Source organism: Polaromonas sp. P4_F9, from assembly GCF_056401235.1.
This window is the reverse complement of the sequence record NZ_JBFUJT010000041.1, coordinates 1-47,057: the sequence shown is the minus strand read 5'-3', so window position 1 is coordinate 47,057 and position 47,057 is coordinate 1. Positions and strand designations below refer to the sequence as shown.

Here is a 47,057-nt window from a genome sequence, read left to right as displayed (position 1 = left end):
GATGACCACTGGGCAACACCACGACGCAGGGTATCGTCTCAAGCTGCACGACAGAGACCAATGGATGTTCAGGGGCAATGGTAACTATCCCGAGGTCGCACTTCTCACTGACCCTTCCGCGCGAGACCGCTGAGCGGCCAGGTGCGGGAAGGCTGTGGACACTTCGTAGGACTTTGGGTGGTTGTTTACCGAATGATCGGAAGGATCTCCGGGCAAAGCGGCGTCACGAACTCGATGCCGTTCTCGCCGAGGTAAACACACTCCTCGAACTGGAAGACTGCACCGTCGCGTTCGAGCTTCGGTTCGACATGCAGAATCATCCCAGGACGTATCACCGTGTTGTCAAACGCTCCCAGAGACGGCGTTTCAACGACGTCCATTCCCCCGCCGTGGCCCAGTCTCGCCCCTTTTGATTTAGGGGTGTGCAAGGAAAAATTATTTCCGACATTCACTGGAGCCCACTTCTTCATGGCCTCTTGGTAGAACTCCGCGCACGTAATTCCCGGACGGATCGAGCGGCAAAGCTCGAGCGTGAGCTCGCGGACGGCCGTGTAGGTATCAAGCTCCCACGGTTCCGGCTCGCCAGCGCGCGCAATGCGATTGCGGTCCGCCGGGTATCCGCCATATGTTGCGCGAAAATCTGACCATACGTAATGGCCAGGCTCCAAGCGTCGATCTGTGGGCGGGCGCCCATAGGTGAAATCGCCCTTTCCGAAAATGACTGGGAAGGGATCGCCGCTTTCGGCGCCGTTGAGAAACGTCTGCGCTTGCATTATTCGCCACAACTCGTATTCGCTCATACCGATCCGCGCTTGGGCGATCGTTTGGTCGAATGCCTCGTTGCAGATAGCAAACGCAGTGCGCTTCAACTCAGCCTCGAAAGGCGTCTTGATTTGGCGAACACGCCAAAGTGTCGGAGAGGCGCTCTTCAAGGCGCTTCCCGTCGACAAATCGCGCAACGCGTCGATCAATGACAGAATTCCCCGACCGTTCATCTCATCACCATAATCGATGGCGATCCTGGGTGTCTTTCCCTTGAACTTGGCTCGAATCGAGTCCGCCACTAGGGCGACGCCTTGAGCAAGGTAGCCGTCGTAATAGAGCGCCGAGAATGCGCGCGGCTTCCAATCCACGTACCTCTGTTCATAGTTCGAACCGATAAGAATCAGGTCGGTGGCGGTGATCAGTGTGATGAAGGGTCTGGAATTGAAGTACCAAGAGAACGAGTGAAAGTCTGTGAAGTACCGGATGTTCTTGACATCCGTTAGAACAAGCAGGTCCAGCTGGTCGGCCTCCATCTCCTTGCGAATGTTTTTGAGGCGGTTCGCCAGTTCATCTGACGGGACGTCGGGGGCAGGGGGGCGAGATCCGGCGATCAGCAGGGGCGATGCATTGGTGGAGGTCGGTTTAGTTTCCATTAGTAGGTCTTTCGATTAAGGTTGTCTTGGTAGCCGGGTACAAGTAGCCATCGCTTCAAGTGAAGTTAGCGTACTTGCGATGCTTCATTCCGTCCAATTGCATTATTGGAGGTTCATATGCTTTAACCTTATTCTCATACCTACTTCACCTACCTCGGCCAGGAGCACGTCGGCAGTTGAGGTCGCCAGCGACAGTGACGAGGGACGCCAAGAGCAGCACCACGGATCATCGTCCGGCGCCTGGCCGCCGATCTGAGCGCGGTCGAGGTCATGCTGTAGGGCGCCCTCGTGCAGGTGGACGTGTGCATATGGTGCTCAAGCGCGACGGCTTTGCAGACAACCACAAGCGGTCTATTGCTTGTACCGCGAACAGGGCCGGTCCCTGCATCACATGCCCCCCAAGGATACAAGGATGCGCAACTGCGTCAGCCCAAGACATTGGCGCAGCAAATCAACCATATCTGGAGTATGGACTTCGTGGCCGACAACTTGTTCGACGGCCACAATCTAAGCATGCTGCCCGTGGTCGACTGCTATTACGGGAAAGGGTTGGCCATGCACGTTAGCCTGAAGGGAGATGACGTGGTTCGGGTCTTCATGGAACTGATGATCCATGGCGCCGAAGCGCTGTACGAACCCGGTTGCGATCCACATCGACTTCGATCTACACCTGCACCCACGTGGCAAGAGGCGGCATGAGGCTCGTCAGGCACATGTCCCCCAACGCGACGGGCTCGGCAGACTAGAGCTCTTCGACCGGAGTGCCCGGAATTGTACGCATGCGAATAACCGTTGCCGCGATGCCGCTGGCGATGATGATTCCGATGCCGATCCAGCCTCGTATCGGAATCTGGTCGCCAAAAATTAGCAGCCCAAGGACCGCGGAAAACAGGATTCCCGAGTACTGGAGGTTCGCCACGACAAGCGTGCCTGTCGTTGTAGCCGAATCGGAATACGCGCGAGTCATGCACCACTGTCCCAACGCGGCGAGGACGCCAATGGGAAGCAGCCAGATTGCGCCAGACCACGACCACGCAGACGGGCCGGTGACAGCCATGCCGAGTCCACCCCCGACAACGCAGCCCAAGGCGAAATAGAAGACTGTGCGAGTTTCCGGCTCACCTGCCTTGGAAAGGGCGACGACCTGCATGTATGCCAGGGCTGCGATAAGGCCTGAGAGCAACCCGACGATGCCGGCGAAGAGCTCGCCCGAGGGCAGTTGGGGGCGTAACAGAAGCAGGACGCCGGCAAAGCTTGCGACGACACTCAAGACCAGAGAGGCACGGATCGGGCCGTTGGTCGCACTCCCGGGTGCCGTTGCGAGCAGGGTACCGCAGATCATGAATACCGCGATCCAGATGCTACTCATGTAATGAAGCGCGCTTGCCGTCGCCAGCGGCAAGTACGCGATCGAATAGAACCACATCCCTAACGCGACCATGCCGACCAAGCTTCGCCACACGTGCATGCGTAAGTAGCTCGTGCGGAGGCTTACACCTTCTATGCGCACGAAGCCCCACATGAACGCCACACCAATCACCCCGCGGTAGAAGATCAATTCCGCGTTGCTGAAGCTTGCGGCAGCGAATTTGATGCACACGCTCATGACTGCGAACAGAAGTGACGCTACGATCATCCAGAGGGCTTGCATGTCAAACGGGATATTGGTGGCAGGGTCTGCTTGTTCGCCCGAGCGATTGCAGGTGTGCCGTGTTGGAACTACTCCACGACGCGTCCCGTGCCGCTGATCACAGTCAGCTCGACATAGCGTGAGCCGGTGGTGCTGCCGGGCTTGAAGGAGACGACGTGGCCGCCCAGGTTGAGGCTGCCCATGCCCTCGAGCGCCTTCGCGAAGCCGGCACGGTCGGCGCGGCTGCCCTGGCGCCTGGCCGCCTCGACAATGAGTTTGCCGGCCAGGAATCCTTCCATCGTTACGTAGCTGAGAGCGGCCGGCGCGATCGAGGCCGCACGGGCCGCTTCGCGCAGCTCCTTGGCTACCAACGGCGATTGCTTGTGCGGGTTGGGCACGACCTGCAGGATGACCACACCCTGCATGGCGGTGGACACAAAGGAAAGGCGCCACTCGCTCATCTCGCGGGCCACTTGCTCCATGTCGGCCCCCGAATAAATGAACAGTTGCCCACTGCCGCCGTTCTCGCGGTACTGCTCGATGAAGCGCGCGGCCGCCGGTCCACTGGCGATCAGCAGGATGGCCTGCGGCGACGCCTTGACCAAAGTCTCGACCGCAGATACCACCCGCGTGGTTCCCGCCTCGTATGCGGCGCGCGACACCAGCGCCGCGTCCGCCCTCCTGGCCGCGGCAGCCACCATCGCGCCAAGGGCTTCGGCATTGCCCCCCTCCTCGACCAACAACCCCCATCGCTTGATGCCAAGCACGCCCAGGTGCCCGGCGATCTTGTCAACCTCCTCCTGAATACCGGCCCGAGCATTGAAGAGCAGGGGCGTGTTCGACTCCCGCCGCACGGCGCGGTAGCCAAGTACGGCCACGCCCTGCTTCTCGAGCAGGCCGGATTGCACCAGCCCGTCCACGAACACGTCGCCGCACAAGCCCGCGAGCAGGACCGGACTCTCCTGGGCGAGCAGCTTGCGCGTCTCCTCCACCAGCTGGGCGGGCGGGCCGTCGACCTCCTTGCGCACCAGGGCGAAAGTGTTGCCGTTCACGCCGCCGGTGCGGTTGGCCTGCTTGAATGCCAGCTCCAACCCCGTGGCGTAGGCCCGGGCTTGTTTGGCCTCGGGTCCAGACTGTGGCGCGACTTGGCCCACCACTATCTCGATGGCCAAGCAGGCCGGCCCATGCACAACTGCTGCGGCGACCACGACCGTCCTCACCAAGCGCGAAAGGAAAACACTGGGATGCTTCAATGGAAGTTCTCCATAGGTAGATGGGGCGCGCAAGAGCGACGCAAGTGAAACGAGTTTGCGTCGCACCAATTCAGCGACTTGACCGTCCGCCACGTATGCAGGCGTGCGTAGAGCGACCACGCGGCCCAAGCTCTGAATGGCTCGTTGACCGGCGTGGACGGTTCTTCAAGCGCCTATGACTTCGGCGTTCGGCATAGCTTCTAAGACTCGCGGGTATTCCGGTCGGTAATCTGCAAGTCTCTCCAATCGGTCTTTCGCCCCGGGGTGGCTGCAGCATGGCAATCACGAGAAGTGGCATTAGGCCAGCACACTGCCTGGGATTTTCGTGGAGCTCGATTTCAAAAGAAAAATGCCGCTGATATCCTTTTGAACATCCAGTTGCTTGAGCGCAGCAAGGATGGGCTTGGGGTCACTTGGCTGAAACGCATGCTCCATGCAATTGTTAAACTTGCTCTCGATATCATTCCAGGTCGCAGGTTCGCCAGTTCCACGCTCGCTCATCCGGGTCCCGTCTTTGAATCTGACTTCGATATCCACTGCGTTTCCCCCCTTTTTGTCTTGGAGACGCATCTCGACAAGACGCATAAGTTGCCGAAATTCCTCGGAGGCAAGGAGCTCCGAGCTAAAGTGTTCCAGCGTCACGGCGCCATAACGCATGGCAGCGGCTATCGCAAAGTTCATACTGAACCTGGCCTCCGTTGGTGTCTGCGGGTCTGGGCACTGCAGATAGGACATCCGTTTTTCGGTGGAGATATAGCAAATTATTTGCTCCACTTGGTCGATGTCGAAGCCTTGTCGTTCCCGGATTTTTCTCATTCCGCCGATGCATGCATGCGCCTCCTGGCAGCAGGGATAACGCTTTACCTGGATACCAGGATGGATGAGTTCGATATGCTCGCCCGTCAGCGGCGGCAGACAAAACCCTGATATATTCGTCGGCGGCAATTCGATCTCTGAGCGCCGGCCGCCGGTAAAGGCGTGGATAAAGCCGTATTGCCCCTCGAGAATATCGTTTCCTGCCGTGAACTTCCTCTCGGCCAAAGCAGCCGCCATATAGCCGGCTTTTGCCGAGAGGCCGCAGTGCAAAGGCTTTACCATCGTCCCGCTGTTGTTAAGTATGCCGCCGGCATGCGAACAAGCGATCGCTAGCGCATGCTCGCTTCCGATGACGTCAAGGCCGCGAAGAACTGCACACGCCACCGCAGCGCCCAGAAGACCGAGCGTCGACATCGTATGCCACCCCTGATCCGTATGGTCGTCACCTAGGATTTCGCCAACCTTGCACGAAACCTCCATGCCCTTTACGTAAGCATGAATGAAGTGAAGGCCGCTTGGCGCCTTAGCATGATTTCTGGATAAATCGGCAACCGTGGCCAGTAACGCAGCGACAATAGATGCGCTGGGATGGAACGGAATCTTATTGCTCGTGTCGTCGAAGTCGTACGCATGAGCGGCCGTCCCGAGCAACTGGGCAGCCCCATCCAAAGTCTTCGCATATCCCCAGCCAGGCACAAGAAAATCATCGGGCGTGCCGGCCCAACAATTCGTCTCCGCCAAAATTTTCACAGCGTCTGTCCCGGTTCCAGCGTAGATGCAAGCCAGCGTGTCGGCGATATGGAGTTTGGCCTGCTCAATGGCAGCATGTGGAGGATGACGGGTATCTGCGGTGTAGACGGCTATAAGTTTTGTGGCGGATGGTTTTATCATCGAAATTCTGAGTTGAAATTTAAGCTTGCGATTGCAGGCAGACCCGCCCTGGAGCGGCTGCTGCCTTCAGGACCTGCCTCCGAGCACGCGATCCAGGCCGTAGAAGCGCTCAAGCGCCAGCATCAGCACCAAGGTCAGCAAGATCATCACCGTGGAGATGGAAGCCAGTAGCGGGTCGATCGTGTTGGTCATGTACGCGTACAGCTTGACCGGCAGTGTCTGCGTTCTGGGCGAGGCGACGAACACACTCAGGGTGAGCTCGTCGAAGCTGTTGATGAAGGCTAGCAGCCAGCCACCGGCGATGCCAGGCAGAATCAGCGGAAGCTCGATGCGTGCGAACACCGTCCACTGGGACGCGCCCAGCGACTCCGCTGCCTGCGCGACACTGCGGTCGAAGCCGGTCGCCGCCGCCACCACCAATCGGAGCACGTAAGGCGTCACCACCACCGCGTGGGCGAGCACCAGTCCGGTCATCGTGCCGGAAGCGCCGACCTGCGTGAGGAAACGCAGCATCGCGATGCCCAACACGATGTGCGGCACCATCAGCGGAGATAACAGAAGGCCCAACAAGGTCTCTCGCCCCTTGAATCGGTGCCAGGCGATCGCCATGCCGGCGGGCAGCGCAAACATCACGGCCAACGTTGCCGCGCCAGCGGCCAGGGCCACACTGCGATAGAACGCGTCGATGAAGTCTTGGTTGTCCAGGATTGCGCGGAACCAGCGCCACGACGCACCGTCGAAGGGCATGGCGATGTAGCCCTTGTCGGTGAAGGCCACCAAAACCACCATGACCAGCGGCGCGAGCATGAATGCAGCAAACAGGATATGGAACGCCAACCACGGGCGGGATAGGCGCGTCATGCGAACACCTGCTTGTAGCGCCGCTCGATGAAGCGGTTGGCCAGGACCGAGACGACCAGCACGAAGAGCATCAACACGCCGGCGAGAGCGGCGCCCATCGGCCAGTTCAGTTCGCCTAGGAACTCGTCGTAGATCGTGGTGGACACCACCTTCAGTCGCCGCCCGCCGATGATGGCCGGCGTAGCGAAGGCACTCGCCGCCAGGGCGAAGACGATCAGGCCGCCCGAGAGCACGCCCGGGATCACCTGGGGCAGGACGATCCTTCGCAGCACGGTCAAGGGGCCGGCGCCGAGCGAATCCGCGGCCTGCTCGGTCGTGAAGTCCAGCTTCTGCAGCGACGCCCAGACCGACAGCACCATGTAAGGCACCAGCACGTGCGACAGCGCGACCACCATCCCGGCGTAGGAATACATCAGACGAACCGGTTGGTCGACCCAACCCAACGCCAGCAGCGCCTTGTTGATCATCCCTTCGCTGCCCAGCAGGATCGCCCATCCGAGCGTGCGCACCACCACCGAGACCAGCAGCGGGCCGAGCACGATGACGATGGAAACGGCGCGCCAGCCGGCGGGCAGGCGGCTTAGCACATAGGCTTCGGGAACGCCAATAAGCATGCACACGCCGGTGACCACTATGGCGAGCAGGAAGGTACGCGCGAAGATCTGCAGATAGTAGTCATCGGCAACGATGTGGCCGTAGTTTTGTAGCGTGAGCGATCCGCTAATGCCTCCGCCCGGCTGCAGCGCATGAAAGCTGAGCGAGAAGATCATCACCAGCGGCACGGCGACCAAAGCGAGCACCACAAGGGTACCGGGTGCGCTCAGCCAGTACGGCAGGTTGTTGCGTTGCGGGTTCATGCCTGGCCCTCCGGCGCGACGATGCGAGCGTTGCTCAGGTCCCAGCCAAGGCCGACCTCGTCGCCCTCGTTTACGCTGGGTGGCGCGGTGTTCGCGCAGGCGACCTGCATCGTGCCTAGCGGCGTCTCGAGCTGAAACAGCCAGTGGTTTCCGAGAAACACACGCGCGCCGACGCGGCCACGCACAAGCGCGCCCTGTTCGACAAATTCGATCTTCTCGGGCCGCACGATGTAATCGGCTTTTCCTTTCAAAGCGCCCGGCGCGGCAGGCAGCGCGATGCCCTGCACCAGGAAACCGCCGTTGCTCATCGAGCCGCTGAACACATTGGCCCGCCCGAGAAAGGTGGAAGAGAACCGGCCGTTGGGCTGCTCGTACATCTCGTACGGCTTGCCAATCTGCTCGACGTGACCCCCGTTCATCAACACCACGCGGTCAGCCAGGGTCATGGCTTCGGCTTGGTCGTGGGTAACCATGATGGTGGTGATGCCCACGCGGCGCTGCAGCGCGCGCAGTTCGATCTGCATCTCTTCGCGCAGCTTGGCATCCAGCGCGCCCATGGGCTCGTCGAGCAACAGGACCGGCGGCCGGATCACCAGGGCGCGTGCCAAGGCGACCCGCTGGCGCTGCCCGCCCGAGAGTTCGCGCGGGTATCGGCCGGCCAATGCGCCAAGATGCACCAGCTCGAGCGCCTCCACCACGCGAGCCGCGCGCTCGGCGGCCGGCACGCCCCGCATCTCCAGCCCGAAGGCCACGTTCTGGGACACCGACATGTGCGGGAACAGCGCGTAGCTCTGGAACACGATGCCCAGGCCACGCCGGTTGCTGCGTAGCCCGGTGATATCTTGACCGTCGAGTTTCACCTGGCCGCTAGTGGGCTGAACGAACCCGGCCACCATCTGCAGCGTCGTCGTCTTACCGCAGCCCGACGGCCCTAGCAGGCAGACGAACTCGCCCTTCGACACGGAAAGACTAAAGCCGTCTACGACGACGTTCTCACCATACTGCTTAGTCAGCTCTTCGAGCTCAAGGAATGCCACGTTTTTCGTACCTTTATCTTCTACCACGACGGTGCTGCCCAACTGCTTTGTTCGCTCCTGGAGCTCGAGGAAAGCCATCTTTTGCGTACCTTGTTTCGGCGGCGCTCAGCGCTCAACCTCGCGGTTCCACCGCTTGGTCCACTCGGGGAGCTGCTTATTGATGGCGATCCAATCCACGGGAACGAGCGCTTTGGTCTGTTCGGGACCGTAGACCACCTTTCGCGCCACGTCGGGCTCGAGCTTAACCTTGGAGTTAACGGGGCCGAACGCAGCGAACTTAGCTAGTTCGGCCTGTGTGGCTGGCGATAGGAGGTCCTCCAGAAATTGGTGCGCGAGCTTGGGCTGCGGCGCGCCGTTGACCACGCACACTGTGTTCAAGCCCAGCCTCGCACCCTCCTTGGGATAGACGAATGCAACCGGCGCGCCCTGATCGATGACCATCTGCACGCGAATGTTGGACCATGCGACCAGCGCAGCCTCACCGCTCTGGAGCTGCTGCGCAATGTTGGCCTGCGAACTTTCCCAAGAGAGCGCATTGGGGGCCACTTTCTTAGCCATGAAGGCGAAACCCGGTTCGATGTTGTTTTCGTTGCCGCCGTTGGCGCGGGCCAGCATCACCAGAGCCTCTATGCCGTAGCCAACCGTCGACCCAACCACCACTTTTCCCTTGAACTTGGGGTCGCCGAGGTCGTTCCAGGATGTCGGGGCCGCCCAGCCATTCTTGGCGAAAACCGCCTTGTTGTAGCCCAGACCAGTGGCGTAGAAGCCGTAGCCCACTGCCGTGCCGCCTGGCATACGGACGCTCGGGTAGATGTCGTTGAGCACCGGTGAGACGGGCAAAGGCGCACACAGGTTCTGCTCCACCGCGCGGGTCATTGGGCCGCTGTCAATCAAGACGATCGAAAGGTCCTGGCGGCCCTTTTGCGCAATCAGCTTGGCCACAGTGTCGCTCGAGCTTCCAGGCACGTAGACCACCTTGGCGCCGGTGCGGGCTTCGAAGCCGGGAATTATCTTTTCCTCGTAGGCCTTTTGGAGCGTACCCCCGGCCCCCCCCACGTAAAGCGTCTCCGCGCCGCGCACTGCAAAGGGCGCGAGCAAGGTAGATAGCGTCAGAACAATAGAAGTGGTGCGCATGGTTGTCTCCGTGTTTAAAAATTGGCTGTTTTTTGTCTTCAGGATAAAGAGCGTTTTAGGGTTGAGGCTATAACGATATCCTCGAAGCTTCTATGCCAAGGATTCTCCGCTTGCCGAGGTATTCATGTCCAATCAGAATTGACTTGGCATTCATACCAAAATGTAATGTCGGCATGGTTGGCGCATGCGCATGGTCATTTCCAGTCTTGATGTGCCTGCACTGTCACGTGAATTAAGGCCGTTTTATTGTTCAATCGCAGGTGGCAGGAATTTGGCCTTGAAAATCGATTAATTGCCGCGGCAGCATTAACAATTGACGAATGGCTGCTGTGTCATGACGTTCCCCCGTGCGTGAGGACAGGTACTTTGGGGCGGCCGTCGACGTCCAGGCGGAAGACGTCGGGCCTTGCATAGTGTCCCGCGACATCAAAGTCGAATTTGCCGCGGACGATCTGCCGCATGTCCAGCTCGGCGGTCAGGATTGTCTCGCCGTTAAAATCGGGGCCGGCCAGCACCTGGCCCAGCGGGTCGACGATGACGCTGCCACCGCGCATCAGCACATGCCCGTGTCGCAACGAGCCGCTGCGAGAACGCCAAGCGTATACGCAAAACGGTACCATCATTGACGCGACCTTCGTTCAACCACAGTGTGTCCAGTTCGTGCAGCACGGCTTCGATGGCGTCGAAAAACCGCATATCAGGCAGTTGCGCGATCGGCTTCAGCACCAAGGCGTTCAATGTCTCAGGCTGAGTAGTACCCCAGAGGTCGGTCGCGAGCAACGCCACATTAGGAATGAAGCTGCACATCGGSGTGGACAGCCAAAGYGGYTTGRCGCACAGSGCCGTGGTCACAGCGGCCAATGTGCATGACAAGCAYCCGCTGCCYGAYTTGCTGCATGGGCAAGARCGGCGYGTGTACGGTGACTCRGCCTATGCCAGCCAGAAAAAGAGTTGATCCAAGGCGCAGCACCCAATGCCAAAGACTTCACGAACCAGCGCACGCGACGMAAYGGCATCGTGGACGAGGCGCTCAAGAGCAAGAACCGCAACAAATCGCGCATCCGCTCGCGGGTGGAGCACGTGTTTGGCGTGGTCAAGCGCCTGTGGGGGCTTGGCAGGGTGCGTTACCGCGGGCTGCAAAAGAATGCGACCCGGGCGTTTACTGCCTTGGCGCTGGCCAACATTTACCTCAGCCGATCAAGGCTGATGGCACAGGTGCGTCCATGAGCATGCAATACGGGCCAAAGGGCCCGCAAAACAGGTCCGAGGGGCCACAAGATGGGGCGTGCGGCGACCTGTTTGGACCCAATCGAACTGTCATCACCCCAAGTGGGCGCTTTGACGGTACTTATTCAGCATAGCCCTAAGTCTCGGATGGTGCGCGACAGTGGCGTCTGGTCGAGATGAATTCGCTCTGCGGCGCGCCGGAAATTGAGCTCCTCGGCAACGGCGATGAAATAGCGTAAATGACGTAGCTCGATCACCAAGGCCTTCTGTTGGAATGTTCCGCATGAGCTGGCCAAGCCTATGAAGGGTACGACTTAACCTTTAGAGAAGCGATTTCGATTCCTCCGGAGATCACTAGCCTATGTCCGAGTAGTCACGTCAGCTGTCGTTGCGTTGATGCAGGTTCAGAGCCTCATGAGAAAACGGACAATTCATGATCACCGAGAGAGTGGGACTCAGGGCAAATGCTTCCTGGATTGGAAATCCCGCTTCAATAGAACCTTGCAGCGATGCAGTTGTCCTATGGGGCAGCACGCCGCCCACATCGACGTTTCTGAGGGCAGAGGATTAAGCTCTTTGCTATCCAGTCGCCATCAAACTATTTGAGCTATTGGCACAGGCGTCAGGGCAGCGCGGCCCGCCAGTACTGCCTGCAAGTTTTCCATTGTCAATTTCAACATTTGTGCGCGTGTTTCATTTGTTGCAGATCCCGCATGAGGTGACAGCAGAACATTGGAAAGATGCAGCAATGGAGAATCTCCGAGTGGCTCGGCTTCGAAAACATCGAGCGCTGCACCGCGAAGGGCACCACGGTCCAGCGCATCTGAAAGAGCGCGTTCATCGACCACGCTGCCTCTTGCCATATTGACAATCCATCCGGGCCCTAACGCTTGCAGGATCGAATCATTGATTAAATGTTTGGTCTCCTCGCCTCCCTTGCAGCACAGCATGAGCACGTCTGCGTGCTCCGCAAGTTCGTAAATAGTCGCATACTTTTTCCATGGGACGTTTTTGGGATATTCGTCCACGTAGGCGAGTTCCACCCCAAAGGGTTCCAGGCGATGAGCAATGCCGGCGCCGATACGCCCCAGTCCCACAATGCCCACTTTTAGCCCTTGAAGGCTTGTGGTTAGAGGATATGCAACCTCACGCCATTCTCCGGTCCTGACATGCTGATCGGCTTGAGGAATTTGTCGAAGCAAACTGAGCAGCAATCCAATGCCCAGCTCGCATACCGCAGCGTCCAGGACTCCGGGAGTGTGGGTAACAACGATCCCTCTCTCTTGAGCGGCAGCGACGGGTATCCCGTCGTAGCCAACACCGGAAGTGGCGATTATCCGCAGGGCGGGCAACTGCTCAATCGGCGTCATTGGTACTTGGCAGCTGCTGCGAGTGATGATCGCTCGAACGGTTGTTCTTAGTGCGTCGTCAGAAAGCGCGGTTTRCAGATCGACGCAGCGAAACTTCCGGTCAATTTGTGCCTGTAAAGCAGGAGGAAAAGTACCAATCTTTACGATGGCTTCCAAGGTATTGATTTTTTGACTCATAGAAACTCTCAGATGGGGCAACGGTTCAACCGCAATTGAAGATGATCAGGTTCGATTTGTTGGCCTCCTTGTGTCGATGCTTGAGCAACTAGGAAGCTGCCGCCTCGTCGGTTTCTGAAGACTTTCTGATCCATGGGAATGTCTCCTTACATTAGGAAGCCGAAAAACGTGGTTTAAGACACCGTGGTCCAACGTCCATACTTGGCGACTTCTTTTTCGTCGAATTCGAATCCCAAGCCCGGAGTTTGGTGCAGTATCACGCGGCCCTCCTTGTGCTCCAGCTGTCTATCCAACAGCCGACGAAAGTTCAGGACTTGATCGTCCCAAAAGAACTCCACGTAGCGAGCGTTTGGCGTGGCAGCAACAAGCGCCGCATGTACGTCATGGAACCAGTGGGGGCACATCTGAACGCCATAGCCGGACGCCATGGCCGCGATGCGCTTCCATTCGGTAATGCCGCCACATACGGCCGCATCCGTTTGCAAAATCGCTGCACCGCCCATGTCAAGAAGCTGCTTGTGATACCAACGGCCGTAGCCAATCTCTGCGGTCGCGACTGGAATGCGCGTAAGCTTGGCAAGCCGGGCGTGGCTCTCGATGTCATCCGGACCGAAGGGCTCCTCTATGAAATACGGGTTGTACTGTTCCATGCGGCGTAGATATTCCATTGCCTGCACCGTGTCGGTCCACCCGTTGTTGCAATCCAGCATCAACTCTACATCTGGGCCGATAGCCTCCCGAGCGGCCTTTACGCGGGACTCCTCTCCTTGGGGTGTCCAGCGGCCAGTCTTCATCTTTACGGCCTTGAACCCAAGTTCGACATAGCTGGCCATTTCTTCGCCGACTTCTTCTGCCGTCTTACCCTCGACGTAATACCCACCGCTCGCGTAGGCAGGCACGGTGTTAAGTTCAACCGCGCCCAAGTACTTATGGAGGGGCAACTTAGCAGACCGTGCGTTGAGATCCCACATGGCGACGTCGAGTGCACTCAGTGCGCGCATAACTGTTCCCATACGCCCCTGTAGCAACGCCTCCTGGTACATCTCCTTCCATAGCCCCTCGACGGCAAGCGTGTCGCGCCCCAATAGCACGGGAGCTAGCAACTGCTCAACTGCCACACGGAAGATCTCGCCGGCGGCGCTACCGACGTAACAAAAACCGATACCTTCCACCCCATCTTCACTGCGAATCTTTACAAGGCCATAGTGACGGTCCACCACAGTACGAGTCGCAAGAAAGGTCACCTTGTCCAGCGGTACTCGGGCTACACAGACTTCGATAGATTGAATGATGGGCAAAGTTCTCTCCTTTGAAATGAGGTTGGTACGTAATGGGGGATTGTGTGTCCGATAAGAACTCGTGAAAAGCGCTCAAATGTGCTTTCTGACAACGTAAAATACGTTGTTATGGATATGCGATTTCTTGAAAGCTTCGTTACAGTGGTTGACGCGGGTTCGATCGCCGATGCAGCGCGCCGACTGGATTTGGCGCCGACTACGATCGCCCAACAACTGCGAGCGCTGGATGCGGACCTTGGCGTGCCATTGCTGACACGCGCCGGACGCACCGTCAAGCCCACAGTGGCAGGGGCACGCATAGTGGATAACGCCCGGGAGCTACTGCGCGGAGTGCGCGACTTGCGATCCGCCGCCTCGAACACCGGCTTGCCTGCAGGCCCGCTACGGCTAGGCGCAACTCCAACGGCGCTCATGGGACTGCTGCCGCCGCTTATGCGGAGCTGGATGATCGCGCACCCAGCTATCCAGATCTACATTGAGCCTGGCACTTCTTCCGTGCTCCTAGAGCGTGTCATGGGTGGCAGTCTCGATGCGGCGATTGTTGTGCATCCCGCATTCGATTTGCCCAAGACGTGCAGTTGGAGCCTGATCCGGGAAGAGTCGATAATTCTGCTCACTCCGAGTCAGCTGCGGGTTACGAATCCGCTGTTGGTCGCCGCGCGGGAACCGTTCATCCAGTACGACCGTAACGTGGTCGCTGGAAAGATGGCACACGACTATCTGCGGCGCCACGGGATCCGGCCGAAGGTGCAGTTTGAATTGGACGGCATTGAGCACATCGCGGGATTGGTCGCTGAAGGTTTCGGAGTGTCTGTGTTACCCGACTGGCCGACAATCGGCAGTCGCGACGCCAGGGTAAGGCGCTGGCCGCTCCCGGGGCCGTGTCCGTCTCGGCAAGTTGGAATGGTTTGGTTGCGCACTTCTGTACGCTCATCTCTTGTTGAAGCGTTCCATTCACACGTCGGGTCAGTAAGCTCGTAGCCTATACGACCGTACGGAGCAGCGTGACAGATATGCCCCTGCAAAATGCACGAGATGGAAAGCGGCCCGCAATCAAGCTCTTCTTCCATGCCCGGCGCTGATCACCACTGTAGCCTTGGGCGGCTCACCATTTGCCATATTTTTTGGTCTACTTCCGGAAGGAGACTAGATCGTGGCGAGGTGACCGGCTTCGAGCAAGTATGGGGCAGTGCCATATGGCGCCGCGCCTAGCCAATGCAGCTAACCTTAATGGAAACGCCCTTCTCAACTTACCGTTGCTCGATCACAAAAATCGCTCGTAGTCGGTTCTCAACCAGAGTAAGAAGATTGCTCAGGCACTAATTACACCAACGGTTCCGATGCGCGGTTCACGCGTGGCTCACGCCATAATCTGACGAAAATACTGTCACTACTTCGATAGCGCGAGAGATGCAGCCTTTAGCGTGAATCAAAGGCAGGCAGGAATGGCTTTCAGGCCAAGGGGGCGTTACGTCAATAAGGCCTGAAACGCCAGAATCCTCGCTTTGCAAAACTCAGCCCAGCGCGACCACCATCTCGCGCGTTAACGTATCCAGTTGCGGCAGGATATCGTTCTCCGACGCGAAATCACGACCGTATAGCGCCGACATCATACGAAGACCACTTTCGTGCAGCGGCACCGTCACACCGGCCAGTTCTGCCAAACGGAGGATGGGCACTAAGCCGAACGGCATATCCTCGGTTACATAGCGAGAGTCCAACGTTTTAGGTCCGTTCACACCGGGACGTCGCGCCCGTGCACGGACCATTTCGGCCAACGTTCCCATGGGTACGTTGTTCGTAAGGTGGTAATGTTCGTGGATGGTGCGTACTGTTAGCCCGAATGCTTGGGCGATGGCCAAGCGTTCGGCGTCAAGCGCCTCCATCAAGCGCGCGACAGCCGGCGTGAGGTGGCGGTTCTGCTCCCATTCCTCGCCCAGTTCCATGCGAGTAAGGTTGCAAAGAGCAAGCGCCAAATGGATCTGCGCGTTGAGGTTGCTCAAGGAGATGGCCAGCAGGCCGCTTTGCTGCACAAAGCGATCGCCAAACAGCGCACGGCAAACCTCAATGCCGCGTGCGGAGGCTGACTCGGGCAGCACAGCCACATCCAGCATGGCTCGAATCGCGCCGACCTTCACTGCATCAAGTGCAGTCTGTTGGCTTGTGGTGACCGTTGTTCCAAGGCATGCAATAGGCGTAGTAACGCTGCGCTTGCGCAGCTGTCCCTCTAGGTACAAGGCTGCCAACGACATATGGCAACTGAACACCACCACCTGTTCACTTCGCAAATGCGGTTTCGCCGCGTCAAGCACGTGGCGGTGGCCGTAGCCAGGCACGGCCACTACGATCGCCTCGGCATTCGCAAGCGCTTCCGCGCAGCTTACTGCCACGCGCGGGTAAAAACTGCCCGCCACGGCACCGCTCGCGACCAAGGGCGCGCCGGCTGCAAGAGCCGCCGTACGTCGGCCCGAAGGAGACCAAAGGGTCACGTCATGCCCATCGCGGCACATTAGGGCCGCGTTTCCAAAGGCTATTGCGCCTGCGCCAAGAATGGCTACTTTCATTGGGTGTTCCTCATATTTGGTTATATAAAATTGAATACAAATCTACGGGATCCGGTATCAAGCGCAGTTGCAAGGCGAAGGTGGGCTGAGTTTTGCCCTGCGCGGCCCAGTGGAGTTAGCGTTCTGTGCATTCAGTCGATAACGACAACGCCATCACTCTTGTCAACGGGCAACCAGATGGCGATGACTAAGCAGACAGAGTGTCAATTCACGCATACCCACCGGTTACTTCCAGCGGGTGGGACCCGAGCTTTCGACTATGGTCTTGGGGTGCTCGGCGAATCGAGAGCGGCAAACTCACCGAGCGTCACTGGCTTCAAGGGCGGACGAACGCGATAAAAGCCGACCTCTGCGGGAGAGCGGTCCTGAGCGGCTGCCAAAAGCCGATTTACGGTATAGCCGCATTGCCGACCTTGGCATGGCCCCATTCCAGCGCGGCTGGCGCCCTTGATCTGATTTGGTCCCGGACGTCCGACATTTGCCAATGCCCGTATCTCTCTCGCAGTAATTTCTTCGCAGCGGCATATGACGGTCTCGTCCGCTGGTGCGAAGATCTGTGAACGCGGTCGGAACAAGGCATCAAGGAAGGGACGGACAGCTAATTCCCGACCTAGCTTCCGGCGAACTGGTTGAGCCTCAGTTGCACTTGCCTTTTCACTTAGACGACCGAGCTTCACGGCAACCCTAAGCGCGGCAAGCTCCCCGCGTAGCAGGGCGGCCTTGGCGCCAGCGATACCTGCCCCATCACCCGCGATGAACAGATTCACCCGCGAACTCTCGCCCCAGTGGTCAACTACAGGTGCGAAGCATTCCTGGGCTGGCGTCCATGCTACGTCGCAATCCAGCGACAATGCCGCATGGATGCTCGGCACGACGCCTTCATGGACAAGTAGGGTTTCGGCATCGATCGTTTTGACCGTGCCGCCATTTGTACGGTAGCGTAGCGCTTCGAGCCTTTCGTTCCCCAAAGCTTCGATCTCGACGACGCCTTTGACGACAGGAACCCTACCGCGGCGAAGTATCCTTAACCAGCCGAGCCCCTTAAACAACTCTCCAGTTGAACGAAGAGCGCCCGGCAGGTAGCGTAGGGCTGACCACAACTGCTCTGGAGGAGTTGTATCGAGATAGCCGGCGATCACTCCACCCGCACGTAGAAGCTGTACTGCATACAGCAATGGCAAGGGGCCACTGCCCGCGATCCATACCGGACCAGCCGGGATCTGACCGGCATTTTTAAGCAGAATCTGCGCCGCACCTACCGTTAGGACTCCGGGCAACGTCCAACCGGGAAATGGCACGGGGCGTTCCTGCGCACCGGTGGCGAGGATCACGGCCTGGGCCTCGACAATTTCCGGCTGCCGATCCTTACTTATGAAAGCCTTGAAGCCCGGTTCTAGCTGCCAGAGCTGGGCGCCGGGCTCGTAGAGAGCGCCACTGGTGCGGAATGCTTCGGCAACGGCGCGGCCTTCGGAATAAGACGGACCCAAGATGTCGTCGCGTTTAGCCGCCATTTCAACGGAGCGCCAGATCTGCCCGCCCGGTGCAGGTTGATCATCAACCACCCGTACCTCGAGCCCATGACGTCGCGCGGTAATAGCGGCCGCCATTCCCGCAGGTCCAGCGCCAATGATGAGTAAGTCTACGCGGCTCATGCTTCGATCTTCCTCTTGCCGATTTGGCGCACGATACGCATACCTTCGCGGACAGGCGTCAGGCAAGTTTGTACCGAGGCGACACCATCCACCTCGGCCAAGCAATCGAAACAAACGCCCATCATGCAGTAAGGCGCCCGCTTAGTTTGCGTGATGGGCGTCTTGCGCGACCAAGGCTCGGCCTGACGTAGAAGCACCGCGGCGGCACTTTCGCCGATTTCGGCAGCCACGGTCACGCCGTCAATATCTATCGTGATTACGCCGGTATCCGGCTTATGCAGTTTTCGAAACATCAAAGCGCCTATGGTGAAAAGCATCGAAAGAAGGTGGCAATTTGCCCGCAGCAATGGCTTCGGCGAGCGAAACTGCGTGGGCAGCGACTAGGGTGATGCCGGAGTGGCACACCGCCACAAAAGCGCCGGGATGCGTCAATGACTCTGCATAAACGGGGCATCCGTCGGGCGTCAAGATGCGGAGCCCCGCCCATTGGCGGACCACCTTGGCTTCGCTCAGCGCCGGGATACGAAGGATTGCTCGGGCACTCAACCAGGCCGCAGCTTCGTTAGTGATCGAGGTGTCGAAGCCACATTCATCCTGCGTGCCCATGATCTGGACGGTACCTTCCCGCGTCTGACGCAGACCAAGCGCTGGCAACGGGAGGAACGGTTCCATTCTTTCCGTAATCAACCCTTGGCCCCGCTGCGGTCGGATCGGTATATCGAGGCCGACTTGAGCAGCCAAAGTTTTAGAGCCCAAGCCGGCGGCAATCACCACCTTCTCTGCAGAAACCCGCTCCGATCCCAAACTGATCGTGAATCCGCTTGAACCGTCCTTCTGAATAGATTCCACGACAACACCCCCCCGCAGCTGACCTCCTCGCTGCAAGATTCCCGCGTGAAGTGCAGCAAGCAAATTCAGCGGATTGGTGTGCCCGTCGCGGTAACCTAGGCTTGCCCCCGCTACGGTTGGCCCCACGCGTACCTTTGGCAAGAGCTTCGCGAGAGCTTCAGGATCAAGCATCTCCCAATCAGATTCTGTAGCGCCGCGTTCGGTATCCAGCTTCTTCAAAACGGTGCGCTGTTTTTCAAATTCAGCTTCGTTTTGACAAAAAACCAGCCCCCCCTTTTGCTCATACTGAAGATCAACCGCGGTTCTGTTTGTAAGTTCGGCGGCGAACTCTGGCCACAATTCAACCGAACTGCGCGTTAGGCGCTGATAGGCAGGCATGCCGAGGCCTTTTCCTTGCTGCCAGATCAGCCCGCCGTTGGCGCTGGCGGCTCTAAAGTCGCGGTCGCCACCATCGAGGACCAAAACACGAAGGTTACGACCAGCGAGTCCATATGCGATGGCCGCTCCGACCGGACCACCTCCAATGACAATTACATCGATATTCATCGGATGCTTTCAGAAAGGCGAGTTGTATTCACATTGGCAACCTGTGGCAGTTGCGCTGGCTTAACAAGCTGGCCTTTGGCCGTCAGGCAATGGACGGACTGTGTGCTGAATGTATTCTTGCGACGGCGGGAAAATGAGTATGTCAGCGCTGCCGTGAATGTGCCGGCTACTTTGCTGCAGATGCTACTCATTGCATTCGCCCCACTCGCATGTCCGCAGGCTGCAAGAGCGATGCGCAATACCGTGGACCTATCATTAATTTGCCTCCAATTGCTTTCTATACGTAGATGCTATTGAGCGCCACACGTAGTGTCAAAGTCCATTTGTGACTTCTCTCATAACCGAACCTTATGCCAGCTCACACGGGCGAGAGCAACCTGCGCGCTCGCCGAATCAGAGACGGACCATGTAGCGCACCAAGTTCTACGGCCGTCTCAGTGCGCCCATTCACAGAATGTTGGGCGACGTCGCAACGACCGCCGCGCGCGCCCACGGCGGGTTCGATTCGCGATGCGTAAAGGGTCGGCATTGACCATGCCGCCGGCAACGTCCATCTCCCCCTACCAGGTCGGCGACAAACCGCTTCAGCACCGGCTCGAACTGATCCGTGCCAATGGCATTAAGGAGAGATGTCCAGTTGACACCTGCAGAGTGCTCCGCCCCTAACGAGGGCGTAGATAACTGGTCGCGCGACATGAGGTTTCGCTCACTAGTTTTGGGTTCACTCCTGCCTATAGCCAGACGTCTGACCTTAAGCGCAAAGGCCCAGACTCGTCCCCGATGTTTCAGATGTCAACCGACATGGGGCATGCTGCATTTAGTTACGGAGCGTACTAGTGGCCTGTAACGGAGAAAAGAGAGTGAACTTTTCCCGTGTAGAGTGCTTCCGATTCAATCGTTACAGTCCACTAGTGGTATTACCCATCGTCCAATTGCATTACTCGGGGTGAATATGCGCGAACCTTATGTGTCATGAGGCCATGAAGTGCAGCGCTGTAGGTCCCACACGGCAAGATCCTATGCCCGCGGCTTGCCGCGGTTAGTGCTCGGCGCCGATGGTACGCTCAATGTGCCAGTAGTTCCCAAGGACATCCCAGCTTTCATGCGGCCGACCTCCTCCTGAAGCCACTTGATCGTCTCCGTCACCATGGAAAACGGAGGTCTGTTGGCAGGCAGCAAGTAAGCGAACTCGCTCTGGATCGTTGGTCTGAGCGGACGCACCACAACGCCCGTCTCCTTTGCATCCTCTGCCGCAAACGAGTCGACAATCGCCAACCCCATTCCTGCGCGGACCATCGCGCATACAACAGCGGCCTGAGGACTTTGCGCGACGACTCGCGGTACGACTTGATGCTCTGCAAGCATTGCATCGATCCGAAGGTGCATGACGCCCGGCGACATGGAAATGTATGCTTCACCTGCGATGTCCTTTGGCTCAAGGAATGGACGGACGGCAAGCGGGTGACCGCTAGGCAATGCCACAACCATCGGCACTGCTCCGAGTTGCACGACGGAGACCAACGGGTGCTCAGGAACCGTTACAACAATGCCAATATCGCACTTGTCATTGGCTACATAGTCGACGACAGCCGTTGACGCCAGGCTGAAGATTGAAGGCTGGCAGCCCGGAACTCGCGAGTGAAGCTGCGCCGCAAACCGCGGCAAGAATCCATTCGCAATGCTCGGGAATCCGGCGATACGAATCGACTGGTTCGGCTCTTGACGCAGTTCGAGGGCGAGCTGCATGATCCTGTCGAGACCCGTAAACAGTCGCTCCACCTCGGAAAACATGATGCTGGCTTCGCGCGTCGGCACGATGCCGGACCCAGCCCTCTCGAACAGCCTGAGCCCTAGCGAAGATTCGAATTCTTTGATAAGCCGGCTAACTGCGGGCTGGGTGAGATGCAGCATCGACGCTGCTCGCGTGATACCGCCCGTGAGCATTACCGCTCGAAAGGCAGCCACCTGCTTTGGACTAATTGTCGGCATCCTGCATCCTTCCGCCTTTGACACCGCTACGAGCCGTGCGACTTCAATTAGAACATCGTGTGACGTCACATCAATGGGTTAAGCCCAGATGATTCCCGCATCCTTTGTCTGGATCAAGGAACCTTCGAGTCAGACTGTACGCGAGCCAATCCTCGCGACCAACGCTGTTGACGGATCAAGTCGTCGCCGCCGAAGGATCGGCGCAGCTATGCTTTGACAGGTCCAAGCGGTCGACACTAAATACTTTTCACACTCCCGTTGACGTGGAGTCGAGTGTTTCAATAGAAGCCTCGCAGTGCTTGTGACAGCGCAACCGAAAAGTGTCAGTCCAGCCTCAGAAGACGCAACAGATCGCCCGCTACCACGCACAGGAAGCCAAGGACAGGAATTCGGTCACCTGCGGGCTGGCCCCCATCCAATTGGTTGCTGGAACAAGCGCCTCTCACTGAAGGCCATTCGACCCGCGAGGCTCGCACTACGGTGAGGTCGGGCCAGCGACCTGACCCCACAAATGCTGTAGTGCGAACCTTTCTGAAGAAGAGCGTCACGTCGTCAGTTGATAATCGGCAGCGTTTCCGGACAAAGCGGCGTTACGAACTCCATGCCATCTTCCAAAACGTGGATGACCTCTTCGAACTGGAAGACGGCGCCATTCCGCTCAAGTTTCGGCTCAATGTGAAGGATCATGCCAGGACGGATTACCGTATGGTCGTTAGGGGCGAGGTTCGGCAGTTCAACGATTCCCATCCCACCAGAGTGGCCGAATCGCGTCAACTTTGTTCCAGGGGCGTGGGCCGCAAAATTGTTCCCAGCCATATACGGCTCCCACTTCTTCTCGGCGTGTTCGTAGAACTCCGAACACGTCATTCCCGGGCGCACGGATCGACAGAGCTCGACAGTTAGCTCGCGGACTTCGGTGTAGGCCTGCAGTTCCCAAGCCTCCGGCTCGCCAGCGCGAGCGATTCTGTTGCGATCAGCCCCGTAGCCACCGTAAGTCGCTCTGAAGTCAGACCACACGTAGTGACCCTGCTCCAGTCGGCGACTAGACGGAGGGCGACCGTACATGAAATCGCCCTTGCTAAAGATCACGGGAAACGGATCGCCCCTGTCGGCGCCATTCAGGAACGTCTGCGCTTGCATCGCACGCCACAACTCGATCTCTGAGATCCCGATATACGCCTGCGCGATCATTTGGTCGAACGCTTCATTGCAAATCGCAAAGGCCGTACGCTTCAACTCGACCTCGAACGGCGTCTTGATTGCCCTGACGCGCCATAGCGCCGGAGTAGCACTCTTGAGCGCAACTCCCCCGGACACTTCGCGCAAGGCGTCGATCAATGCGAGGGAACCTCGTCCGTTCATTTCGGTTCCGTAGTCGATGCCGATCCTTGGGGCTCGTCCCTTGAATTTTCCCTTGATGGCCTCGACCACCGCCGCGCCGCCGTCCTCGATGTAGCCATCGTAATAGACCGACGAGAATCCGCGCGACTTCCCCTCCACATGCGGCTTCTCGTACTTGGCATTAAACAGGATCAAGTCCACCGCCGTCACCACCAAGAAGGACGGCCTGGAATTGAAGTGCCAGCTATTTGTATGGAAGTCAGTGAAGTACCGGACATTCTCGTAATCCGTCAGAACGAGAGCATCGAGCTGATCGGACCCCATTTCCTCGCGGATTCTCTTCAGGCGACCTGCGAGCTCCTCCAGTGAAACACTAGGCGCGGGAGGCCGCGCTCCAGCAAACAGTTCAGGTGTGATTTTGAGGGGGGTGGATTTGTTCTGCACTAGTCGCTCCTAAATAAGGTTCTCGAATCTATGTTTCGCATCGGCAGAAAATTTCGCGCCGAGCGGACCTAACAAGGAAGTAGCTTATCGGTGCCCCTCCGGAACGTCCAATCACATTTCCGAAGCACCACATACGTCTACCTTATGTATCCAGGCTATCCCTGTGGACGTGTGGCTTGTCCACTGAAGCAGGCAGAGTGAGGGTCGATGAGATCTGCCGCAAGAGGGGCATCAGCGATGCCACGTTCCACATGTGGCGCCAGAAATACGGGGGCGTGGGGCCTTCGGAGCTGCGCCGGCTACGCCAGCTCGAAGAAGAGAACGCCAAGCTCAAGCGCCTGGTCGCCGCTCTGAGTCTGGACAAGGTCATGCTGCAGGACGCATTGTCAAAAGCTCTGAAGCCATCGCGCAAGCGTGAACTGGCCAACGACCTGATGCAGCGGTACGGGCCCAGCATGCGCAAGGCATGCGCCGCCATCCAGCTCAGTCGCGTCGTGCACCTGTACCGTTCTGTGGCATGCGACAACACTGCACGGGTCATGCGGATGAACGAAATCACTCGTACACGCGTGCACTACGGCTACAGGCGTGTGCACGTGAGCTCAAGCGCGAAGGCTTTACAGACAATCACAAGCGGGTATATCGCTTGTACAGCGAACAGGGCCTATCCCTGCGTCACAAGCGCGCCAAGCGAAACAAGGCTGCGCAACTGCGTCAGCCCAAGACATTGGCGCAGCAGATCAACCAGATCTGTAGCATGGACTTCGTGGCCGACAACCTGTCGGCCCACAAGACAAAGCATGTTGACGAGTTTCTGGCTACTCACAGCAACGTTCATATGCACTTCACCCCGACCTATTCGTCCTGGCTCAACCGGGTGGAGTTGTGGTTTGCCAAGATCGAGCGCGATGTCATCTCCCGCGGCGTGATCACGTCCTTGCCTGATCTGAAGCGCAAACTCATGCGATACATCCGCCATTACAACCAGCAGCCCAAACCCGTGAAGTGGAAATACTGCGATTTGTCACGGCGCATCACTCCCGATTCAATCGTTACAGTCCACTAGCGTCACTTGGAATCGCCTTGGCGGGCGCGACCGTGATGACGACGCTTGCATGGCTTGGCGTGCTCACGACGGGTCTCTTGCTGACACTCCGTTTGTCGCCAGTTGTGCTATGGCGCTGATGGGGCCAGGAATCCGCGATGAGCGAGCGGGTCGCCGCCGAGGCGTTGCCTGCCGTAGTCGCCTAAATGGCATTAGCTACCATATTGCGGGCAGCGCGCGGCCTGCTATTAGCGGCCTCTTTGTGGCGACGGCGGATACAGTGGCGGCGTTCGTGCCTTCCGCCTGAAAACGTTATGTCTGCCGCGTCCGTTCCGGACGCCATAAATTAAAATAATTAGACGGCCCTCATACGCGCAAACTCCTCCTGTAGCGCCTTTATCGTTTCTGTGACCATCGCAAACGGGTCCCGCTTAGCCGGGAGCACGTACGCGAACTCATACGGAAGAGACGGTCTGAGGGGCTTTACCACTACACCGCTTGCCATCGCGTCCTCGGCGGAGAATGGATCCACAATCGACAGCCCCAGCCCGGCGCTGACCATCGCACATGCAACGGTGCATTGCGGAGTCTGCGCCACGATTCTTGGAACCACCTGATGTGCTGCGAACATCGCGTCGACTCGAAGGTGCATGATTGTCGGCGAGACGGAGACAAAGGCTTCGTCCGCGAAGTCCTTGGGTTCGAGAACGGCGCGGGAGGTGAGCGGATGACCACTGGGCAACACCACGACGCAGGGTATCGTCTCAAGCTGCACTACAGAGACCAATGGATGTTCAGGGACAATGGTAACTATCCCGAGGTCGCATTTCTCATTGACCACGTAGTCGATGACGCTCGACGAGGCCAAGCTAAAGATCGTCGGCCTGCAGTCCGGAGCGGTCGTTCGAAGCTTAGCCACGAACCGAGGTAGAAATCCATTCGCAATGGCCGGGAACGCGGCAATACGAATCGACTGAGCCGGCTCCTGTCGAAGTTCGATTGCGAGTTGCATGATTCGGTCAAGGCCCGTAAACAGTCGCTCCACCTCGGCGAACATAATGCTGGCCTCGCGCGTGGGCACGATGCCGGATCCTGACCGTTCGAACAGCCTAAGACCCAGCGTGTACTCAAATTCCTTGATCAAACGACTAACGGCGGGTTGCGTGAGATGCAGCATTGACGCTGCGCGTGTTATGCCACCGGTAAGCATCACCGCTCGAAAGGCGGCCACTTGCCTTGGACTGAGTGTCCGCATACTGAATCCTTTCTCTTCGGGCAGCGCCCCCAATACCGTCCAATCTCGAAAATGGAGGTCTGAGCTTCGTCGGCCCGGCCACTTCGTGTGGTTCCGCTGCCGTCCAGGTGGGCTTACGCCTATCCTCCAAACATTCGCTTCACTCCATTAGACCACCCTCGAGTGCGACTGCGCCTTTTTTTGCACGAGAATCCGACCGCTGAATCGCACGATCGCCGAATGGGGCATGACACCAGGGTCGCGGTTCAGGATTTCATTTCTGAAGACATCAGATTTTGGCATGCGATCCCAAGCATTTCTGATTTGACGGGCTAACCTGGCGGATCGAGAATCCTTAGCGCAAGAACGATTTGTTCGTTGCCAACAGATTGCGAATTCCAATAGTGCCTTCTACTTTCGATACCAACCGGGCCTCCGACTCAATGCTATTCCCGGATGCCTCCGGCACAGCGGCAATATGCCAAGTCTTCTCTGACCGAAGCCGTATTGCACGGCACATTGATGTCGAAGTCGATCAAGCCCATGCGGAATCCTGTTGCAGCGCAATTACCACACAGAAGATCGGAAAATGAACATGGAAATGCCAATAGTCGTCCTGGTAGGCACCGCTTATGAGCGGGGCGTCGCTCATGGGTCTCGCTTTCGGAGCGAGATCACGAATATTCTTGATCGTGATCTAAGTCTCTTACCTGAACACGAACTTTCGGAGGCGCGTATGCGCGCGGTTGCAGCATTTGAGGCGATTCGTACACATGCACCTCAAGTTGCTGAAGAGCTTGTGGGTATCGCCGAGGGAGCTGGCCGTACTGTGCCTGAACTTGTGTTGCGTAGTGGTTTCGAACTGCTCAAGCCATTCAGTGATACTGGATGCAGCGCGCTAGCTATCAAGACCGAGTCCGGAGCCATCGCCGCCCAAAACTGGGATGGCCTGCCTTCGAAGCACGCAGATCTCGCCCTGTTCCTACATTTTTCACAGAGCGGCTTCCTGTTCGCTGTTGTCACATCTTTTGGGGGCCTTTGTAACGTCGGAATGAACAATCGGGGGCTGGCTCTGGTCAACAATGATCTTCTTCTGAAGACATCGCGCGTCGGGATTCCGAGCCAGGTCGTCCGCCGTCTAGTTCTGGAAGCGTCTGACGTTGGATCTGCAGCTCGCAAGATAGCGTCGCTATCGCACATCGGTGGCCGCTCCTATCTGCTTGCTGATCGAAGTGGAGAGATCGCAGCGGTAGAAGTGTCTGCCAAAAGCGGTGCTAATTTTCTTCCACCCTCGGAAGCCCTCGTGCACACGAACAACGCTCTAGTGCCAGTGACGCGAGACGAAGAAGATCGGGAAGCTCTCGCCGGCATGTACCCCTCGTCGGCTGCGCGCCTTTCGGCGCTACGGGCTGCAACTTCACGTGAGGAAAGAACAGTCGACGGTGTGATGCGTATTCTGCGAGATGAATCAGGAGCTCCGGATTCGGTGTGTAAGACCGCATCTTCAAGCGAGCCCACCGAAACAGCGTTCTCGGTTGTCATGGACTGCGCGCGCGGAGAGCTCCATCTCTCGGCGGGTAAGCCATCAGTCAACAGCTATCGAAGGATCGCCCTTCCTATCTCGATTTGATTTTTCGGCTATCGGCTGCGCTTCCACAAGCTGTGATTTAGTTCGCCTGTGGGCTGGCGTTGGGGGCGCAACAGCCTGCAAGGCCCGCGGCGTCTACCTAACGCAACGCGGGAGCAAGCTACGAACTAGACATCATGTATTGACCAGCCGTACCTCAAGCGACGCGGATTATGCTTGGGGTTTTCAACCTAAGGCCCTGAGCAAAATCGCGCCCGCACTTCGGAGCAGATTCGGATCGTGCACTGGCAGTTGTCTTGCCTCGGTTCTCGATGGCGTGCTTCTGTTCGACCGAGTAGCGCGCGGTGTCCCCCGGGCGAACCGACATTTCGCCGCCCGAAGCCCGCACCGTCATTGCATCCGCGACGCGCATCACCGGATACGCGCGCGCGGCACGAGTCAGCAGCAGGAGCGCCACCGCAGGAAACAGCGCGAGGGCAAGGAATGCGAACTGATGCCCAGCGTGTTCGATGAGAAAACCCGACACCATTGGTCCCGTGAGCCCCGATAGCGAGAAGCACACTGCCATCGCGGGAAAAGCATCCGTCAGGCGCCGCGCCTCCGTCACCTTGCCGATGCCGTTGTTCAGCGCGACATACGCGAGCATGTAGCCGGTACCGGTGAGCACACCCGCGATGTAGAGCGTGGTGATCGATGGGAGCGCACCGACCACCAGGCCGCCCAGAAGGAGCATCACCGCGGCGGCGAATGCTTGCTTCGGGCCATTCGAGCGAGTCCCAGATACGTGGGCGGAGCGTCCACAACTTTACGCGCAAGGGTAAGGGGCAGGAGGGAGCATCGCTAGCGGCATCATTGCGACGGCAATACGCATGCGTGCCGCGTTCGAAGTGATGGATACCGTCCGCATTGTGGCCAAGAGCCACGGCTTGACCACCCCATACAGCATAGTCTACGAAGGCGCCTGCGTCGCCGGCTCGTCTCCTTGTTGCTCGCGCTCGTGGTCTACCGTCGGCGCGCACATCTCTGTGCCGTGCATCGACTTCGGACTGCTCCAGCAGTTTTCGAGGGCCAGCAAGGCGGCATCCTGGCCCGCAACTAGGCGCGTCCCAACGGCTTCCGGCTGGAGGTTGGTAGCTGGCCCAAAGTCCCCGTGCGCACGCCGGACACGGAGTGACATGCGAACTACCACTTACATCGTCGAAAGACCCGACATCAGGTTTTGGCATGCCTACCCAACCATTTATGACTGGACTTGATTGCATCAACAAACGAGAATTCTCCTCGTAACCAGCTCGGCCGACACCGCAGCTCGGATGCGACAACCTGCAATCGCACATAAACCTAAAACTGAGAATTTCAGCAATGAAGCGAACCGCCACAGAGCTCATAGCGCAATACGCCGCAGATGCGCGCCATCCACCACATGTGGTCATCAGGCAAGCGAAACTCCACATCGCCGACACCTTAGCCTGCATCTACGCCGGTACCGGGACAGATCCTGTAAAGATTCTGGCGGAGGCGAATGATTGGACCGGCACGCCTTGTGATGTTCCTGTGCCTGGCTGGGGATATGCAAAGACTTTGGATGGGGCTGCCCAGTTGCTCGGGACGGCCGCTCATGCGTACGACTTCGACGATACGAGCCTTTCGATGCCGGGTCATCCCAGCGCACCCATTGTCGCTGCGTTACTGGCCACGGTTTTCGACCTGTCCAGAAATCCTGCCAGGGCGCCAAGCGGTCTTCAGTTCATTCACGCTTATGTGAAGGGCATGGAGGTTGCGTGCAAAGTCGGCGAGCGATTAGATGAAGATCATAAGGATCAGGGATGGCATACGATATCGACGGTTGGCCTTCTGGGTGCTGCGGTAGCGTGTGCAGCTCTCCGCGGCCTTGATGCCAGCGAAAGCGAGCGTGCGCTAGCGATTGCGGGTTCGCATGCCTGCGGCGTGCTTAACAATAGCGGTACGATGGTGAAGCCTTTGCACTGCGGGCTCGCAGCAAGAGCCGGCTATATGGCGGCTACCTTGGCCGAAAAGGGGTTCACGGCGGGCGACGATATTCTCGAGGGAGGGGACGGCTTTATCCGCGGCTTTGTCCACGCCTTTACAGGCGGCCGACGCGCAGAGGTCGACTTGCCACTGATAGATATGTCGAGATCTAGCCTGCCGCCACTAGACGATGAGAATTTCGAACTCATCAATCCTGGTATCGAGGTAAAGCGTTATCCATGCTGTCAGGTCGCGCATGTCTGCATCGACGCGATGAAGAAAGCTCGAGCACGACGAGGTTTCGACGTCGGCAATGTAGAGAAAATCCTATGCTATGTATCCAGTGCGCTTCGGATGACTGATCTGCAGTGCCAGGACCCGAAGGACCCTACCGAGGCGAGGTTCAGTATGAACTTCACGGTGACCGCCGCCATGCTTTATGGCGAGGTGACGCTGGATCATTTCAACTTGGAGCTCCTCACTTCCAATGAATTCCAGCAATTTATGCCTCTCGTCGAAATGCGTCTACAGGATAAAAAAGGGGGAGATGCAGTCGATATCGAAGTCATACTTAAAGACGGGAGCCGCATCTTGGAGCGTGGAACGTACGTACCAATAAGTTGGGATGATGTCGTGAGCAAGTTCGGCAATTGTATGAAATATGCAGCTCAGACAAGAGATCCTAAGCCCATCCTTGCGATGCTACAGCAACTGGATGTTCAACAGGATATGAGCGGCGTTTTCCTCGGTAAGCCAAGCTTTACCCCAACTTCAGACGGCGTGCGTGCGTAGTCCGTCTCCTGATTGGTCCCGCTGCATTCTGCGCTAGTTGAGTGGCGGCGGTCGGCGCTGACCGCCGAGATGGCGCAGGCGGCGGAGTTGCGCGTAGTGTTGAACGATCGCGCAAAATGAAGGCTGATTGCACGTCGGGGCTTCTGCCCCGTTTTTAGCTTCGACGGCCTCACGTCGAAGGTGTTCGTCAACTTGCCCGGCAAGAAGTTGCCTGAGCGTTGAGCGACAAGTCAATTGGCCTGGCAGCGGTGTGGCCGCAACTCTGTGATGCGGTCGGCCGGCTGCATGGGGAGGCGTTGCGCCAGGCACCCCGCTTCGCTGACGCCGGCAGTGAACCGAGTCGCAACCACTTGACCGCTGCTCCACCCTTGGCCGAGCGGCCGCTCTCGGCGCCGAGGGCTGGGAGTCGTAAAGTCGCCGCCCATTGACTTGCCAGTCGATGCCAGCACCGTGGGACAACCTCTCTAGAACTCTTCGAGATGCCAATCAGGCGAAGCGCCCGCGTCGATGTCGGACTCTTACGTCAAGAACTGGACACCAGTCGTGGTCATTGATGGACCGAGTTGGAGCTGCGACACGAGCCTCCACCATAAGGTTGATGTATGTGAAGCGCTAGTAATGTGATTGGACGGGGCGCATTGCCATCGATAAGCTTCCTACTGTTACCCGCAAGTAGCGGGGACTCAATGCGTGCGTGCTTGACAAAACTTGCATTTCATTTTAGGAGCCACTGATGGAAAACAAACCAACGCCCCCCAACGTTACGCCCCGACTGGTGGCAGGAACTCGGCCCCCAGCCCCTGAAGTTTCATTGGACGAACTAGCGGGTCGCCTGAAGAACATCCGCAAGGAGATGGATGCCGATCAGCTAGATCTCATCGTTCTAACTGATGTCGATAACATTCGGTACTTCACCGATTTTTACTCTCTCACTTGGCATTTCAGCTCGAGGCCATTTTTTCTCCTGGTCACTGCGGCGGACCTGATTCTTGTAGGTGCCCACTATGAAAAGCCGTATGTGGATGGCAGGCCACGCGTGTTTTCTGCGGTCTACTACGACGGCTACCTTGAGGAAGGAGTCGCGCTGGTAGCGGACACGGTTAAAAACAAGTTCAAAGGGAAGGCGCCTAGGAGCGGCATCGACTACGGGACTGAGATGAATGGTCGAGGTGCTCTGTCATTGATCGATGCGTTGCGCGAATCTTCTGCAGGCAAGAGCGTCAAGAGCGCCACGCCCACGCTGTGGCGCGTTCGGCAAATCAAGACGCCATTCGAGGTCGAATTGAAACGTACTGCGTTTGCCATCTGTAATGAGGCATTCGACCAGAGCATCGCCCAAGCCCATATTGGAATTTCCGAAGTCGAGCTGTGGCGGATAATCCAAGCGCAAACCTTCTTGAACGGCGCCGACAGCGCCAACCCGCTTCCAGTCATCTTCAGCAAAGGCGATTTCATGTATGGGCGCCCGCCGACTTCCCGACGTCTGGAGCTGGGACACTACGTGTGGTCAGACTTCCGCGCAACCTATGGCGGGTACCCGGCGGATCGCAATCGAATCGCGCGCGCGGGCGAACCTGAGCCGTGGGAACTGAAGGCCTACACAGAGGTCCGTGAGCTCACGCTCGAGCGTTGCCGATCTGTGCGCCCGGGAATGACGTGCGCGGAGTTCTATCATGAGACCATGAAGAAGTGGGCGCCGTATATGGTCGGTAACAAGTTTTCCTTGCACGCCTCTGGGTCGAAGTCAGTTAGGTTCGGGCACTCTGGTGGAATGGGACTTGTTGAATTGCCTAACCTCGGACCGATGGATCACACGGCTATCCGCCCCGGCATGATCCTGCACATCGAGCCAAAGCTTGAACGCGATGGCGCTGTCTTCCAGTTCGAGGAAGTTATCCATGTCCTAGAGGAAGGTGTCGAGTTCGTGACGCCGCTTTGTCCGGAGACCATTCCAATCATTAGTTGAGCGGGTGGGCGTCGTGACACGATCGGATGGATCTCTGGCACGACGCCCACGCCCTCGGCAAAATTCGCAGCGAAGTGGCCAATGTCCCCTATATCGGGTGATGTTGGAGGCAGCTGATCTGAAAGACGAACGGTAAGAGGTCTTCTGACTCGCGTGACCGGCAGACGACATCCTGAAGGCGGTCAATGGGCGCCTAACTCGGAGATGCATCAAACCAAGAGGGGCAGTCGGTGGTTCCCATACTGGGGGACGCGGACAGGCTGGTGCTCATGGTGACCACTACGGCGGCCAACGACGCGGAGGTCGACCAAGCGGCCGACCTGCTGCATGACAAGGCAAAACAAGTCTGACCCGAGTCCGGCTAACGGGGCGCTGCACTGCAGGTGGATCGCGAAGATCTGGAGTGGCAGATTGCAGCCCAGCCAGGCGGCATCGCCAAGTTGCCTGAAGGTCGGGCCCAAACAAAGGTTCGTAAGGCCGAGCACCGCAAGGCCAGTAATGCGCGCGAAAGCGGAGCATCCGTTCGTGTCATCGAGCCAGTTCGGCCTGTGAAGGTGAGATTCTGCGTGCTGGCAACACAGCGCACGTGGTCACCCCGTTCGCACTGTTGGACCTTTGAATGATGCGCAAGCAGTTGATGGTGACGACGGTGGTGGTCCTTTCCGAAGCGGCGTGAGGCGAGGACATAAGGCCACAACTGTCTGAAATCGCCGATCGGAAGCGACACTTCGTGGTAAAGCGCCAATTCGATGCGCACGCCGTGCGCTCGAATCGGCCTTGTTGAGACCTTCCCTAGTGCATCGCACCATTGAGTCCGAGCAATCTGCCACGGTGGATGCGGCTCCAGGCCACCTTGGGTCAAAGACCCGCGGGGAGACACGAGGAACTAGTCAATCGCGCTTGAGCGCTGCATTGCAACTGCGACTCAAAGCAGGATTGACAAGTCGTGCGCTTGCTACTCGCACCGCTCATCTACCACTCATCCCACGGCCTGTACGGCTGCTCGTAGAAGCCTGGCGCTTGAGCGATATGCACCATCTTCGAGATGCCCGCTATCCTGCCGTCTTGATCGATCATGAAGGAGGCGTCAAACCGCTGCGAGCATGCTCCGAAGTACAGGTTCGGTACCGACCAAATGCCGAGTTCTCTCGACGTCTTCTGGAACGCGACAAGTCGCTCGTCATCGACGCCGACCAGACGGCGACTTGCGTCACGGCCTTCGTACTGGGGGAAGAAGGGGCTCAGGCAAAGCTCAGGAAACACCACGAGCTGTGCGCCGATCTCGGCGGATTGGCGCATGAGCGACAAGGCTGTTCCGAGGTTCTCATCAACGATTTCGCTTAAAGCGTACTGAGCGAGCGCGAGCCGCATTTCATTTCCTTGCTACTCTTGTCCACTGCTTCCTGCCGTGCGGGATGTCCGCAACGACGAGAGTCTGGCGACACAAGTCGTCGATTACTCTGCGCCGGCGCCCGTGTCATCGGACCGCGCCAGCAATCCTTCTACCGTTTCGGACTCCAAGCCCAGTTCTGGAATCAAGTCGGTCCCCATTGAAAAGTCCTCACCGGTTACGAGACTTGCAGCGTCGTTATCTTTCCCCAGCCCGAAGGGCCGAGAAGGCATACAAACTCACCTTTGGCTACGGAAAGACTGAACTTATCGACGACGACGCTTTCGCCATACTGCTTCGTCAGACCTTGAAGCTCAAGAAATGCCATGTCGTAATACCCAAACTCCACGGCGCTCTCCGCTCAGCGCTCAACCTCGCGGTTCCACCGTTTGTTCCACTCAGGGAGCTGCTTATTGATAGCGGACCAATCCACGGGAACGAGTGTCTTGGTCTGTTCAGGGCCGTAGACCACCTTTCGCGCGACTTCGGGCTCGAGCCTAACCTTGGAGTTGACGGGGCCGAACGCAGCGTACTTGGCTAGGTTCGCCTGTGTATCTGGCGACAGGATATATTCCAGGAATTGCTCCGCGAACTTGGGCTGCGGCGCGCCGTTGACCACGCACACTGTATTCAAGCCCAGCCTCGCGCCTTCCTTGGGGTAGACGAACGCAACCGGCGCTCCCTGATCGAAGGCCATCTGCCCGCGTATGTTGGACCATGCGACCAGCGCGGCCTCACCGCTTTGGAGCTGCTGCGCAATGTTGGCGTTCGAACCTTCCCAGTTGAGTGCGTTCGGGGACACTTTCTTGGCCATGACGGCAAAGCCCGGTTCGATGTTTGTTTCGCTGCCGCCATTGGCGCGCGCAAGCATCACCAGCGCCTCGATGCCGTAGCCAACCGTCGACCCCGCTATCACTTTGCCCTTGAACTTAGGGTCGCCAAGGTCGTTCCACGATGTCGGAGCCGCCCAGCCGTTCTTGGCGAAGACCGCCGTGTTGTAGACTAGGCCAGTGGCGTAGAAGCCGTAGCCCACTGCCGTGCCCCCAGGCATACGGGCGTTGGGATAGAGGTCATTGAGTACCGGCAAGGCGGGCAATGGTGCGCACAGGTTCTGATCCACCGCACGGGTCATCGGTCCGCTGTCAATCAAGACGATCGAAAGGTCCTGGCGACCCTTTTGCGCAATCAGCTTGGCCACTGTGTCGCTCGAGTTCCCTACCACGTAGACCACTTTGGCACCGGTTCGGGCTTCGAAGGGAGGAATGATCTTTTCCTCGTAGGCCTTTTGGAGCGTACCCCCAGCCCCCCCGACGTAGAGCGTCTCCGCGCCAAGCACCGCAAAGGGCGCGAACAAGATAGATAGTGTCAGAACAATAGGAGTGGTACGCATGATTGTCTCCGTGTTAAAAAAGTGGCTGGTTTTGTCTTAAGGATCAAGAGCTTTTTAGGACTGAGGCGAAGTTTGCAAAGATTGGCTTTCCGTGTTGACAGTTGATCAACTGCTGTATCGGCCTTTACCATTGAAGCGGCTGCTACGTCATGGTGCCCCCCCCCCGCGCACGTATACCGCGGCCCCCGCATTGATCGGCAAAGCGGCTGGACACGACGCAGATTGATTTCGGATTACTCCCATGCAAGCGCAAACACCAGCTTTCATATAAAGATATCCTCGAAGCTTCTATGCCAAGGATTGTCCGATTGCCGAGGTATTCATGTCCAATCAGAATTGACGTGGCATTCATACCAAAATGTAATGTCGGCATGGTTGGTGCATGCGCATGGTCATTTCCAGTCTTGATGCGCCTGCACTGTCACGTGGATTAAGGCCGTTTTATTGTTCAATCGCAGGTGGCCGGAATTTGGCTTTGAAAATCGATCAACTGCCACGACAGCAGCCTTCACAGTTGACGAATGGCGGCTGTGTCATGAGGTGCCCCCGTGCGTGAGGACAGGTACTTTGGGGCGGCCGTCGACGTCCAGGCGGAAGACGTCGGGCCTTGCATAGTGTCCCGCGACATCAAAGTCGAATTTGCCGCGGACGATCTGCCGCATGTCCAGCTCGGCGGTCAGGATGGTCTCGCCGTTAAAATCGGGGCCGGCCAGCACCTGGCCCAGTGGGTCGACGATGACGCTACCCCCTCGCATTAGCACATGGTCCGGATCGTCACTGATGTGGTTGTGCATGCCGGCCGGGAAGTCGGCGCGTGTCAGGAACTGACAAGCTGACAACACATAGCAGCGACCTTCCAAGGCGATGTGACGCATCGTCGAAGTCCAGCACTCACGGTCATCGGCCGTCGGCGCGCAGTACAAAGCGATGCGTTGGCCGTACATTGCCATGCGCATCATGGGCATGTAGTTTTCCCAGCAGATCACCGCACCTAGTTTCCCCCACGGCGTATCGACCGTAGTTAGTGTCGAGCCATCGCCGAAGCCCCAGCACAGGCGCTCGACGCCTGTGGGCATCAACTTGCGGTGCTTGCCGAGCAGCGAACCGTCCGGTCCGAGGAACACTGCGGTGCAGTACAGCGTGCTGCCGTCGCGCTCGATAACGCCGATCGTGACGAACATCCCGGCTTGGCGCGCCGCCGCGCCCAGCGCTTCCGTCTCCTTGCCGGGGACATCGATGGCGCCCTCCCAATAGGAGGCAAATTCCTCCCGGCCTTTGGCGGTGCGCCCACCGAAGAAGCTCCCGAAGCGTGCTCCATGCGGATAACCCCCGAGGAACGCCTCGGGAAAGACGGCGAGTTGCGCGCCGCGCGCGCCGCATTCAAGGATTAGCGACACGGCTTTGTCGACCGTAGCTGCGGTGTTGCCGCCGACGACTGCAGCTTGGACAACACAAGCTTTCAGAGACTGCATTTGATTTCCTTATTGAAGACTTTTGCAAGAGATCCAAGTCTAGAAGTCATCGGAAAGCATTGTCAACGTATATCGACACTCATTGTTGATGTCGATTTTTTTCGACATCAATATCACTTACAATAACCCTAGGAATTGCGACAATAATGTTGTCGAAATATCTCGACAAGGAGTTGAAAAATGATGGACAAACTCTCAGCCGTGGGCCTGGACGACAAGGAGATCAAGTTCTACCTCGCGGCGCTCGAGTTGGGCGCGGCGCCGGTGACTGCGGTAGCCAATCGCGCCGGAGTCACTAGAACGAACGGCTACGACCTACTGCAGCGCCTCGAAAAGCGCGGCCTGCTTGCTCAAATCAACAGCGAGGAAGGCGTGAGGCAAGTCGTTCCGAGCGACCCTGGCGTACTGATCCGCGACTGGGAGCGGACACGGGTCATGCTGAACGACCTCGTGCCTGAACTACGCTCGCTGTTCAACAGCAGCCCACGAAAGCCACGCATCAAGTTCCATGAAGGCGTCGATGGCATCCAGCGGGCCATCTGGGCACACCTCGAATGCCGCTCTAAGCTCCTGCTCGGCATCCTATCTATGCAGGAGTTGATGGAAGTCCCCGGCTCCGCTTGGATGGACAAGTTCATCGCCGAGCGGGTTCGCAGAGGCATCAGGCTCGAAGTGGTCCGCTCCCATTCGCGCGAAACCAAGACAGTGTGGCCCGCCAGCGCCGACGAGATGCGGGAGCTGCGTTATGCGCCGCCTGGAGTGGATCTGGGTATGACGGTATACATCAGCGACGAGATGGTGACCTACGTCTCGTCCAAGTCTGAGAACTATGCCCTGACCATCGAAAGCCTCGAACTAGCTTCACTGCAAAAGGCCCTGCTTCAGTCGCTGTGGGCCGTGTCTCAGCCGAGCCACACGAACATATAGTAATTTGCAGCCAACCCGCTAACAAATTAATCCACAGTTGCACCAGAACTGCGCACCAGTTTTGCCCACTTCTCAGTATCCGATTGAATACGCTTAGTGAATTCTTCCCGCGTCGAGACAAGTGGGGTAGCACCCTGCAGGGTAAGTTTCTCAACCATTGCTTTATCTCGTGCGATACGCGAAATTTCATTCGAAAGCTTGACCAGAATTTCCTTTGGTAGATCCTTTGGCCCTAGGACACCAGACCACACATTTACGGTGTACCCCGGCACTCCTGCTTCAATCATTGTCGGTACGTCGGGCAGTACCGGAGACCTTGTCGTGCTCGTAACAGCTAGCGGACGCAGTTTTCCAGCTTTGATCCCCTGCACCGATCCTGGAAGATTGTCGAACATCAGCTGAATCTGATTTCCCAACAAATCAGTCATCGCGGGTCCGCTACCCTTGTAAGGTACGTGCGAAAAAGTAGCTCCCGTCATCGATTTGAACAACTCGCCCGAAAGATGGTTGGTAGTTCCATTGCCGGCCGACCCCATGAACAGGCTGGTGGGATGCTTCTTCGAATAGTCGATTAATTCTTTAACCGACTTAACCGGAACCACTGGATTGACCACCAATACGTTTGGAACAGTCGCGAACGTTGCGATGGGGGTGAAGTCCTTCTTGGAATCGTATGGCAAGTTCTTATACAGCGACGCATTGATTGCCAGGCCAATTCCTCCGAACAACAACGTGTATCCATCCGCCGCCGACTTGGCCACGATATCTGTACCGAGAGTGCCGCCTGCGCCTGCACGATTGTCCACAATCACCTGTTGTCCAAGCGATTCGGACAGACGGCTGGCCAGCAGGCGGCCAAGATTGTCGGTGGTTCCCCCTGGAGGAAATGGAACGATCAAACGGATCGGCTTCGTTGGATAGCTTTCCGCACAAGCGGCTGTGGCGGCCAATGCAATGAACAGGCTTGTAACTAACCTAGAAATTTTCGTCATGATGTAGATTCCAGTGAAGGTTGAAGGAATGTGACAGTAATCGGTGCTATTGACTACTCAGCGCTGATCAGAAGTACCACAACGTGTAGCGCTTGTCTGAACCGCTCAAGCTGCCATCAACGCTTCGTGAGCTACAAAATGGCCGGGTGCGATCTCGTCGAGGCTTAGCTCGGGTGGCACATAGTGCAGGCCATGTATGGGACTCGGAATTTCACCGTCCATCATGTGGCGCAGGTTGCGGCGTTCTGGGTCCGCCACCGGAACGGCGGACAGCAACTTGCGAGTGTAGGGATGGCGAGGGTTTTCGAAGATCTGGCGACGGGTGCCAATCTCCACGATGCGCCCAAGGTACATCACAGCCACCCGGTGGCTCACGCGCTCAACCACAGCCAGGTCGTGCGAGATAAACAGAAAGGCAATCCCCAATTCGCGTTGCAGATCCTGCATAAGGTTGATGACCTGAGCTTGAATGGATACGTCAAGTGCGGAAACCGACTCATCGGCCACGATCAGGCGTGGCGAAAGGGCCAACGCTCGCGCGATACAGATGCGTTGGCGCTGCCCGCCCGAGAACTCGTGTGGGTAGCGGTGCGCATGCTGCGGTAGCAAGCCAACCTTGCGCAACAGTTCACCAGCCCTGCGACGACCCTCCTCCCCGGATGCAATGTTGTGTACCTTCAGCGGCTCAAGCAGTGAGTCTTCGATGGTGCGGCGCGGATCGAGCGATGCGTAGGGGTCCTGGAACACCATCTGCACCTCTCGACGAAGGCCCTTGAGCCTGCTGCCGGTCATGCTGCCGATGGACTGCCCGTTGAACTCGATCTGCCCGCCTTGTGTGTGCAGCAGGCGCGCTACCGCACGGGCTGTGGTCGATTTTCCGCAGCCTGATTCACCGACCAATGCCAGTGTTTCTCCAGCGAACAGGTCAAAGCTCACATCCTCTACCGCATGGACACGGCGCTGCACGCGGCCGAGAATGCCGCCGCGCAAGTCGTAACGGGTCACCAGATTACGCACACGCAACAAGGGTGGGTGGTCGTAATTTGGCGTAGATGCATCCGGTGGAAAGCCCGACGGGGCAACGGTCTGAACTACCTCGCCCGTGCCGGCCTCGATCAAAGGAAATTTCGCTGGAAAATCGGTACCCTGCATGGCGCCGAGCCTGGGCACTGCAGCCAACAGACTTCGCGTGTATGGATGCCGGGGCCGCCCAAATATGGCTCCTACCGAGCCGCGCTCGACTGTCTCGCCGTTGCGCATGACCATCACCTCGTCGGCGATCTCAGCCACGACACCCATGTCGTGAGTGATGAAAACTACGCCCATATCCAGGTCATCCTGGAGCCCGCGGATGATCTGCAGGATTTGCGACTGCACGGTCACGTCCAGGGCCGTGGTTGGTTCATCGGCAATGAGCAATGTGGGTTCACAGGCCAGCGCCATCGCGATCATGATTCGCTGGCGCATGCCGCCGGAAAGCTGGTGCGGGTAGCGACCCATCACCTGCTTGGCATCGGGGATTCTCACGAGATCCAACATGCGCAGCGCGCGGGCAAGCGTGGCCGCACGGCCACCGGGTTGGTGCAAGCGGATGGCCTCCAAAATTTGGTCGCCCACCTTGAAAACCGGGTTCAAAGAGGTCATGGGCTCCTGGAAGATCATGGCCATGTCGGCGCCCCGCAGGCGACGGAGTTGGGATTCGGGCGCCTCCATCAGATCGACCACCCCATGATGGCGGGTGCGCAGCTGCATCTGCCCGGAGGCGATGCGACCGCCACCCAGTTCTACCAGACGCATGATTGCCAGCGAAGTCACCGATTTGCCCGAGCCCGACTCGCCAACGATGGCCAGTGTCTTTCCGCGCGTCACCTCGAAAGAGACATCGCGCACCGCCATGGGGTTGCCGGCGTCGCCGCAAAAGGCCACGCTCAGGTTCTGCACCCGAGCGACGAGGTCAGCGTTCATACAGTTTCCACGGCAGCAACAAGCCGACCGACGGCCTGGTTCAGTTCGCTCTGAGCCCGTGCCAGGCGGGCGCGCGCCTCCTCCACCCAGCGCTTGTCGGCAACACGTTCGCTCTGCGCATGCGCCAGCAGACGAGCGACCTGTAGCGGCCCTACGCTGCCATCAGTAACGCGGGTTTCGACAAAGCGCCTCGGGTCAAGCGCATCGCGTACGGCCTCATCGCCGAGCTTGAGCTCAAGGCCAGCGGTCTCCAGCGCAGCCTCATCGAGCAGTGCGCTGGTCAAATCGGCCGGTGCGATGCCTTGCGCTATGCAGTTGCGCACGACACGCGCCACGATGTGATGCACTTGGCGAAACGAAAGGCCGCGCTCGCGTACGATCACATCGGCAAGGTTACTGGCCGTACACCAGCTGCCGCTGAGTGATTCGGCCATACGGTCGTCATGCACGATCAGCGTCTCGATTACCCCGGTGAAGAGGTCAAGCATGCCTTCAGTGGTTGCGAGTGCCTCATCGATCAATGGCAGTTCGCGCATGGCTTGATCACCCGTTCCCTCCGCACGGAAGGTGGCCAGCGCGGTGGCCAGCCAGGTTACGGCCGAGCCGGCGGCCTTTTTAATGGTTTCAAGGCCTGCCGGATTTTTCTTCTGGGGAAAGATGCTGCTTGTGCCGCAGTAGCTGTCGTCGCTTTCGACCAAGCCGAACTCTGTACTGGACCAAAGGTGCAGATCGGTTGCCAGGTCGTTGAGGTCCGCCATGACAAAGGCCAGAGCACCGATGGCCTCGGCGGCGTAGTAGGCCTCGCGTCCCAGCTTGGAGTTTTCCACCAGCCCATCAAAGCCCAGCAGTGCGGTGGTGCGCATGCGGTTCAGTGGCCAGGAGGTTCCAGCCAGGCCGACCGCACCCAGCGGGTTGCGGTTGACACGGCCATACGCCTGGGCCAGCCGTTCGAAGCTGTCGTGCAGCCGCGAGCTGAAGCTCAGCAGGTAGTGGCCGAAGACCCAGGGCTGCGCATGTTGAAGATGGGTGTAACCGGGCATGATGGTGCGAGCATGGCGCCGCGCCTGCTGGGCGATGGCGTCCTGCAGGCCGTTGAGCTGGTCCATCACATCGAGCATGCGGTTGCGCTTGTAAAGCCGCCGGACGGTGGCGCCCTGGTCGATACGGCTACGGCCGGTGTGCATCTGCCCGCCTACGTCCTCGCCGATTTCCGCAAAGAGGTAGGACTCGATCTGCAGCAGGAAACTGCCCTTGCGAACGTCCGTGGGAAAGTCAGCCGGTTCCATGCGGCGGATCGCAAGCAGCTGCTGAAGGATGGCGCGGCCGGCTGCTGTTGAGATGATGCCTTCCTCCACCAGCATGGTGGTGTGCGCCATGTCGACTGCGACAAATTCCTGGAACTGTTTCTTCTCGCGCTCCAGGCCTGGCAGGTCGTGGTATTTGATCAGCCGTGCGGCCGGGGGAGCGCTCAACCGGGCTTCGGTCAGCAGGGTTTCATGAAGGGTGGTGGATGTCATCGGGACTTTGAAAGTTGGCGTCAAGTGGGTTAGCGGGTGACAGTTGCGTTGTTAAATTCGACGATCTCGTCGCTGTAGACGGTCAGACCCTTGACGCCCTTGCGTTGACCGATGAGCTGAACCTGGTCAAACAGCGGTATCGTGTTGGGTTCGAGCTCCCAGACGACGCGCTGGACGTCGCCGTACGTCGCCATGCGTTTGTCGTAGTTCATCTCGCCGGCAGCTTTGGCCAGCAGGCCGTCGACCATCGGATTGGAGTAGCCGGTGAGGTTGGACGGGTCGCCCGTGCTCAGTTTGCGGCGCAGGCGGATATCCGCATTCGGGATGCCGGTACCCAGCAGCCACATGTTGGCGCCGTTGCTTCCCTTGCCCGTACCCTTGCCGGGCTCGGCGCGGTACAGCTCCTTCTGGTAGGTGGCCCACTCCCAGACCTTGAACTCCGTCTTCAGACCGACGGCGTTGAGGTAGCCCTGCACGGCTTCGGCGGCGGCACGATCCTTTGTGTAACGGCCCGAGGGAGTCCACATGGTCACGACACCGGGGTACCCACCAGGGAATGCTGCCTTCAGCAGGCGGCGCGCCTCGTCCGGGTTGTACTTGTAAGCCGGGAATATGCGGCGAGCCTGCGTTCCCTCTGGAAAGGGGCTGACGGGAACGCGGCCATAGCCCAGCAGAATCTTGTCGACGATGGCTTGGCGGTCGATGGCCACATTCACCGCCTTGCGTACACGCACGTCGTCAAAGGGGGGCTTGGTGACATTAAGCTCGAAGAACACCTGAAAGGCACTAGGGGCTTGTTGCAGCACCATTTTGTCGCTGCCCTTGAAGTCACCTGTGAGTTCCGGCGCAATGTTCGCGGCAACGTCCGCGTTTCCGGTCTTCAGCTCGATCACGCGCGCAGCATTCTCCGGCACGGGACGAAACACCAGCCGGTCTGTTTTCCCGGGAGTGCCGAAGTAGTCGGGATTGCGCACAATCTCGGCGCGTTCATTGGGTATCCAGCTTTTGAATACATAGGGTCCCGTACCCACGGGGTTGCGGCCATAGGCCCGGCCACGCTTTTCGATGGCTGTGGGACTGCTGATGGATGCCCATTCCTCGGTCAGAATCTCAAGCAGTGTGGGCGACGGTTCCTTGGTGGCAATGGTCACGACGTAGGTGCTCGGGGCCTCTACCGTCTCAATAGCAGCGTAGTAGGACCGGTTCGGCGAACCCAGTTCGGGACTGCGCAAACGGTCCAGGTTGAACTTGACAGCCGCCGCGTCCAGTGGCGTCCCATCATGGAATTTCACTCCTTTGCGAAGATTGAAAGTCCAGACCTTCCCGTCAGCAGAGACGTTCCATGACTCCGCAAGGTCAGGCACGATCTTCTTGAAGCCGGGGCCGTCCCAGCTCACCAATTTATTAAAAATATGCGTGATGACGATTTGCGAGGGGGTGCTACGGCTCACGGCTGGATCGAGCGTGTCAATCTCTGTGCCTTGGACATAAGTCAAGCTGGTTTCAACCGCAGCATGGCTGGCACCGCCGAGCAGCATCAGGGCAAGGCCCGCGGCGGTGAGCGGACGGGTGACGGACGGAAAACTGTGGCGCATGGAAGGTACTCCGGAGTTTGGAAGGCAGTGACGGCTGCGAGATTGGATTCAGTCTTGGAGCGTGAAGGATCGATCTGACGGGATTTCAGCGCCGCGACTGCCGCGATCGCGGATCCACGTAATCCCGCAGCGCGTCGCCGACCAGGTTGAAGCTCAGGATCACGATGAACAGCGCACAACCAGGTGCAAGCAACACATGCGGGTGACTGGTGAGATGGGCCCGGGAGTTGGCGATCATGGCGCCCCACTCAGGAATTGGCGGCGGTGGACCCAGACCGAGAAAGCTCAGTCCGGAGCCAATCAAAATGGCCTCGGCCAGTGAGGTCGTGGCCTGCACGATGATGAGGGATCCGATATTGGGGATGATGTGGCTCAGGATCAGTCGCAGGTCGCCCACACCTATGGATCGCGACGCAAGCACGAACTCGCGCTCCTTGAGCGCCCGCACCGGCGCTGCGAAGAAGCGCACATAAATCGGCATGGTGGAGATAGCGATAGCGGCCGTCAGGCTCATCACGCTATTGCCGGCAACGGCCACCACCATGATGGCCACCAAAGTGCGAGGAAAGGCGATCATGAAGTCCATGAGCCGCATCAGAGTGCCGGTGGCTGCGTTGGCGTAAAAGCCGCAAAGCGCACCGAGAGAAATGCCTACGGCCATACCCATTGCAACGCTGCCGAAGGCAACTGCTAGCGTGATGCGTGCCCCCCAGAGGACACGTCCCAACAGGTCACGCCCAAGTTCATCTGTGCCAAGCCAGAAGGTATTGCCCGGTGCGAGCAGCGCTCGGTCGAGGTTCACCTGCGTGACGGATATCCAATCGAACATCCAGGGCGCAATAGCGGCAGCCGTGAAAATTGCCAACAGAATGGCTAGTGAGACCGAGGCAATCCAGCGGCGCGCACTGAGCAGGTAACGCAGGAAGCCGCCGGCCGGGCGCCGAGTCCTTGCCGTGGTGGTGACAGGCACGTTGGGCTGCACTTCAAGCGTAGGTGATGCGAGGGTCAAGGAATCCATATGCCAGGTCGACGATGAGATTGATGAGAACGACGAGTGCGGCGAAGACCAGGATGGTTCCCTGCACGACACAGATGTCGCGGACCATGATCGCGTCGATCATGTAACGACCCATACCAGGCCAGGCGAATACAGTCTCGACGATGACCGCCCCCCCAAGCAGGCGGCCAAAATCCATGCCGAACGAGGTCACCAGGGGTATTGATGCATTGGATAGGGCATGACGTAACACGATGCGTGGCCGTGCCACCCCCTTGGCATAAGCGGTGCGGATGTAATCCTCCCCCAGCACGTCTAGCATGCTGGAGCGCGCCAACCGAGAGAAAGTAGCTACATACGGTAAACCAAGCGTGATGGCTGGCATCACCAGTTGCTGCCAGCTACCCCGGCCGGTGGGGGGCAACCAGCCCAGCGTGGATGCAAAGACAAGCATCAGCAGAAGGCCCAGGAAGAACCCCGGCATCGAGATGCCGACCACCGCAAGTGCGGTCAAAGCGCTGTCGAGCAGACCGCGCGGCTTGAGTGCAGCCGCGATGCCCAGTGGCACACCAAGTGCCACGGCCAGCAGCATCCCGGCGGTGGCCAGCTCAAGGGTCGCTGGGAGCGTACGTGCGATGCTCTCGGTCACCGGCGCATAGGTCTGAAAGGAGTCCCCGAGGTCGCCTTGCAAGACCACACGCTGGAGGTAGATGAAATACTGCTGATGCAGCGGCTTGTCCAGGCCATAGTTGCGGCGGATTTGCTCGATGTCGGCCTCGGCCGCATCGGGGCCGGCAGCCATGCGCGCCAGGTCACCGGGTATGGCATGCATGACGAAAAAGACGGCCAGAGAGATGCCCGCGAGCATAGGCACGAACAGCAACAGGCGTCGGATCACATAATTGAGCATGAAGTGTTTTCGGAGAGCAGCGGCTCTGGATTTACAGCGGCTGGATCTGCACCATGCAGCCCGATTCCGTGACCGAATGATGACACTCACCCCTCTCACGGCACAACTCCAAATAGGGTTGGACGCACATAAGCAAATGTTATGCTCTGCGCTGATAAACAGCAGCTAACACTGCATTTGATGCGTTGCGGCATCTAGCTGCAGGCACGTCGCTTGCCTTGGAGCAACCATGGAACTCAATCCCCGACAACTCGAAGCTTTCCGCAATGTCATGATGACCGGCAGCATGACCATTGCCGCGGAGCTTCTGAAAGTCAGCCAGCCTGCGGTGAGTCGGCTGATAAAGGATTTGGAGAAGACACTTGCCATACGGCTTTTTCGGCGCGAAGGCAATCGCCTGATCCCAGGCGCGGAGGCACAGCGGCTCTTCCTGGAAGTGGATCGTTTCTATCAAGGTATGGAACAGGTCCAGCGAGTCGCGCAGGATCTGAAATCTGTGCGTATCGGCACACTGCGTATCGCCTCCATGCACACGCTAGGATTGAGCCTTCTCAGTGAGGGAGTTCGGCGATTTTCACTTGCCCGGCCAGGCGTGGTGATTTCACTGGACGTGCGTAATTCGCTTGGAGTCCTTGAGCTCACGGCCGCCCATCAGATTGACATCGGATTCGTCCAGATGATGGGCACCGAATACCCAGGGGTCGACGTATTTCCGCTTCCGAGCGTCCCTGCGGTCTGTGTGCTTCCACGCGGCCATGCGCTGGCGCGCAAAAAGGCAGTAAAAATCACTGACCTGCAGGGTGAATCGCTTATCTCGTTGAGCCGCAACAGTCCGATGCGCATGCGACTGGAAATGGCGCTTGAGGCCGCTGGGGTGACATGCCGGCGTTCGGTGGACACAACGCTCGCGCACTTGGCCTGCAGCATGGTCGCTGGAGGGCTGGGACTCACCGTTGTCGACCCATTTACCGCTGGCCGCCTGCGCGCCCCCTCGGTTGTCTACCGTCCCCTTTTGCCCACCGTTCCGTGTGAGTTTTCCATGGTGCTGCCCGCACATCAGCCGCGCTCCAAGGTGGTGGACGATTTCATCCGGGTGATGAAGGAACTGTTCGACGCTGGTTTTACCTCCACCTGACTCCCGACTGGTCGGTTCTCCTTGCCTCCTTTAGTTCTTGGTACCTTCTTTGCCGGTGTATGGATTGACGTTACCTTTTTGGGAGTAGTTGTCCCGCTTGGTGTGATTAGGATTGGTTGCCCTGCTTGGTTGGACGTGGGTTCCATTTTTTGTAGTGTGGCCCCGCACTGAATGGCTGCTGGAATTTACATGCCCGCTGCCGGAACGGCTACCACCAGAATGGCCGGAACCTTTCGCAAATGCTCCCATCGTCATGGCGCAGCATGCTATCAAAAAAATAGTATTTTTCATCGTTTCCTCCTCGCAAAATCCCACAAACCGCGTGGGTACGGTATAGAGAGCGAACCCCTCCACGCCTTCACTTGCTCAAATGTCGGCGCACGTTAACCGCCATAACGCCAACTGCGACAACAGCGGCTCGAAGCTGAGTCTCAGTGCATCCAAATTCCTTGCACCAGTAGGCGCGCTCCCAGGCCTCGTTGACGTTCACTCGTGCGCGGTCCGCCGGACCACGGTTTTTTAAGTCATCAGTCATGAATAGCTCCTTCTGGATTCATAAGAGCTCAATTTATCCGCTAGATGTAGTTTCCCAAGAGGTTGTTCACCCGAGGTGAAGGAAGATGGAGGTTCTGACTTCCCAACTTCTTCAGGACTCCCCGGATGAACATCCACAAGAATGCCTCAATGACGCCCAAAGGTCGAGCCCATTTGGTTCAAGAAATTGCCCGGATTGGTCTGAAGCCAGCGGCTGCAGCCGCTGGCTTGAGTCCCCGCACGGCCCGTAAGTGGCGTGGCAGCA

37 protein-coding genes and 5 pseudogenes are annotated in these 47,057 nt (G+C 58.3%); 10 read left to right on the top strand and 32 right to left on the bottom strand.

Annotation, left to right across the window (positions count from 1 at the left end; translation table 11 throughout):
* Positions 1-185: 185 nt before the first annotated feature.
* Positions 186-1,418 carry a M24 family metallopeptidase gene (locus AC1DUB_RS25080; RefSeq protein ID WP_477731858.1) on the bottom strand — a complete coding sequence of 411 codons (1,233 nt, stop codon included), beginning with the start codon at positions 1,416-1,418 and terminating at the stop codon, positions 186-188.
* Between the two features lie 330 nt (positions 1,419-1,748).
* Between AC1DUB_RS25080 and AC1DUB_RS25075 the strand changes: the two genes are divergently transcribed.
* On the top strand, positions 1,749-2,117 hold the full coding sequence (locus AC1DUB_RS25075; protein WP_477731857.1) for a hypothetical protein: 369 nt from the start codon (positions 1,749-1,751) through the stop codon (positions 2,115-2,117).
* Positions 2,118-2,160: 43 nt separating this feature from the next.
* On the opposite strand, the gene AC1DUB_RS25070 is transcribed toward AC1DUB_RS25075, so the two are convergent.
* The 8 genes and pseudogenes from AC1DUB_RS25070 to AC1DUB_RS25035 all read right to left on the bottom strand — a co-directional run.
* Positions 2,161-3,069, bottom strand: coding sequence for a DMT family transporter (locus AC1DUB_RS25070; protein ID WP_477731856.1), 909 nt, complete (start codon positions 3,067-3,069; stop codon positions 2,161-2,163).
* Between the two features lie 68 nt (positions 3,070-3,137).
* Positions 3,138-4,301, bottom strand: coding sequence for an ABC transporter substrate-binding protein (locus AC1DUB_RS25065; RefSeq protein WP_477731855.1), 1,164 nt, complete (start codon positions 4,299-4,301; stop codon positions 3,138-3,140).
* 297 nt (positions 4,302-4,598) lie between these two features.
* Complete coding sequence (locus tag AC1DUB_RS25060; RefSeq protein ID WP_477731854.1) at positions 4,599-6,008, bottom strand: MmgE/PrpD family protein; 1,410 nt, start codon at positions 6,006-6,008, stop codon at positions 4,599-4,601.
* 66 nt (positions 6,009-6,074) lie between these two features.
* Positions 6,075-6,869, bottom strand: coding sequence for an ABC transporter permease (locus AC1DUB_RS25055; RefSeq protein ID WP_477731853.1), 795 nt, complete (start codon positions 6,867-6,869; stop codon positions 6,075-6,077).
* A complete protein-coding gene (locus AC1DUB_RS25050; protein WP_477731852.1) occupies positions 6,866-7,726 on the bottom strand; it encodes an ABC transporter permease in 861 nt (286 codons plus the stop codon). Before AC1DUB_RS25050 ends, AC1DUB_RS25055 begins: the two co-directional genes overlap by 4 nt.
* Complete coding sequence (locus AC1DUB_RS25045) at positions 7,723-8,763, bottom strand: ABC transporter ATP-binding protein (RefSeq protein ID WP_477731861.1); 1,041 nt, start codon at positions 8,761-8,763, stop codon at positions 7,723-7,725. The genes AC1DUB_RS25050 and AC1DUB_RS25045 overlap by 4 nt, the downstream gene beginning before the upstream one ends.
* Positions 8,764-8,868: 105 nt before the next feature.
* Entirely contained in the window at positions 8,869-9,897 is a 1,029-nt protein-coding gene (locus AC1DUB_RS25040; protein WP_477731851.1) for an ABC transporter substrate-binding protein, read from the bottom strand.
* Positions 9,898-10,229: 332 nt separating this feature from the next.
* Positions 10,230-10,457, bottom strand: a pseudogene (locus AC1DUB_RS25035) (nitrilase-related carbon-nitrogen hydrolase); the annotation flags it as partial.
* Positions 10,458-10,687: 230 nt separating this feature from the next.
* Between AC1DUB_RS25035 and AC1DUB_RS25030 the strand changes: the two are divergent.
* Positions 10,688-11,124 (top strand): annotated as a pseudogene (locus AC1DUB_RS25030) (transposase); the annotation flags it as partial.
* Between the two features lie 137 nt (positions 11,125-11,261).
* Here AC1DUB_RS25030 and AC1DUB_RS25025 read toward each other — a convergent pair.
* From AC1DUB_RS25025 to AC1DUB_RS25015, 3 genes and pseudogenes are all read right to left on the bottom strand, one after another.
* Positions 11,262-11,378: pseudogene (locus AC1DUB_RS25025) on the bottom strand (LysR family transcriptional regulator); the annotation flags it as partial.
* A gap of 339 nt (positions 11,379-11,717) precedes the next feature.
* Positions 11,718-12,671: a 2-hydroxyacid dehydrogenase gene (locus AC1DUB_RS25020; RefSeq protein ID WP_477731850.1), complete on the bottom strand. Its 954-nt coding sequence runs from the start codon at positions 12,669-12,671 to the stop codon at positions 11,718-11,720.
* Between the two features lie 173 nt (positions 12,672-12,844).
* Entirely contained in the window at positions 12,845-13,969 is a 1,125-nt protein-coding gene (locus AC1DUB_RS25015; RefSeq protein WP_477731849.1) for a mandelate racemase/muconate lactonizing enzyme family protein, read from the bottom strand.
* A 108-nt stretch (positions 13,970-14,077) separates the two neighbouring features.
* Between AC1DUB_RS25015 and AC1DUB_RS25010 the strand changes: the two genes are divergently transcribed.
* Complete coding sequence (locus AC1DUB_RS25010) at positions 14,078-14,950, top strand: LysR family transcriptional regulator (RefSeq protein WP_477731860.1); 873 nt, start codon at positions 14,078-14,080, stop codon at positions 14,948-14,950.
* 533 nt (positions 14,951-15,483) lie between these two features.
* On the opposite strand, the gene AC1DUB_RS25005 is transcribed toward AC1DUB_RS25010, so the two are convergent.
* From AC1DUB_RS25005 to AC1DUB_RS24980, 6 genes are all read right to left on the bottom strand, one after another.
* Complete coding sequence (locus AC1DUB_RS25005; RefSeq protein WP_477731848.1) at positions 15,484-16,533, bottom strand: NAD/NADP octopine/nopaline dehydrogenase family protein; 1,050 nt, start codon at positions 16,531-16,533, stop codon at positions 15,484-15,486.
* Between the two features lie 257 nt (positions 16,534-16,790).
* Positions 16,791-18,185, bottom strand: a complete 1,395-nt coding sequence (locus AC1DUB_RS25000; RefSeq protein WP_477731847.1) for an FAD-dependent oxidoreductase — start codon at positions 18,183-18,185, stop codon at positions 16,791-16,793.
* A complete protein-coding gene (locus AC1DUB_RS24995) occupies positions 18,182-18,478 on the bottom strand; it encodes a (2Fe-2S)-binding protein (RefSeq protein WP_477731846.1) in 297 nt (98 codons plus the stop codon). Before AC1DUB_RS24995 ends, AC1DUB_RS25000 begins: the two co-directional genes overlap by 4 nt.
* The gene (locus AC1DUB_RS24990) at positions 18,459-19,580 is read right to left on the bottom strand and encodes an NAD(P)/FAD-dependent oxidoreductase (RefSeq protein ID WP_477731845.1); all 1,122 of its coding nucleotides are present in this window, start codon (positions 19,578-19,580) and stop codon (positions 18,459-18,461) included. The genes AC1DUB_RS24995 and AC1DUB_RS24990 overlap by 20 nt, the downstream gene beginning before the upstream one ends.
* 1,017 nt (positions 19,581-20,597) lie before the next feature.
* Positions 20,598-21,569 (bottom strand): LysR substrate-binding domain-containing protein, encoded by a 972-nt coding sequence (locus AC1DUB_RS24985; RefSeq protein ID WP_477731844.1) that lies wholly within the window; start codon positions 21,567-21,569, stop codon positions 20,598-20,600.
* Positions 21,570-22,121: 552 nt separating this feature from the next.
* Positions 22,122-23,354 (bottom strand): M24 family metallopeptidase, encoded by a 1,233-nt coding sequence (locus AC1DUB_RS24980; RefSeq protein ID WP_477731843.1) that lies wholly within the window; start codon positions 23,352-23,354, stop codon positions 22,122-22,124.
* 203 nt (positions 23,355-23,557) lie between these two features.
* On the opposite strand from AC1DUB_RS24980, the pseudogene AC1DUB_RS24975 reads away from it, so the two are divergent.
* Positions 23,558-24,420, top strand: a pseudogene (locus AC1DUB_RS24975) (transposase); the annotation flags it as partial.
* A 334-nt stretch (positions 24,421-24,754) separates the two neighbouring features.
* Here the strand turns inward: AC1DUB_RS24975 and AC1DUB_RS24970 are convergent.
* A complete protein-coding gene (locus AC1DUB_RS24970) occupies positions 24,755-25,654 on the bottom strand; it encodes a LysR substrate-binding domain-containing protein (protein ID WP_477731842.1) in 900 nt (299 codons plus the stop codon).
* A gap of 535 nt (positions 25,655-26,189) precedes the next feature.
* Between AC1DUB_RS24970 and AC1DUB_RS24965 the strand changes: the two genes are divergently transcribed.
* Positions 26,190-27,263 carry a C45 family autoproteolytic acyltransferase/hydolase gene (locus AC1DUB_RS24965; RefSeq protein WP_477731841.1) on the top strand — a complete coding sequence of 358 codons (1,074 nt, stop codon included), beginning with the start codon at positions 26,190-26,192 and terminating at the stop codon, positions 27,261-27,263.
* A 154-nt stretch (positions 27,264-27,417) separates the two neighbouring features.
* Here the strand turns inward: AC1DUB_RS24965 and AC1DUB_RS24960 are convergent.
* Together AC1DUB_RS24960 and AC1DUB_RS24955 are read right to left on the bottom strand one after the other, a co-directional pair.
* Positions 27,418-27,969: pseudogene (locus AC1DUB_RS24960) on the bottom strand (hypothetical protein); the annotation flags it as partial.
* Positions 27,970-28,170: 201 nt separating this feature from the next.
* Positions 28,171-28,398, bottom strand: a complete 228-nt coding sequence (locus AC1DUB_RS24955; RefSeq protein ID WP_477731840.1) for a hypothetical protein — start codon at positions 28,396-28,398, stop codon at positions 28,171-28,173.
* Positions 28,399-28,583: 185 nt separating this feature from the next.
* Here AC1DUB_RS24955 and AC1DUB_RS24950 point away from each other — a divergent pair, with 185 nt between their 5' ends.
* Together AC1DUB_RS24950 and AC1DUB_RS24945 are read left to right on the top strand one after the other, a co-directional pair.
* Positions 28,584-30,002, top strand: coding sequence for an MmgE/PrpD family protein (locus AC1DUB_RS24950; RefSeq protein ID WP_477731839.1), 1,419 nt, complete (start codon positions 28,584-28,586; stop codon positions 30,000-30,002).
* 733 nt (positions 30,003-30,735) lie between these two features.
* Positions 30,736-31,968 (top strand): M24 family metallopeptidase, encoded by a 1,233-nt coding sequence (locus tag AC1DUB_RS24945; protein WP_477731838.1) that lies wholly within the window; start codon positions 30,736-30,738, stop codon positions 31,966-31,968.
* Between the two features lie 972 nt (positions 31,969-32,940).
* Here AC1DUB_RS24945 and AC1DUB_RS24940 read toward each other — a convergent pair.
* The 3 genes from AC1DUB_RS24940 to AC1DUB_RS24930 all read right to left on the bottom strand — a co-directional run bounded on the left by AC1DUB_RS24940 (position 32,941) and on the right by AC1DUB_RS24930 (position 36,220).
* The gene (locus AC1DUB_RS24940) at positions 32,941-33,339 is read right to left on the bottom strand and encodes a carbon-nitrogen hydrolase family protein (RefSeq protein WP_477731837.1); all 399 of its coding nucleotides are present in this window, start codon (positions 33,337-33,339) and stop codon (positions 32,941-32,943) included.
* 380 nt (positions 33,340-33,719) lie between these two features.
* Complete coding sequence (locus tag AC1DUB_RS24935; protein WP_477731836.1) at positions 33,720-34,748, bottom strand: ABC transporter substrate-binding protein; 1,029 nt, start codon at positions 34,746-34,748, stop codon at positions 33,720-33,722.
* Between the two features lie 533 nt (positions 34,749-35,281).
* On the bottom strand, positions 35,282-36,220 hold the full coding sequence (locus AC1DUB_RS24930; protein ID WP_477731835.1) for a carbon-nitrogen hydrolase family protein: 939 nt from the start codon (positions 36,218-36,220) through the stop codon (positions 35,282-35,284).
* Positions 36,221-36,403: 183 nt separating this feature from the next.
* Here AC1DUB_RS24930 and AC1DUB_RS24925 point away from each other — a divergent pair, with 183 nt between their 5' ends.
* A complete protein-coding gene (locus AC1DUB_RS24925; protein WP_477731834.1) occupies positions 36,404-37,147 on the top strand; it encodes a TrmB family transcriptional regulator in 744 nt (247 codons plus the stop codon).
* Between the two features lie 26 nt (positions 37,148-37,173).
* On the opposite strand, the gene AC1DUB_RS24920 is transcribed toward AC1DUB_RS24925, so the two are convergent.
* The 6 genes from AC1DUB_RS24920 to AC1DUB_RS24895 form a co-directional block, all read right to left on the bottom strand.
* The gene (locus AC1DUB_RS24920) at positions 37,174-38,139 is read right to left on the bottom strand and encodes a tripartite tricarboxylate transporter substrate binding protein (protein ID WP_477731833.1); all 966 of its coding nucleotides are present in this window, start codon (positions 38,137-38,139) and stop codon (positions 37,174-37,176) included.
* Positions 38,140-38,244: 105 nt separating this feature from the next.
* Positions 38,245-40,104 carry a dipeptide ABC transporter ATP-binding protein gene (locus tag AC1DUB_RS24915; RefSeq protein ID WP_477731832.1) on the bottom strand — a complete coding sequence of 620 codons (1,860 nt, stop codon included), beginning with the start codon at positions 40,102-40,104 and terminating at the stop codon, positions 38,245-38,247.
* The gene (argH, locus tag AC1DUB_RS24910; RefSeq protein WP_477731831.1) at positions 40,101-41,621 is read right to left on the bottom strand and encodes an argininosuccinate lyase; all 1,521 of its coding nucleotides are present in this window, start codon (positions 41,619-41,621) and stop codon (positions 40,101-40,103) included. The genes AC1DUB_RS24915 and argH overlap by 4 nt, the downstream gene beginning before the upstream one ends.
* A 29-nt stretch (positions 41,622-41,650) precedes the next feature.
* Complete coding sequence (locus AC1DUB_RS24905; protein WP_477731830.1) at positions 41,651-43,216, bottom strand: glutathione ABC transporter substrate-binding protein; 1,566 nt, start codon at positions 43,214-43,216, stop codon at positions 41,651-41,653.
* 85 nt (positions 43,217-43,301) lie between these two features.
* The gene (locus AC1DUB_RS24900) at positions 43,302-44,234 is read right to left on the bottom strand and encodes an ABC transporter permease (RefSeq protein WP_477731829.1); all 933 of its coding nucleotides are present in this window, start codon (positions 44,232-44,234) and stop codon (positions 43,302-43,304) included.
* Positions 44,200-45,123 carry an ABC transporter permease gene (locus tag AC1DUB_RS24895; RefSeq protein WP_477731828.1) on the bottom strand — a complete coding sequence of 308 codons (924 nt, stop codon included), beginning with the start codon at positions 45,121-45,123 and terminating at the stop codon, positions 44,200-44,202. Before AC1DUB_RS24895 ends, AC1DUB_RS24900 begins: the two co-directional genes overlap by 35 nt.
* Before the next feature lie 229 nt (positions 45,124-45,352).
* On the opposite strand from AC1DUB_RS24895, the gene AC1DUB_RS24890 reads away from it, so the two are divergent.
* Entirely contained in the window at positions 45,353-46,258 is a 906-nt protein-coding gene (locus AC1DUB_RS24890; RefSeq protein WP_477731827.1) for a LysR substrate-binding domain-containing protein, read from the top strand.
* A gap of 30 nt (positions 46,259-46,288) precedes the next feature.
* Here the strand turns inward: AC1DUB_RS24890 and AC1DUB_RS24885 are convergent, their stop codons facing one another.
* Both AC1DUB_RS24885 and AC1DUB_RS24880 read right to left on the bottom strand, forming a co-directional pair.
* Positions 46,289-46,549, bottom strand: a complete 261-nt coding sequence (locus AC1DUB_RS24885) for a hypothetical protein (protein WP_477731826.1) — start codon at positions 46,547-46,549, stop codon at positions 46,289-46,291.
* Positions 46,550-46,616: 67 nt separating this feature from the next.
* The gene (locus AC1DUB_RS24880) at positions 46,617-46,793 is read right to left on the bottom strand and encodes a DUF3606 domain-containing protein (RefSeq protein ID WP_477731825.1); all 177 of its coding nucleotides are present in this window, start codon (positions 46,791-46,793) and stop codon (positions 46,617-46,619) included.
* 125 nt (positions 46,794-46,918) lie between these two features.
* On the opposite strand from AC1DUB_RS24880, the gene AC1DUB_RS24875 reads away from it, so the two are divergent.
* Positions 46,919-47,057: leucine zipper domain-containing protein (locus tag AC1DUB_RS24875; RefSeq protein ID WP_477731859.1), on the top strand; the 139-nt coding region annotated here is incomplete at its 3' end.

Coding starts and splice junctions, on each gene's coding strand:
- AC1DUB_RS24950 (WP_477731839.1), top strand. CDS start 28,584: ATGAAGCGAACCGCCACAGAGCTCATAGCGCAATACGCCGCAGATGCG.
- AC1DUB_RS24985 (WP_477731844.1), bottom strand. CDS start 21,569: ATGCCGACAATTAGTCCAAAGCAGGTGGCTGCCTTTCGAGCGGTAATG.
- AC1DUB_RS24990 (WP_477731845.1), bottom strand. CDS start 19,580: ATGAATATCGATGTAATTGTCATTGGAGGTGGTCCGGTCGGAGCGGCC.
- AC1DUB_RS25010 (WP_477731860.1), top strand. CDS start 14,078: ATGGATATGCGATTTCTTGAAAGCTTCGTTACAGTGGTTGACGCGGGT.
- AC1DUB_RS24930 (WP_477731835.1), bottom strand. CDS start 36,220: ATGCAGTCTCTGAAAGCTTGTGTTGTCCAAGCTGCAGTCGTCGGCGGC.
- AC1DUB_RS24925 (WP_477731834.1), top strand. CDS start 36,404: ATGGACAAACTCTCAGCCGTGGGCCTGGACGACAAGGAGATCAAGTTC.
- AC1DUB_RS25070 (WP_477731856.1), bottom strand. CDS start 3,069: ATGCAAGCCCTCTGGATGATCGTAGCGTCACTTCTGTTCGCAGTCATG.
- argH (WP_477731831.1), bottom strand. CDS start 41,621: ATGACATCCACCACCCTTCATGAAACCCTGCTGACCGAAGCCCGGTTG.
- AC1DUB_RS24920 (WP_477731833.1), bottom strand. CDS start 38,139: ATGACGAAAATTTCTAGGTTAGTTACAAGCCTGTTCATTGCATTGGCC.
- AC1DUB_RS24935 (WP_477731836.1), bottom strand. CDS start 34,748: ATGCGTACCACTCCTATTGTTCTGACACTATCTATCTTGTTCGCGCCC.
- AC1DUB_RS24915 (WP_477731832.1), bottom strand. CDS start 40,104: ATGAACGCTGACCTCGTCGCTCGGGTGCAGAACCTGAGCGTGGCCTTT.
- AC1DUB_RS24945 (WP_477731838.1), top strand. CDS start 30,736: ATGGAAAACAAACCAACGCCCCCCAACGTTACGCCCCGACTGGTGGCA.
- AC1DUB_RS24885 (WP_477731826.1), bottom strand. CDS start 46,549: ATGAAAAATACTATTTTTTTGATAGCATGCTGCGCCATGACGATGGGA.
- AC1DUB_RS25055 (WP_477731853.1), bottom strand. CDS start 6,869: ATGACGCGCCTATCCCGCCCGTGGTTGGCGTTCCATATCCTGTTTGCT.
- AC1DUB_RS25060 (WP_477731854.1), bottom strand. CDS start 6,008: ATGATAAAACCATCCGCCACAAAACTTATAGCCGTCTACACCGCAGAT.
- AC1DUB_RS24940 (WP_477731837.1), bottom strand. CDS start 33,339: ATGCGGCTCGCGCTCGCTCAGTACGCTTTAAGCGAAATCGTTGATGAG.
- AC1DUB_RS24880 (WP_477731825.1), bottom strand. CDS start 46,793: ATGACTGATGACTTAAAAAACCGTGGTCCGGCGGACCGCGCACGAGTG.
- AC1DUB_RS24995 (WP_477731846.1), bottom strand. CDS start 18,478: ATGTTTCGAAAACTGCATAAGCCGGATACCGGCGTAATCACGATAGAT.
- AC1DUB_RS25000 (WP_477731847.1), bottom strand. CDS start 18,185: ATGAGCCGCGTAGACTTACTCATCATTGGCGCTGGACCTGCGGGAATG.
- AC1DUB_RS25050 (WP_477731852.1), bottom strand. CDS start 7,726: ATGAACCCGCAACGCAACAACCTGCCGTACTGGCTGAGCGCACCCGGT.
- AC1DUB_RS25080 (WP_477731858.1), bottom strand. CDS start 1,418: ATGGAAACTAAACCGACCTCCACCAATGCATCGCCCCTGCTGATCGCC.
- AC1DUB_RS24895 (WP_477731828.1), bottom strand. CDS start 45,123: ATGCTCAATTATGTGATCCGACGCCTGTTGCTGTTCGTGCCTATGCTC.
- AC1DUB_RS24905 (WP_477731830.1), bottom strand. CDS start 43,216: ATGCGCCACAGTTTTCCGTCCGTCACCCGTCCGCTCACCGCCGCGGGC.
- AC1DUB_RS25040 (WP_477731851.1), bottom strand. CDS start 9,897: ATGCGCACCACTTCTATTGTTCTGACGCTATCTACCTTGCTCGCGCCC.
- AC1DUB_RS24955 (WP_477731840.1), bottom strand. CDS start 28,398: ATGTCACTCCGTGTCCGGCGTGCGCACGGGGACTTTGGGCCAGCTACC.
- AC1DUB_RS24970 (WP_477731842.1), bottom strand. CDS start 25,654: ATGCGGACACTCAGTCCAAGGCAAGTGGCCGCCTTTCGAGCGGTGATG.
- AC1DUB_RS24890 (WP_477731827.1), top strand. CDS start 45,353: ATGGAACTCAATCCCCGACAACTCGAAGCTTTCCGCAATGTCATGATG.
- AC1DUB_RS25005 (WP_477731848.1), bottom strand. CDS start 16,533: ATGAAAGTAGCCATTCTTGGCGCAGGCGCAATAGCCTTTGGAAACGCG.
- AC1DUB_RS24900 (WP_477731829.1), bottom strand. CDS start 44,234: ATGGATTCCTTGACCCTCGCATCACCTACGCTTGAAGTGCAGCCCAAC.